Here is a 57,671-nt window from a genome sequence, read left to right as displayed (position 1 = left end):
CTGGCCACCCTCCGCGTCCCTGTGTCCGGCACCCCGTAGGGCGCCGCGCGGAGATCACACCACCGCGCCGCGCCCCGGGTCCTCCTCGTCCTCGTCGTCGGGCTTCATCCGGGCCACCAGCGTCGCGAAGCCGCCGAGGAAACCGCCGATGGTGGCCAGCGACAGCCACCAGGTCATCTCCCAGCCCAGCAGCACCGCCAGCAACAGCAGCAGCGGGCCGCCGATCAGCCCGAGCCACGCGAACTTCGCCGTCGCGTCGGCGTCGGGCAGCGGCGGCGGCTCCGGGGGGACGAAGTGCCCCTCGTCGCCCGCCTCGAAGTCGTCGTCCGAGGGCTCCGCCAGACTGTGGTCCCGGGGCCCGCCGACCCCCGGGGCGAACGTCACGGAGCCCCCGAGCGGGGTGCCGGGACCGCCCGCCGCAGAGTCGTCGCCCTTCCCGGACGCCTCGTCGCCGCCGGTCTGCGTACCGCCGCTCTCCGTGCTGTTGGTCTCCGCCTCCAGGAGCGCCAGGTCCTCCACCGACTTGAAGGGCTTCGCCCCGGGCGGGTCCGGCGGCTCCTCCCCGTACCCCGCCACGATCGCCTCCCAGGCGGCCGACTGCGCCGCCTCGTCCAGCGGGGCGGCCTCATCCGGCCCCTGCTCCCCGGCCGCCGCGCGGTCCTCGGGCTCGCGGCCGTCCTCGCGGTCCGCGTCGTGCTCAGCCACCGGTGGCCGTCCCTTCCTTGCCGACACTGGGTGCGAGCCGGCCGATGAACGCGAGGCTCTCCTCGAAGATCCGGTCCGCGTCGTGGTCCAACGTCGCGACGTGGTAGCTCTGTTCCAGCAGGATCTCGGTGACATCCGTGGACGACACCCGGCCCAGCACCCGCGCCGAGTCCGACGGCGGCACCACATGGTCCTCCGGGCTGTGCAGCAGCACCAGCGGCTGGGTCACCTGCGGCAGGTCCGCGTCCACGACCTTGAACAGATGCCCCAGCGAGTACGCCGCGCGCAGCGGCACCCGCTCGTACCCGACCTCGAACGCGCCCTCCTTCGCGATGTCCCCCACCAGCCCCTTCGTCGTCCGGACCAGATGCCGGGCCACCGGCAGCGCCTTCGAAGCCGCTCCGTGCAGGGCGATCGCCGGGTTGACGACGACGATCCCGCTCACCGCGTCACCGTGCTGCGCCGCGAGCCGCAGGGCCAGCGCGCCGCCCATCGACAGCCCGAGGACGAACACCCGCGCACACCGGTCCCGCAGCGCGTGCAGCTCCCGGTCGACTTCCGCGTACCAGTCCTGCCAGCCGGTGGACTCCATGTCCTGCCACCGGGTGCCGTGGCCGGGGAGCAGGGGCAGGGACACCGTCAGTCCCCGCGCGGCGAGGAAGTCCGCCCAGGGGCGCAGTGACTGGGGGGAACCGGTGAATCCGTGACAGAGAAGGACACCGGTCCCCCCGCCGTCATGACGGAAGGGCTCGGCACCGGGGAGGACCGTCACGTTCGGTCTCCTGTTCGTGTGAAGGGTCGGAAAACGGACCGGGTGCGTCCGGCCGGGGTCCAGGGGTCCGGCCGGGGGGCTGAGGGGCTCGGGAAGGCTCTGCGCACTGGGCCGGGGCTTCGCAAGGGGTACTTCACCGTACGCGACGGTGCTGACACCGGCCAGGGCCGTCGGGCCTGTCCGCCGCGCCGCGGGTTATGGTCTGACCGACAGAAACAGGAGGCAGTCGGTTGATCTACGGCGCGATGAAGTTTTCCATCGGGGGGCCGCTGAAGCTTGCCTTCAGGCCCTGGGTGGAGGGCATCGAGCACATTCCCGCCGAGGGTCCCGCCATCCTCGCGAGCAATCACCTGTCCTTCTCGGACTCCTTCTTCCTCCCCGCGGTCCTCGACCGCAAGGTCACCTTCATCGCGAAGGCCGAATACTTCACCACCCCCGGCGTCAAGGGACGGATGACCGCCGCCTTCTTCAAGGGCGTCGGACAGCTCCCGGTCGACCGCTCCGGGGCGCGGGGCGCGGGCGAGGCGGCGATCCGCAGCGGGATCGAGGTACTGGAACGCGGCGAGCTGTTCGGGATCTACCCCGAGGGCACCCGCTCACCCGACGGCCGTCTCTACCGCGGCAAGCCCGGCGGACTCGCCCGGGTGGCGCTCGCCACCGGCGCCCCGGTGATCCCCGTCGCGATGATCGACACCGAGAAGATCCAGCCGCCGGGCAAGGTCGTCCCCAAGCTGATGCGGCCCGGCATCCGGATCGGCGAGCCCCTCGACTTCCGCCGCTACCAGGGCATGGAGCACGACCGCTTCGTGCTGCGCGCGGTGACCGACGAGGTCATGTACGAGATCATGAAGCTGTCCGGCCAGGAGTACGTGGACATCTACGCGACCGCCGCCAAGCGGCAGATCGCGGAGGCCGCGAAGGCCGAGCGGGAGGCCCTCAAGGCCGAGAAGGCCGCGGACCGGCAGGCCGCGAAGAGCGTCGCCGCCGCGCCGGAGCCGACGGAGCGGGACGCCTCCGGTTCCTGACCGGGGCGGACGGCCCACCGGAACCGGAACCGGTACGGGGACCGTCAGCGGTAGCGACGACGTACGGGTACCGGCCGCGGTACCGATGGGGCGGGTGGGGGAGCGGTGGGCGGAACGACCAAGCGGGAACGCGTCATGCGGATGTCCGTCGAGCAGCCTCTGTGGAGCGCCCTCACCGGCTACCGCGTGCTCACCATGCTGTACGCGATCGGCGTGTTCCTGTCGATGTACGGCACGGTCGTCCGCCCCTGGGTCGCCATCGCGTACTACGTCGTCCTGGCCGGCTGGACCCTCGCCACCCTGGGGAAGGTCTCCGGCGCGGCCCGCTGCACCAAGCGCTTCCTGGTCGCCGATCTGACCATCGCCCTGACCGGCATCCTGCTCACCCCGGTCGTCGTCCCCTATGAACGCATCGTCGACGGCGCGCCCACCCTGCCGTCGATATGGACCGCGGGCGCCGTGCTCGCCTTCGCCCTCAAGGGCGGCTGGCGCTGGGCGGCCGTGGCGTCCGCGCTCGTCGGCGCCGCCAACATCGTCCAGCGCGGCGGCGTGAGCCGGGACACCGTCCACAACGTGATGCTGGTGTGGGTCGCCTCCATCGCCATCGGGTACGTGGTCGAGGTCGCCCGCGCCTCGGAGCTGACGCTCGCGCGGGCCCTGGAGATCGAGGCGGCCACCCGGGAACGCGAACGGCTCGCCCGGGACATCCACGACGGCGTCCTCCAGGTCCTCGCCATGGTGCAGCGGCGGGGCAACGCCCTGGGCGGCGAGGCGGCGGAGCTGGGCCGGATGGCCGGTGAGCAGGAGGTCGCCCTGCGGACCCTGGTCACCGGCGGGCTCGCACCGCCCTCCCGCGCATCGGAGGACGCCTCCCGCGGCGCGCTGGTACGGGCCGTCGAGGTCCCCGACGACGATCCGCCGGACAATGGCGGCCCGCACGACCTGCGCCCGCTGCTCACCCCCCACGCGGGGTCCCGGGTCACTCTCTCGGAGCCGGGCGCCCCGGTACTGCTGGCGCCGGGCACGGCCCGTGAGCTGGCGGCGGCCGTCAGTGCCGCGATGGACAATGTGCGGCGGCACGCGGGTGAGGACGCCCGGGCCTGGATCCTCGTCGAGGACGAGCCCGACGCGGTGATCGTGACGGTCCGCGACGACGGCCCCGGGATCCCCGAGGGACGGCTGGAGCGGGCGGAGGGCGAGGGCCGGATGGGAGTGGCCCTGTCGATCCGCGGCAGGCTGCGCGACATCGGCGGCACGGCCGAACTGTTCTCCGTACCCGGGCAGGGCACAGAGGTGGAATTGAGGGTTCCGCGCGACGGGACCCGGAAGACGGCGACACGGTGACACGGGGGGAGACCCAGCACATGGACACGGCGGCGGAGCACAGGGACACGGCGGCACAGGGCGACGGGGGCGGCACGGAGGCGTCCCGTCCGGTCAGGGTCATGGTGGTGGACGACCACCCGATGTGGCGGGACGCCGTCGCCCGGGACCTCGCCGAGGCGGGGTTCGACGTGGTCGCCACGGCCGGGGACGGCGAGCAGGCGGTGCGCAGGGCGCGGGCCGCCGGGCCCGATGTGGTCGTCCTCGACCTCAACCTCCCCGCGAAGCCCGGTGTCCAGGTGTGCAAGGAGATCGTCGGCGCGAACCCCGCGCTGCGGGTCCTCGTCCTGTCCGCGAGCGGTGAGCACGCGGATGTGCTGGAGGCCGTGAAGTCGGGGGCCACCGGCTATCTCCTGAAGTCGGCGTCCACCGAGGAGCTGATCGGGGCGGTCCGCCGGACCGCCGTCGGGGACGCGGTGTTCACCCCGGGCCTCGCGGGCCTCGTCCTCGGTGAGTACCGGCGGCTGGCCTCCGAGCCCGCGCCGGCCACCGCCGACGAGCCGGGGGCGCCCCGGCTCACCGACCGCGAGACCGAGGTCCTGCGGCTGGTCGCCAAGGGCCTCAGCTACAAGCAGATCGCGGAACGCCTGGTCATATCGCACCGGACCGTGCAGAACCATGTGCAGAACACCCTCGGCAAACTCCAGCTGCACAACCGGGTGGAGCTCGTCCGGTACGCGATAGAACGCGGTCTCGACGACGCCTGACCCGACCAGGCCGACAACTCCCATGATTCATTGAGGAATTGGCCATTCGCTCCATATCGGAGTGACCTGGATCACTACTACCGTGAACAGGTCGGCTTCATCCCGAGCGAAGGGACACTTCCATGCGGGTCGGAGTACTGACCGGGGGCGGCGACTGCCCCGGACTCAACGCGGTCATCCGTGCCATCGTCCGCAAGGGCACACAGAGCTACGGCCATGAGTTCATCGGCTACCGGGACGGCTGGCGGGGCCCGCTGGAGGGCGACCACGTCCCCCTCGGCATCCCGGCCGTCCGCGGCATCCTGCCGCGCGGCGGCACCATCCTCGGCTCCTCCCGCACCAATCCCCTCAAGACCGCGGACGGCGTCGGCCGCATCAGGGCCTCCCTCGCCGAACAGGAGGTCGGGGCGCTCGTCGTCATCGGCGGCGAGGACACCCTGGGCGTCGCCGCCCGCCTCAGCGACGAGTACGGGGTGCCCTGCGTCGGCGTCCCGAAGACCATCGACAACGACCTCTCCGCCACCGACTACACCTTCGGCTTCGACACCGCCGTGGGCATCGCCACCGAGGCGATCGACCGGCTGCACACCACCGCCGAGTCCCATATGCGGGTGCTCGTCGTGGAGGTCATGGGACGCCACGCCGGCTGGATCGCCCTGCACTCCGGCCTCGCCGGCGGAGCCAACGCGATCCTGATCCCCGAACGCCGCTTCGACGTGGACCAGGTCTGCGCATGGGTCGCCTCGCGGTTCAGGGCTTCGTACGCGCCGATCGTCGTCATCGCGGAGGGCGCCATGCCCAAGGACGGCGACCTGGTCCTCAAGGACGGCTCCCTCGACTCCTTCGGCCATGTCCGGCTCTCCGGGGTCGGTGAATGGCTCGCCAAGGAGATCGAGTCCCGCACGGGCAAGGAGGCGCGGACCACGGTTCTCGGACATGTCCAGCGGGGTGGTACGCCCAGCGCGTTCGACCGGTGGCTCGCCACGAGGTTCGGGTTGCACGCGATCGACGCGGTCCACGAGGGGGACTTCGGGAAGATGGTCGCGCTGCGGGGCACCGCGATCGTCCGCGTCCCCATCGCCGAGGCCACGTCCCGCCTCAAAACAGTCGACCCCACCCTCTACGAGGAAGCCGCTAACTTCTTCGGCTGACCCCGGATCTCCCGTACGGGCCGCCTTCGCTCGCGCTTCCGGGTTCGTCCCGGTGGGCCCACTTGTCCCGGTGCGGGTCGCCCGTGGGTGCGCAGTTCCCTGCGGGCCGCCTTCGCTTGCGCTTCCGAGGTCTGTCCGGCGGGGCGTACTTCGTTCCTGTGCCGTCGCTCGGTGGTTTCGCGCAGTTCCCCGCGCCCCTGGACGCTGCCCCGGTCCGTCGTCCGTCGGGTGCGGGTCGCCCTCGCGCAGTTCCCCGCGCCCCTTTGGGGCCCCCGGCTGCTGTGTCCGCTGGAGGGTCCCGACAGGGGGCGCGGGGAACTGCGCAGAACCACGGGCGCACCGGTACCCGCCGGACAACCGCACCAGGCAGAGGCCCCGATCAGGGGCGCGGGGAACTGCGCGAAAAACGGGCGACCCGCACCCGCAAAGCAGCGGTACCAAGCAGGGGTGCCCCGACAGGGGCGCGGGGAACTGCGCGAGACCACCGAGCGACGGCACAGCGAGAAGTGCGCCCGGCACCGAGTACCCGCAAGCGCCAGCGAAGGCGACCCGCGGGGAACTGCGCACCCCACGAGCGACCCGCACGGGACAGGTGCGCACACCCGGCACGCCCCCGGGGCCCACCCTGGAGGAACCCGTATATTCCGGGTTACGGCACCAGAAACCGCCCACCACCCCGGAGGGACTCCGTGGAGATCCTCGCCCTCGGCGTACAGGCCGACGAGAAACCCCTGATCGAAGCCGCCTTCGGCGCTCCGCACGGAGTCCGCTGCCTCGACGTGTTCCTCACCGAGGACACCGCCCCGATCGCCGCCGGCTACGAGATCATCTCCACCAGTGTCAACGCCGACCTCGGCAACCGCGTCCTCCAGACGCTCGCCGCCGGCGGCACCCAGATGATCGCCCAGCGCTCCACCGGCTTCAACAACATCGACCTCCAGGTGGCCGAACGGCTCGGGATGACGGTCGCCCGGGTCTCGTACTACTCCCCGTACTCGGTCGCGGAGTTCGCCTGGACGCTCGGGATGGCGGTCAACCGCCGGATCGTCCGCGCCAGCAACCGCACCCGGGACTTCGACTTCCGCCTCGACGGTCTGATGGGCCGTGACATGCGGGGCCGCACCGCCGGTGTCCTCGGTACCGGCAAGATCGGCGAGGCGTTCGCACGGATCGCCCACGGCTTCGGGATGCGGCTGCTCGGCTGGGACGTCGCACCGAACCCCGAGTGCGTGGCCCTCGGTATGGAGTACACCGACAAGGAACGGCTCCTCGCCGAGTCCGACCTGGTCAGCCTGCACGTACCCCTGCTGCCGGCGACCCAGCACCTGATCGACGCCACCGCGCTGCGGACGATGAAGGACGACGCGATCCTCGTCAACTCCAGCCGCGGCGGCCTCGTCGACACCCAGGCCCTGGTCACCGAGCTGCGCGCGGGCCGCTTCACCGGGGTCGGGCTGGACGTCTACGAGGCCGAGGCGGGCCTGTTCTTCCTGGACAAGTCCCTGGAGGCCGTCCCGGACGACGTACTGGCCCGCCTCGTCACCTTCCCCAATGTCGTGGTCACCTCGCACCAGGCGTACTACACCGTGGACGCGGTCACCCAGATCGTGGACACCACCGCGCAGAACGTCCTCGACTACCTCGCCGGCCGCCGCACCGGCAACGTGCTCGTCCCCGCGCCCCCGAGCAGCTGACCGAGCAGGTCCCGCACGATCGACGCCCCCCGCAGGGTCAGCACCGACTCGGGATGGAACTGGACCCCCGCGAACCCGGGACCGCGCAGCGCGTGCACCTCGTCGCTCGCCGGGTCCCGGCTCACCTCCACCCCGTGCGCCGCGAGCTCCAGCGCGGTGTCCGGGGCGCAGCGGGCCACGAAGCTGTTGTAGAAACCGACGGTCTCCGTCCGCCCGAACAGCTCGACGCGGCTCTGCGCCCCCTGGTACGGGACCTCCTTGCGGACGATGTCGAGCCCCAGTTCGGCGGCGATCAGCTCATGGCCGAGGCACACCCCGAGCACCCCGTGCGGCCGGGCCGCCCGGATCAGCTCCGCGGCCAGCGCCCGCAGCAGCCGCATCTTCGGGTCCGCCGCGTCGCAGGGGTCGCCCGGTCCGGGGCCCAGCACCACCGGCCCGGGATGGGCGAGCACCGCCGCGCGCAGCCCCGGCTCGTCGTAGCGGCGGACGGTCACCTCCAGACCCGAGGACCGCAGCACATGGCCGAGCATCGCGGTGAAGGTGTCCTCGCCGTCCACGACCAGGGCGTGCCCGCGCAGCTCGTCCCCGCGTTCCTGCATCCGCAGCCAGAACGGGGCGAGCCCGGCCCGCCGCCGGTCGAGCGCGGCCACCACCCGGGGGTCGTCGGCCAGCACGGGCCGCGGCTCACCGGCCCGCTCCCGGCCGGGGCGCACCCCGAGCGCGGCGAGCACCCCGGCGGCCTTGGCGTGGGTCTCCGCCACCTCGCTCCACGGGTCGGACCCGCGCACCAGGGTCGCGCCGACGGCCACCTTCAGCCCGCCCGACGCGTCGATGTCGGCGGTACGGATCAGGATCGGTGAGTCCAGGGTCTGCGCGCCCCCCGCGTCCCGTCCGACCAGGGCCAGCGCACCCGCGTAGTACCCCCGGCCGCCGCCGCCCGGCCCGGCCGGTTCGTACCGCTTGATGACCCGGCACGCGTTCTGCACGGGCGAGCCGGTCACCGTCGCGGCGAACATCGTCTCCCGCAGCACCTCCCGCACCCCGAGGGACGACCGGCCGCGCAGCTCGTACTCGGTGTGCGCGAGGTGCGCCATCTCGCGCAGCCGGGGACCGATGACGACCCCTCCCCGGTCGCCGACGGTGCACATCATCTTCAGTTCCTCGTCGACCACCATCGACAGTTCCTCGATCTCCTTGCCGTCCGCGAGGAAGTCGAGCAGCCCCTCGGCGCTCGGACCGCTCGCCGGGTAGCGGTAGGTCCCGCTGATCGGGTTCATCACGACGGTGCCGCCGCTCATCCGGACATGCACCTCGGGGCTCGCCCCGACCAGGGTCCGCTCCCCGGTGTGCACCACGAACGTCCAGTAAGCGCCGCTCTCCCCGACCAGCAGCCGCCGGAACAGCGCCAGCGCGTCCGCCCGGCCGAAGCCGGGGAGCCGGCCGGTGTAGGTCCGCCGGATCACGAAGTTCGCGCCCTCGCCGCGCCCGATCTCCTCGCGGAGCACCTGCTCCACGATCCCCGCGTACGCCTCGTCGGTCACGTCGAAGCCGCCGTCCACCACCCGCACCGGCTCCTCGGGCAGCTGGGCCAGGGCCTCGGCGAGCGACAGCTCGCAGGTCTCCTCCGGGGTGAGCACCATCAGCGGGGTGCCGTCGTCGCGGACGTCGAAACCGCGCTCGCGGATCTGCCGGAAGGGCACGAGCGCGAGCCCGTCGGGGATGTCGGCCAGCCGTTCGTACGTACCGACCGGGCCGGTCAGCACCTCGACGGTGTCGTGGTCACGGCCGGGTGTGCGGCGGCGCAGCAGGGCGAAGGGCGGGCAGTCGTCGTCGAGCAGTCGGCTGAGGTCCATGGGGCGGTCGGTCCTTCCTGCGGCCGCCGGGCGCACAGGGCCCGGCGGGGGTCTGGAGGAGGAACGGCCCCGTGAACGCGGGAAGGCCGCCCCTCGGGCGGCCTTCGCGTGATTCGGGTACGCGCAGTCAGTGGGCCGCCGGATGAGCGGTCCACCACCAGTTACGGGTCGAGTGCGCGAACATGCGGCGCACCCTACCCGATGCGGGTCCCGCAGGGCATCCGACACCCCCCGCCGGTACCGCCACGGGGCCGGGCACACCGCGCTCACCTGCGAGGTGCGTCTCAAAAGATGAGCGTTCGAATGGACAGCGGGCCGGACCCCGTAAGGTTGTCGAGGTGACCGTGAACGCTGAATCCCAGTCCGTCGCCGCCGGTCAGACCTGGCGCGACCTTCCCGCGGCGCAGCAGCCCGAGTACCCGGATGCCGAGGCTCTGCGCGATGTGATCGCCGACCTCGAAAGCTATCCCCCGCTCGTCTTCGCCGGTGAGTGCGACGCGCTGCGCACCAGGTTGGGTGCCGTCGCCAAGGGCGAGGCGTTCCTGCTTCAGGGCGGCGACTGTGCCGAGTCGTTCGAGGCCGTGGGCGCCGACCAGATCCGGGGCAAGCTGAAGACCCTGCTCCAGATGGGCGCCGTCCTCACGTACGCCGCCTCGGTGCCGGTGGTGAAGGTCGGCCGGATCGCGGGCCAGTACTCCAAGCCGCGCTCGAAGCCGACCGAGACCCGTGACGGTGTCACCCTGGCGACCTACCGGGGCGACTCCGTGAACGGCTTCGCCTTCACCGAGAAGTCCCGGGTGCCGGACCCCGAGCGGCTGAAGCGGATGTACCACGCGTCCGCGTCCACGCTGAATCTGGTGCGCGCCTTCACCACGGGCGGCTACGCCGATCTGCGCCAGGTGCACGCCTGGAACCAGGACTTCGTGAAGTCGTCCCCGTCGGGCCAGCGCTACGAGCAGCTCGCCCGGGAGATCGACAACGCGCTGCACTTCATGCGGGCGTGCGGCACGGACCCGGAGGAGTTCAAGACCGTCGAGTTCTTCGCCTCCCACGAGGCGCTGCTGCTCGACTACGAGGGCGCCCTGACCCGGACCGACTCGCGGACCGGCAAGCTGTACGACACCTCCGGCCACATGGTGTGGATCGGTGAGCGCACCCGCCAGCTCGACGGCGCGCACATCGAGTTCGCGTCCCGGATCAGCAACCCGATCGGCATCAAGCTGGGCCCGACGACCAGCGTCGACGAGGCACTGACCTACATCGACCGGCTCGACCCCGACCGGGAGCCGGGCCGGCTGACGTTCATCGTCCGGATGGGCGCCGACAAGGTCCGCGACAAGCTGCCGAACCTGGTCGAGAAGGTCACCGCCTCCGGTGCCACCGTCGCCTGGGTCACCGACCCGATGCACGGCAACACCTTCGAGGCGGCCTCGGGCCACAAGACCCGCCGGTTCGACGACGTGCTGGACGAGGTCAAGGGCTTCTTCGAGGTCCACAAGGGCCTGGGCACCCACCCGGGCGGTATCCATGTGGAGCTGACCGGTGACGATGTCACCGAGTGCGTCGGCGGCGGCGACGAGATCTTCGTCGACGATCTGCACCAGCGCTACGAGACGGCCTGCGACCCCCGGCTCAACCGCAGCCAGTCGCTGGACCTGGCCTTCCTGGTCGCCGAGATGTACCGCGACCAGTAGCACCACCGCGCCGGGACCGGCGCACCGATGGGGCACGGATCTGTGATCCGTGCCCCATCGTCGTATCCGGGGCTTTTGCGCCGGTGGAGTGGCGGGTAAGGTTAGGTTAGCCTCACCGAAGATCGGGACGGCGTCCATGACCGGCGACCGCCGGTCCCGAGCGAATCCACCGGGGAGGTGACCGCGTGTACGTCTGCAACTGCTTCGGCGTCACCGAGGCGCAGGTGAGGAAGCACGCGGCGGACGGGGCGTGCACACCCCGGCAGATCGCCTCCGCCTCCAAGGCGGGTACGGACTGCGGTTCCTGTGTCCGGCACATCCAGGCCCTGCTCGGCCGGGGCGCCTGCCCCCGCCGTGACCTGGTGGACCAGGGCAGGCCGGCGCTCGCGGAGAGCGCTTCGCTGATGTCGCGTCCGGGCGCCCCGCTGGAGGAAGCCGCCTGACCGGTCGGGTCCGCGGCCACCGGGGCACGGCGGTACGTCAGCCCTCGGGCTGCTCGATCTGCTGGGCCAGGTACAGCGCCTCGCCGAGCTGCTCGATGAGGTCGAGCTGGGTGTCCAGATAGTCGATGTGGTGCTCCTCGTCCTCCAGGATGTCCTCGAAGATCCTGGCCGAGGTCACATCGCCCTTGGCCCGCATCACGTCGATCCCGCGCTTCAGCCGGTCGATGGCCTCCACCTCGACCTGCCGGTCCGCCTGGAACATCTCGGTGACGGTCTGCCCGACCCGGACGTGGAAGAGCCGCTGGTAGTTCGGCAGCGCGTCGAGGAAGAGGATGCGCTCCGTGAGCCGGTCCGCGTGCTTCATCTCGTCGATGGACTCGGCCCGGGTGTACTTCGCGAGCTTGGTCCAGCCGTTGTTGTCCTGAATGCGATAGTGCAGCCAGTACTGATTGATGGCGGTGAGTTCGCCCGTGAGCTGTTCATTGAGGAACTCGATGACCTCGGGGTCGCCCTGCATCGCAGAGGCTCCTTCCGTAAGGGGTGCGGCTGGTGGCCGCATCCTCGCACCGGTCTTCGGAGGCCGTCCAGTAAGTGCATGCTTAGTAGGAGTTGCACCGATCGGCGCCCGCCTGGTCATGGACACCGCGCCGGGTCTGTCAGGATGGAGGCATGGGTCATCCGGTCGGTCGCGAGTCTTCGCCAGCAGCGCAGCCGGACCTTCCACCTGGTCAGCGGCTTCAGCGGGGCTGGCCGGTCACCCATTACGGTCCGGTGCCGCGGTTCCGTCCGGAGCGCTGGGAATTCCGTGTCTTCGGTGCCACGGCGGACGGCGACAAGCGGTGCTGGAATCACGAGGAATTCTCGGAACTCCCCTATTCCACGGTTGTCGCGGATCTCCACTGCGTCACCAAATTCAGCATGCTCGGCGCCGAATGGGGCGGTGTCCCGGCCCGTACGCTGCTCGATCTCGCACCTCCGGCACCGAACGTCACCCATGTGATGGTATGGGCGGAATACGGCTTCAGTTCGAATCTGCGGCTCGCCGACTTCACCTCCGAGCGAACGATTTTCGCCACCCACAAGGACGGTGAGCCGCTCACCGCGGAACACGGCTTCCCGCTGCGGCTGATCGTGCCGGGCCTGTACGCCTGGAAAGGCCCCAAATGGGTCCGGGGCGTCGAGTACATGACGGCCGACCGCCGGGGTTTCTGGGAGGAGCGCGGCTACCACAACATCGGGAACCCCTGGCGTGAGCAGCGGTACTCCTACCAGGAGGAACCGGGCGACGGCCCCGAGCTCTGAGCCGTCCGCCTGCCTTGTGCGGCCGGGGACCCTTGCCCGCGGCCGGGGGACCTCCGGTCAGCGGGACCTTCGGTCAGCGGGACCTTCGGTCAGCCCCGCAGCTTCTTCAGCAGCGCCACATCGTCCATATGCCCCTGCTTGCCCCCCGGGGTCTCGATGACCAGGGGCACGTCCGCGGTCGCGGGGTGCGCCAGCAGGGCCCGGAACGGCTCCTCGCCGATATGCCCGGCGCCGATGTTCGCGTGCCGGTCCTTGAAGGCCCCGACACCCTCCTTCGAATCGTTTGCATGGATCAGTTTCAGCCGCCCCTCGCCGACCGTCGCGACCAGCTCGTCGAGCGTCCGACGGGCTCCGCCGGGCCCGGCCAGATCGTGTCCCGCCGCGAAGATGTGACAGGTGTCCAGACAGACACCCAGCTTCGGATGGGAGTCCAGGGCCGCGAAATACGGCCCGAAATCCTCCGCCCGCGAGCACAGCGAGGACCCCTGCCCGGCCGTCGACTCCAGCAGCAGGAACGGGTCGTCGTCGTGCGTCAGCTCGTCCAGCAGCGGCAGCATCCGCTCCCGTACCTGCGCCAGCGCCACCGATCGGTTCCGGCCACCGGTCGCGGACCCCGTGTGCACCACGACCCCCAGCGCGCCGATCGCCCGCGCCCGGCGCAGCGAGTGCCGCATCGAGTCCACGGAACGGTCCACGGTCGCCTCGGTGTGGGAACCGAAGTTGATCAGATACGGGGCGTGCACATACGCCGGGACGCCCCGCTCCGCGCAGTACGTACGGAACTCCTCGTCCTGGCGGGGGTCACCGGCCGGGGTGGCCCAGCCGCGCGGGTTGGCCACGAAGACCTGCACGGTCTCGGCGTCCAGCTCACGCGCGTACGCGAGACCGACGGAGGCGAGACCTCCGGCCACCGGGACGTGGCTGCCGACAGGGTTGCGGGGGAGGGTGCGTGTCACCCGGCCAGGGTTTCACGGCTCTCGGCGGCCCCGGTCGGCGGATGCCCGGCGTGAGCCCGCTCGGCGTGACGGAGCCCCCGGAGCCCTTGGGTCAGCGGATGCTCAGCTTGATCCTGGAGCCCTCCGGGGCCTTCTCCCCGGCCTCGACCGACTGACCGCGGACCGTGTCACCGAAGATCCCGAGGATGCCCCGGTCCTCCTCGACCTCGAACCCGGCCGCCTCCAGCGTCTGGCGCGCGTCGTCCACCCGGTCACCGACCACGTCCGGGACCTCGATCATCTCCGGCCCCTTGGACAGCGTCAGGGTGATCGTGTCGCCTTCGGCCGCCTCGGTACGGGCCCGCGGGAACTGCCGGGCGACCTCTCCGGCCGGGACCTTCGCGGTGACGCGTTCCGCCGCGACCTCGGTGCGCAGCCCCAGTTCCTCCAGCGCGGCCGTCGCCTCGTCCAGCGGCTGATCGCGGACGTCCGGTACGTCCACCGGGGCGCCCCTGCTGACCGTGATCGCGACCGCGCTGCCCGCCCGGCGGCCGGTGCCCGCGGCCGGTTCGGTGCTGATCACCTCGCCCTTGGGGACGGTCGCGTCGAACTCGTCCGTGACCATCCCGGGCTCCAGACCCGCCGACGTGATCTCCTCACGCGCCACGGCGAGCGTGCGGTCGGTGACGTCCGGTACCCGTACCGTCTGCGGTCCCAGCGAGATCGTCAGCCCCACGCTGCCGTTGTCCCGGATACGTTCCCCGGCCGCCGGATCGGTGGCGACGACGGTGCCGCGCCGGTCCGTGTCGCTGTACTGGCGGCGGATGTCGCCCACGTCCAGACCGGCGTCCGTCAGACGCTGCCTGGCGTCCGTCTCGGACCGGGTCAGCAGCGCGGGCACCTTGGTGAACTGCCCGGAGTTGATGTACCAGACGCCCAGCCCGGCCAGCAGGGTCAGCAGCAGGGCCCCGGCGGCCACGAGCACCGACCGCGGCGGTCCGCCGAACCGCCCGAACCGCCCGGTCCGCGCCCGAGCGGGGGCCGGGGCGCGGGCCAGCACACTGGTCCGCTGGACGTCGTCCGGCTCGTTCACCGGCAGCGGCGCCGGTATGCCGAGCGCCCGGGGGATCACGCTGGTGCGGTCGTCCGCGTTGTCGTGCGCGGCGGTGCGGGCCTGCGGGGGTACGGCGTCGAGCTGCTCGTCCGTGAGCGCGGAGCGCGCCGCGCGGACCGCCGCGAGCAGGGCCACCGCGTCGTGCGGCCGTACCGCGGGGGTACGGGCCGCCGCCGACACCACGAGGTCGTCCAGCTCCACCGACAGGCCCGGTACGGCGGCCGACGGCGGGGGGACGTCCTCGTTGACATGGCTGAAGATCACCTGGGCCGCGGTGTCGCCGGTGTGCGGCTTGCGGCCGGTCAGCATCTCGTACAGGACCACACCGCAGGCGTACACATCGGCGCGGGGGTCGGCCGCGCCCTCCTCGATCTGCTCCGGCGCGAGATACGCCACCGTGCCGAGGACGGTGCCCGTGGTGCCGGTGCCCGAGTCCACGGCCCGCACCAGGCCGAAGTCCGCGACCTTGACCCGGCCGTCGTCGCCGATCAGGACGTTCTCGGGCTTCATGTCCCGGTGCACGAAACCGGCGCGGTGGGCCGCGCCCAGGGCGGCGAGGACGGGTTCCAGGATGTCGAGCGCGGCGCGGGGCTGGAGCGCGCCGCGTTCACGCAGGACGTCCCGGAGGGTGCAGCCGGAGACGTACTCCATCGCCAGGTACACATAGGCGCCCTGGGCGCCCTGGTCGAAGACGCCCACGACGTTCGGGTGTGAGAGCCTGGCCACGGATTTCGCCTCGCGGATGAAGCGCTCCACGAAGGTCGCGTCGACCGCGAGGGCGGGGTGCATCACCTTCAGGGCGACGACGCGGTCGAGGCGGGTGTCCAGGGCCCGGTAGACCGTGGCCATGCCGCCCGTCGCGATGTGGGCGTCCACGCGGTAGCGGGCGTCGAGAACCTGGCCGACCAGGGGGTCCTGAAGCGTATGCACCCACCGAGTCTACGTTTCCCCGCATGCCCCCACGGGTCGCCTTCGCTTGCGCTTCCGAGGTCTCCCTGTGCTGAGCGCACTTCGTTCCTGTGCCGTCGCTCGGTGGTTGCGCAGTTCCCCGCAGGTCGCCTTCGCTTGCGCTTCCCAGGTTTGTCCGGCTGGGCGCACTTCTTCCTATGCCGTCGCTCGGTGGTTGCGCAGTTCCCCGCGCCCCTGGGTTTCCTGTGCCAGCCGGACTCCGTTCCTGTGCGGGTATCCCGTGGTTTTGCGCAGTTCCCCGCGCCCCTTTGGGGCGACCCCTGCGTGGTGCCGATGTCCGGCGGGTGCGGGTCGTCCGTCTTTCGCGCAGTTCCCCGCGCCCCTGGGTTTCCTGTGCCAGCCGGACTCCGTTCCTGTGCGGGTATCCCGTGGTTTTGCGCAGTTCCCCGCGCCCCTTTGGGGCGACCCCTGCGTGGTGCCGATGTCCGGCGGGTGCGGGTCGTCCGTCTTTCGCGCAGTTCCCCGCGCCCCTGAAGGGGCACCATCCTCCTCGTGCAGTCGCGCTGCTGCGGGAGGGGGTGGGCGGGAATCTCTGCCCGCAGACTCCGATGCTCTTCAGTCGGACCACATGAACGTCGTACCGAGCGTGTCGGATCGAGGACGGAGAATCCCGACCGGCACCGACCCGAAGAACAAGCAGATGGCGCCCCAAAGGGGCGCGGGGAACTGCGCAAAAACGAGAACCGGCCCGCACCCGACGAACAATCCCGAAGGGGCAGCATCCAGGGGCGCGGGGAACTGCGCACCCACCGAGCGACGGCACAGGAACAAGTGCGGCCACCCGGACAGACCTCACAAGCGCAAGCGGAGGCGACCCGTGCGGGAACGAGTGCGTCCAGCCGGGAGGACCACGACCCCCGCCGGGTCAGAACGCCGGGCGTTCGGGATCCAGCTCCGCACGCCCCGCGTGCGGACTGCTCGCCCGGGCGAACCACCGCCGCGGGATCCGCCCCGCGCGATACGCCAACCGCCCGCCCTCGGCAGCATGCCGCACCGCCTCGGCCATCAGCACCGGCACCCGCGCCCGCGTCACCGCGGAGGCCAGCATCACCCCCGCGCATCCCAGCTCCATCGCCAGCGCCACATCGGACGCCGTCCCGGCCCCCGCGTCCAGCACGACCGGCACCCGCGCCTGCTCCACGATCAGCTCGAAGTTGTGCGGGTTGCGGATACCGAGCCCGGACCCGATCGGCGACCCGAGCGGCATGACCGCCGCGCACCCCACGTCCTCCAGCTTCCGGGCGAGCACCGGGTCGTCGTTGGTGTAGGGCAGGACCGTGAACCCGTCGTCCACCAGGGTCTCGGCCGCGTCCAGCAGCTCCACGGGGTCGGGCAGCAGCGTGCGCTCGTCGGCGATGACCTCCAGCTTCACGAGATCGGTGCCCAGCGCCTCCCGCGCCAGCCGCGCGGTCAGCACCGCCTCCCCGGCGGTGAAACACCCCGCGGTGTTGGGCAGCACCTGGATGCCGAGCCGCTCCAGGACGGACAGCACGGAACCCCGGGTGGTGGGGTCGACCCGCCGCATCGCCACGGTCGTCAGCTCCGTACCGGACGCGACCAGCGCGCGTTCCAGCACATCGAGGCTGGGCGCGCCGCCCGTCCCCATGATCAGCCGTGAGCCGTAGGTCGTACCACCGAGGACGAAGGGGTCGTCGGCCATGGGTCAGCCTCCCTGGACGGCGGTGAGGACCTCGACCCGGTCGCCCGTGGTCAGGACGGTGGACGTCCACCCCGCGCGCGGGACGACGGTCTCGTTGAGCGCGGCGGCGACCCCGCCCGGCGCGGTGGTGAGCGTGGCGACGAGCGCGCCGAGGGTGGTTCCCGGCGGCACCTCGCGGGCCTCGCCGTTGAGGGTGACGGTCATACGGACTGCTCCTGGGGGAGGGCGTGGACCGGGGTCCGGAAGCGCAGCGGGCTGAAGGGCCGGGCGGTCCCGGGCAGTTCGCCGTTCACCAGCGCGTGCGCGAGCACGTCCCCGGTGACGGGCGTGAGCAGCACACCGTTGCGGTAGTGGCCGGTGGCGAGCAGCAGACCGTCCAGGGCGGTCGGCCCGAGCAGCGGCGCGTTGTCGGGGGAGCCGGGCCGCAGCCCCGCGCGGGTCTCGGTGAGCGGCAGCTCGGTGATGCCGGGCACCAGCTCATGGGCGTCGCGCAGCAGCTCGTACACGCCGCCCGCGGTGACGGTGGTGTCCCAGCCCAGCTCCTCGCTGGTCGCGCCGACGACGAGTTCGCCGTTCTCCCGGGGGACGAGATACACCTGGCTGCCCCGGACGACGGCCCGGACCGTCCGGTTCAGGAACGGGGCGTACCGCGGCGGCACGGTCAGCCGCAGCACCTGGCCCTTGACCGGCCGGACCGGCGGCAGCACGTCGTCCGGTACCCCGGCGAGCCGGCCGCTGAGGCTGCCCGCGGCGAGGACGACCTGCCCGGCGGCGAGCCGGGTGCCGTCCTCCAGCGCGACGCCCACGGCCCGCTCACGGGCCACCAGAAGGCTCTCGGCCCGGTGGAGGTGGAAGTCCACCCCGGCCGAGCGGCAGGCCGCCACAAGGGCCGCGGCGAGCCTTCTGGGGTCGATCTGGTGGTCGTCGTCGACCCGCAGTCCGCCGCGTACCCCGGGCGCCAGCATCGGCTCCAGCCGCCGGCACTCCCGTCCGTTCAGCCACCGGGAGCTGAGCCCCGCACCGGTCTGGAGTGTGTGCAGATCCCGCAGATGGGCCCGGTCGTCGGCGTCGAGCGCCACCGCGAGCGTGCCGCAGCGCCGGTAGCCGAGGTCGAGCCCGGTGACCCCGGTGAGCTCCGCGACGAACGCGGGATACCGCTGTGCCGAGGCCAGGTTGAGGGCGAGCAGGGTCTCCTCGCCGTGGTGCAGTTCGGTGACGGCCGCGAGCATGCCCGCCGCGACCTGTGCCGCCCCGCCGCCGGGCCCGGGGTCCACGACCACCGTGGCCAGTCCGCGCTGCGCCGCCCGCCAGGCGGTCACCAGGCCGATGATCCCGCCCCCCACGACCAGCACGTCCGCTGTACGCGACATGGGTGTCCAGCCCCTCCCTTCGCCGGCATGACCCGGATCAGGTTCGTACGGTCGGAGGCCGGTCAGCCTCCCTCTCAGCCCGGTGCGTCCGGGCTCCCGCGAGTGCTCTACGTTGGCCACCCTAACCCGTCCTCGTACGCCTCAGTAAGGGAGCCGTCACCCGTGACAGCCCAGGACACGGCGCCCCGCGCCCCCTCGCTCGACGGCCGGACCCTCGCCCCGGTGGCCGACCAGGCGCCCGGTCAGGTCGGCACCGGGACCCGGTTCGCCTACCACGAGCGGGACGGGGTGGTCTGGGCCGACTACGCGGGCGGTGACGTGGCGCGCGGACATCTCGTCGGCACGCGCGCGGGGGACCGTCTCGACTTCCGCTACGTCCAGTTGCGCACCGACGGCACCACCGCGTCCGGCCACTGCGTCTCCGAGGTGACGGCCCTCCCGGACGGCAGGCTGCGGCTGACGGAGACCTGGGAGTGGGAATCGGGTCCGGGGCGGGGCACGAGCGTGGTGGAGGAGCTCACGACCGGGGGACGACGCTGACCCGAGGTCGTCTGTCTATGGTGGCGGGGTGAGTGAGCGGACCGGGCCCCCCGCAGCGGTGGCCGCACAGGCAGCGTCAGAAGCACCGGCCGACCTGGCACCGGCGACCGGCGGCACGCCGGACCTCCCGCGCGCGGGTGAGCGGGTCGTCGTCGCGGGCGCGGGCATGGCCGGGGTGCAGACCGCCGTGGCCCTGCGCGAACAGGGCTTCACCGGGTCCGTGGTGCTGATCGGCGCCGAACCCCACCAGCCCTACGACCGGCCGCCGCTGTCCAAGGCCGTCCTGCTCGGCAACGCCGAGGGCTCCGCCTTCGACATCGACTTCGAAGCCCTCGGCGTCGAACTGCGGCTCGGCCTGGAGGTCACCGGCGTCCGCCCCGGCGACCACGCGCTCGACACCGAGGACGGCCCCGTCCCGTACGACACGCTCGTGATCGCGACCGGCGCGGAACCGGTCCGGCTGCCCGGCTCGGAGGGTGTGCCCGGGGTGCATCTGCTGCGCACCCTGGACGACGCGCAGCGGCTGCGCCCGGTGCTCGCCGACCGGCACGACATCGTGGTGGTCGGCGCCGGATGGATCGGCGCCGAGTTCGCCACCGCGGCCCGCGAGGCGGGCTGCGCGGTGACCGTGGTCGAGGCCGCCGACCGGCCGCTGGCGGGCGCGCTGCCCGCGGACGTGGCCGCGCCGATGGCCGGCTGGTACGCCGAGGCGGGCGTGAACTTGCGCACCCACGCGCGCGTGGCGCGTGTCGAACCGGGCCTGGTGGTCCTCGACGACGGCACCGCGCTGCCCGCCGGGGCCGTCGTCGTCGGCATCGGCGCCCGCCCCGCCACCCGCTGGCTCACGGGCTCGGGGATCACCCTGGGGGACCACCGGGAGATCGTCGCCGACGACCGGCTGCGGACCTCGGCTCCCGATGTGTACGCCGTCGGCGACTGCGCCTCCTTCCCCTCCGCGCGCTACGGCGAACGCCTCCTGGTGCACCACTGGGACAACGCCCTCCAAGGCCCCCGTACGGTCGCCTCGGGCATCGTCGGCGGACCGGCCGCCCCCTACGACCCGGTGCCGTACTTCTGGTCGGAGCAGTTCGGCCGCTTCGTCCAGTACGCGGGCCACCATCCGCACGCCGACACGACGGTCCGGCGCGGGGACCCCGCCGGGGCGGCCTGGTCGGTGTGCTGGCTGCGCGGGGACCGGCTGGTGGCCCTGCTGGCCGTGGGCCGGCCGCGTGACCTCGCCCAGGGCCGGAAGCTGATCGAGGCCGGTGCGCCGCTGGACGCGGAGGCGCTGACGGACCCGGCCCGGCCGCTGAAGTCCGCCGTCCGCTGAGCCGCCGGGACCGGCCGGGAGGGGTTCTCCGGGGGCTTGTACCACCCGGCGCGGCGGGACGCGCGCAGCGGGCCGCTTTTCCGTTGCCGGAGTGAAGTGGCACGCTTGGGTACGTGACCGAGATTGACGTAAAGATCGATGCGCTCGTCCCCGCCTGGCTCACCCTCCCCGACATCGCCGAGCAGTTCGGCGAGGTGGTGACCCGTGTCCGGCAGCTCGTCAGGGACGGGCAGCTCATCGCGGTACGCCGGGGCGAGAACAGGGCGCTGCACGTACCCGCCGCCTTCATCGACGGCGACAAGGTCGTCAAGGGCCTCAGCGGCACCCTGACGCTCCTGCGGGACGACGGCTTCAACGACGAAGAGATCCTGGAATGGCTCTTCACGCCCGACCCCACCCTGCCGGGCACGCCCGCGCAGGCCCTGAGCGAGAATCGCGGTACGGAGGTGAAGCGCCGAGCGCAGGCGCTCGCCGTCTGAGCGATCCAGCATCCGCCGCCCGAGCGGCGGCACCGCCGGTGTGCGGGCACGGGCCGCCCGTGCCCGCACACCACCGTCCGCACCACCACCAAGGGCCGTCCGCACCACCACGGCCCACGCTTTGCCACGGCCCACTCACCACCACGAAGCACGCATCACCACGGGGGGACACCGCGTCATGCCCAGCTCCACGCGCCGCGCCCGGCTCGCCGACGCCCGCCTCTACCTCTGCACGGACGCCCGTACCCGGCAGGGCGACCTGCCGGAGTTCCTGGACAGCGTCCTCGCGGGCGGTGTCGACATCGTGCAGCTGCGCGACAAGGGCATGGAGGCGGCCGAGGAGCTGGAGCATCTGCGGGTCATCGCCGACGCGTGCCGCCGGCACGGCGCGCTGCTCGCGGTGAACGACCGCGCCGACATCGCCCACGCCGCGGGCGCCGACGTGCTGCATCTGGGCCAGGGCGACCTGCCCGTCCCGGCGGCCCGCGCGATCGTCGGTGACGACGTCCTGATCGGCCGTTCCACCCACGCCCTCCCGGAGGCGCGGGACGCGGCCGTCCAGCAGGGCGCCGACTACTTCTGCACGGGCCCCTGCTGGCCCACCCCCACCAAGCCGGGCCGTCATGCCCCCGGGCTCGACCTGGTCCGGCACACGGCCGCGCTGGGCACCGACCGGCCGTGGTTCGCGATCGGGGGGATCGACCTCGGCAACCTCGACCAGGTCGTCGAGGCGGGCGCCCGGCGCATCGTCGTCGTCCGCGCCCTGACCGAGGCCCCGGACCCGGGAGCGGCGGCCCGTGAGTTCGCGGAGCGGCTCCGGGAGCGGTAGCGGGTGCGGTGGCCGGGCCGGGGGCAGCGACCCGCTCGCGGTCCGTGTTCCGTGATCCGGGTCCGGCCCGAGAGCCACGCGCCGGGGCCCGCGGTCCGCGGTGATGTCCGTATCGTGGACGGAACCGGTCGGCCCGGTGCGTGCCGGCGCACGGAACAGGCCATGCGTTGTCCGAAGCGTGGACAGCGGCACGCTATTCGTCCGTAATGTCCGTCGCCCGGTTGGGGGACGGCCACGGGCTGGCTAACCTGCCCGTATGGCCCTAGGCACTGCTTCCACCAGGACGGACCGCGCACGCACGGTGCGTGACATGCTCGCGTCGGGCAAAGCGACGTACTCGTTCGAGTTCTGGGCGCCGAAAACGCCCAAGGGCGAGCGGAACCTGTGGAACGCGCTGCGCCGGGTCGAGGCGGTCGCCCCGAGCTTCGTCTCGGTGACCTACGGCGCGGGGGGCTCCACCCGCGCGGGCACCGTCAAGGCCACCGAGAGCATCGTCGCGGACTCGACCCTGACCCCCGTCGCGCACCTCACGGCCGTCAACCACTCCATCGCGGAACTGCGCAACATCATCGGCCAGTACGCCGACGCGGGCATCCGCAACATGCTCGCCGTCCGCGGCGACCCGCCCGGTGACCCCATGGGCGCGTGGGTCCCGCACCCCGAGGGCCTCGCCTACGCGGCCGAACTGGTGCGGCTCATCAAGGAGTCCGGGGACTTCTGCGTCGGCGTCGCCGCCTTCCCGGAGATGCACCCCCGTTCCGAGGGCTGGGACCAGGACGTCCGGCACTTCGTCGACAAGTGCCGCGCGGGCGCCGACTACGCCATCACCCAGATGTTCTTCGACCCGGAGTCCTATCTGCGGCTGCGCGAACGGGTGTCCGCGGCCGGATGCGACACGCCGATCATCCCCGAGGTCATGCCCGTCACCAGCGTGAAACAGCTCGAACGGCTGGGTCAGCTGAGCAACGCGGCGTTCCCGGACGAGCTGAAAGAACGCATCCTCGCGGCGAAGGACGATCCGGCGGCTGTACGCTCCTTGGGAATCGAGTTCGCGACGGAGTTCTGCGCGAGACTGCTGGACGAGGGCGTCCCGGGGCTGCACTTCATCACGCTCAACAACTCGACGGCGACGCTGGAGATCTACGAGAATCTGGGCCTGCACCACACGCCGGCCTAGACCGGCCGTGCGCGGAGGGGCGCAGGCCGCACGAGAGGGGCGTACATGGGCTGGGCGGTCCTCTACATCGCGTTCGGCATCGTCGCGCTGTGGCTGCTGGGTGAAGTGCTGTTGCAGTACAAGGCGAGGCTGCGCTGGCGGCTGCTGGCCTTCAGCGGCTTCCTCGCCGTGGTCATCGGTGTGCTGCTGCCGTCGGTGATCGTGATCGGAATCGGCGCGATGGCGTTCGCCGTCGGGCAGACGTACGTGACGATGTCGTTCCGCCGGGGCTTCTCCACCGGCTGGGCCATCGGCGGCCGGCCGGGCGCCAGCAAGCGCCGCCGGGGCGGCGGACATCAGGAACCCGCGCTCCAGGTCTCCGGACTGGAAGCGGACGACAACCCGTACGCGGCGGGCGACTTCGGCGCCGCACCGCACCCGGGGAACGACGGCTTCCCCTACGAGGCCGCCGGACCGGAGCCGGTCACCATGGTCCACGCACCGGTCCACGCGCCGGAGCCGATGCCCGACGACACCGGCGGCTACGGCGTCTACAGCGAGTCCCCGCAACCCCCCGCGTCCCCCGGCCAGGACTTCGGCTACGACACCTACTCCGGCTACGACCAGGGCCACGGCTACGACCAGGGCGGGCAGCGCTACGCCGCCTACTCCGACCCGTACATCGGCACCCAGACCTATGACGGCGTCGGCGCCTCCTACGACCCCTACGGCCGCCAGGGCCATGAGCAGGCCCCGCAGCACGACCCCTACGCCCCGGGCGGCGGCTACCAGGAGACCCCGCCGGGCGGCGTGTGGGTCCCGCAGCAGCGCGGCACCCCCGAGGGCGCCCCGTACTCCGGCGAGCCCGCGCCCGACCAGCAGCACTACCCGTATCCCCCGCAGGGCGACGACTACCGCTCCGACCAGGACACCGGCTACGACGAGCGGCAGCCCTACCACTACTGAGCCCGCGCCCGCCGCCGGTGCGCGGCGGGCGTGCCTCACTGGGAGCCGCGGAACTCCGGCCCCTCCACGATCAGTCCGGCCACCAGCGCCCCTGACATACCCGCGTGCGGCAGCCCGCCGCCGGGGTGCGACCAGCCGCCGACGGTGTACAGCCCGGGGACCCGGGTGGTGTTCGACGGGCTCAGCAGCCGCCCCCCGGCCGCCGCGAGCGCCGGAGCGGGCACCGCCCCGCCCGGCACGCCCGTCGCCTCCTCGATGTCCGCCGGGGTGCGCACCTCGTGCCACAGCAGCCGCTCCCGCAGCCTCGGCACCGCGCGCCCGGCCGTGTCGATCATCCGCTCGGCCAGCCCCAGCAGGTCCTCCCGCCGGTCGCCCGCTCCCGCGCCCGCCGCGACCGTCGCCGTGAGCGTCACCGCCTCGTGCTCCGCGCCGGGCACGCCCGCGGGGTCACCGGTGCTCAGCACGGCCACCGTGGGTCGCTCCGGCAGCCCCGGTACGGCACCGGACAGGGCGTCCAACTCGCCGTCACGGTCGGTCGTGTGGACCACCGTGCGGTACGCGGTGCCCTCGGGGCGGGCGCCCCGCAGCGCCAGCATCACCGTGAGCCGACTGGCGGTCCCCGGGCGGGCCGGGACGGCCTCCGGCGCGCGCGGCTCCGTGCCCGGGAGCATCCCCGCCAGCACGGCGGGCGCCACCCCGGCGACCACATGGTCCGCCTCGGTCACGGAGCCGTCGGCCAGCTCGACGCCGGCCGCGCGGCCGTCCTTCTCCACGATCCGGGTCACCGCCGTGCCGAAGCGGAACTCCACCCGGCGCGCCAGACACCGCTCATGGACGGCCCGCGCCAGCTCGCGCATACCGCCGCCCACGGACCACACCCCGAACGTCTGCTCCAGGTACGCCAGCACCGACGCGCCCGCCGGGGCCGTCCGCGGGTCGAGCCCCCACTCCAGCGGATAGCTCTCCAGCAGGGCGCGCAGCCGTGGTTCGCCCGCCAGTTCCAGCTCGGCGATCCCGCTCACGGTCGTCGCCACCAGGTCGCGGCGCAGCAGCCGCTTGCGGGGCAGCGCCGGGTACGGCTCACGCTCCGCCAGCACCTCCCAGTTCGGCCACAAGGGCTCCTCCAGGAGCGGGCGGCGGGCCCGGTCCCAGGCGTCCCGGGCGCGGTTGACGAACGCCGCCCACAGCGCGCCCGCGTCCCCGCCGAGCGCGGTGTCCAGCGCCTCGGCGACGCCCGCGCGCGACGCGTGGGGCAGGAACACCTCCGTGCCGTCCGCGAAGACATGGCGGGACGCGGGCTCCACCTGCGACAGCTCGACGCACCGCTCCAGCGGCTCCTTGCCGGTCTTGACGAACAGGTCGCGCTGCACGGCGGGCAGCAGCAGCAGACCGGGGCCCGTGTCGAACGTGAATCCGTCCCGCGCGAAGGAGCCCACGGCGCCGCCGTAGGTGTCCCCGCGCTCAAGGACCACCACGCTGTGGCCCGCGATGGCCAGCCGCGCGGCGGCCGCCATGGCGCCCATGCCCGCGCCGATCACCGCAATCCGTCCCATGCGGCGACTTTATCGGCCACCACCGACAGCGCCGCCGGGAGGCCGCCGACAGGCCCCGCACGGGGTCCGTGGCGGCTCCGGCGACGGCCCCGACGAGGACGGCGGGCCCGGACAAGAGGACGCGGGCCCAGACCTGAGTACCGGTACCTAGCGGCGGAGATGAGTACCCGCGCGGATGGGCCGCCACCCGGGGAAACGGGAGAGTGGAGGCACGGAGGAGGACGCCGGGACGGTACCGCCGACACGGGGCGGCGGAACGGAATGGCGCTCCTTGACCGTGGCTCCCCCTGACCAGGGGAGCGGTGACCGAGGAGCCGGGGGGTGTCCAGGGCTCCACGGGCACAGGATCGCCGTGGCGACACGGAGGACCGCGAAAAATGGGGGACACGGGGGGAACGCGCCGCTGCGGCGAGGGCTCAGGGGGATGAGCTTCGCTGGAGCGGCGCGTTCGTCCGCCGTGGGTCAGCGGTCGGTCCACCGCCCGCCCGCCGTACCGCCGTCTGCCGTCCCCGCGTCCGCCGCGCGTGTCAGGCGCCGCCGCCGACGCGTCCCTGGAGCAGCCGGGACAGTGCCGCGTGGACGTCGTCCAGTGAGCGTTCGGGCTGGAAGGAACGCCAGTCCAGCGCGGCCACCAGGACCATGCCGACCAGCGCCGCCGAGGTCAGCGGGACGTCGATGTCCCCGCTCAGCTCCCCGCGCTCGACACCCGTCCGCAGCACACCCTCGACCACCGCGACGGTCTCCTGGCGGACCGCCATCAGGGTCGAGTTCCACGACCGGTTGGTACGCCACAGCTCCGCGACGTAGAGCTGGGTGAAGGACGGGTACCGCTCGATGAAGACGAGCCCCGCGCGGACCATCGCGTCCAGCGCGTCCGCACTCCCGCCACCCGCGCGCGTGGTGCTCTCCGCCGCGTCGCGCAGGGACGCGGTCAGCAACTCCACGCCGTGCCGCAGCAACTCCTCGAACAGGACGGACTTGCTGGCGAAGTTGTAGTACACCGTCCCCTTGGCCACTCCGGCCCGTTCGGCGATCTCGTCCACGGTCGTCGCCGAGAAGCCCTGCTCGGCGATGAGGGTCACAGCGGCCTCGTACAGCTTCTGCCGGGTCGCCTGACGTCGGGTGCTGCTGCTGTCCATGGCTCCGATTCTCACAGGGCCGGCCATGCCCCCGGTGCGCCGGTCACGGTCGGACCTCCCGTGGCCGGGGATCGTCACGCCGCCCTCGTGCGGTCCGCTCGTGAGATCCCCGGAGCCCTCGTACAGCGGGTGCGCCCCGCCGTCCGGATCGCCCGCTCCGGCCCCGGGAGGCCCACCCCCGCTCCCACCCCCGGTCCAGGGCCGGCGGGCCCGTCCGGGCGCCCCTGAGGCCTTGTGGAGCCCCTCGGCGCCGTCCGCGGCCTTCGTGGCGCCCTTGTCGGGCGCGTGGACCTCCGCGACGCGCTCGCGCGACCGGCCGCCGCGGTGCACCGCCGGGGACGGACACCACGACCACCGCCAGCCCCCGGCGGCCGGTGCCGGCCGACCCGGACCGCCCGGCACCGCGGGCGGGACGAAAGCGCGGGCGGGACGAAAGACGGTGTTCACAAGGCGATAGGGGAGGCAATGTCCACGAGGCAATAGGGTGGGGCGGACCTGAAGCCTCACCGGTCGGCACGGCCCCGAGCCCATCCGCCCGGGAGGCCCACCCGATCGCTACCGCCGCAGGACGGGCGGTGCCGTGCCGAGGAGTCAGTTGCAGTGTCGGACCCGATGCGCCCCCGCGCTTCCCTCCGAACCGCCGTGGTCTGGGACGTGCTGAAGGACGCCCTCGACCAGCGGGTCAAGACCACGGGACGCGACGTGCTCGACGTCCTCGACACGGGCGGCGGCAGCGGCAATTTCGCCGTGCCCGCCGCCCACCTCGGCCACCGGGTCACCGTGGTCGACCCCAGCCCCGACGCCCTGTTCGCCCTGGAGCGCCGCGCCGCCGAAGCGGGCGTCGAGGACCGGGTCAAGGGCGTCCAGGGCGACGCCCACGGCCTCTTCGACGTCGCCGAGCGCGACAGCTTCGACGTGGTCCTGTGCCACGGCGTCCTGGAGTACGTCGACGACCCCGCCGTGGGCGTCCGCAACGCCATCGGCGCGCTGCGCCCCTCCGGGGTCCTCAGCCTGCTCGCCGCGGGTCTCGGCGGCGCCGTCCTCGCCCGTGCCCTCGCCGGTCACTTCACCGAGGCCCGGCGCGCCCTCGGTGACCCGGCCGGCCGCTGGGGCGACTCCGACCCGGTGCCCCGGCGCTTCACCGCCGACCAGCTCACCGGGCTGGTCACCGCCGCCGGTCTGCGGGTGGACGCCGTGCACGGGGTGCGGATCTTCGCGGACCTGGTGCCCGGGGTCCTCGTGGACACCGAGCCCGGCGCCCTGGAGGCCCTTCTGAAGCTGGAGGCCGCCGCCGCCGAGCAGCCGGCGTTCCACTCGGTGGCGACCCAGTTGCACGTGCTGGGCACCCGGCAGGATGCCGCGTAACCCTGACGGACCATGGTCAAACGCCGCTGATCAGGTCCGCAGTGGCACATGGAGTACGCCACACGCCACCCGATCGGGCGCCACTCGCCGTATGATCGGGGGAGACGGTCCGGCATGACGGACGGGTCGCCGGGGAATGGACGCCTCAGCGGGCCGGAGCGCCATGACGGGTTCTGACTGGCGAATTGGCGTAGAGGGGCGGGTTTCACGGGGGCGATTCCCTGCCTATCCTGAAGGGAACCCCCCGGTCGCCCCGGCGACTGCACGATGAGGAGGACTCCGTGCCGCTCTCGGAGCACGAGCAGCGAATGCTCGAGCAAATGGAGCGAGCGCTGTACGCCGAAGATCCCAAGTTCGCGACAGCGCTTGAGGGAAGCGGGCTGCGTACGTACACCCGGCGACGGGTGTATCAGGCGGTCGCAGGCTTTCTGGTGGGTATCGCGCTCCTCATGGCCGGTATGGTCGCCCAGCAGATCTGGATCAGCGTGGTGGGCTTCCTCGTCATGCTGGGGTGCGCGGTGCTCGCCGTGACCGGATGGCGTAAAGCGCCGAAACCAGGTGAGCAGCAGGCGGCGGGTCAGCCTGCGGCGCGACAGCAAGGGCGCCAGCGGCGGTCCGTGATGGACCGCATCGAGCAGCGGTGGCAGCGCCGCCGCGACGAGCAGGACGGCTCCCGCTAGGGCGCCCGCCTCTCGGCGGTCCGGCCACCGGAGGATGTCCCTGGCGGGACGGCCTCCGCGCACTTTCCGCTTCCCGCCCCCAGGTCCTCGACCTGGGGGTCTCTCACGTGCCCTGTTGCCCGTACGCCCGGCGATGCCCTGGGTGGTCCCGGCCATCCGCGTCCTGTCCCTGTACAGGTCGTCCGTGGGTGCGCGGTTCCCCGCGCCCCTGGGTTTCCTGTGCTGGGCCCATTTGTTCCTGTGCGGGTACCCGGTGGTTTCGCGCAGTTCCCCGCGCCCCTTCGGGCGCACTTCCGGCCCGGGCCTTCCGGGTGCGGGCGGTCTCGCCGGGGGCGTTCGGCTGGGCCTGCGTGTCCCCGTGCGGGTACTCGGTGGGTGCGCAGTTCCCCGCGCCCCTTCGGGCCGCGTCTCCTCCGTAGCCCGCCGGCTGCGGACAGCGACCCGCCCACGCCCAGGGCGACAACCCAGGGCCGCGAGGAACCGCGTACCCCAGTCCGTCCCGCGCAGGGACGCGTACGTCCAGGTGGACGTACCCAGGGGCGCGGGGAACTGCGCACCCCCGTCCGGCCCGCGCAGGGACACGTACGTCCAGGTGGACGTACCCAGGGGCGCGAGGAACCGCGCACCCCGTCCGGCCCGCACGGGGACATGTACGCCCAGGTGGACGTACCCAGGGGCGCGGGGAACTGCGCACCCCCGTCCGGCCCGCACGGGGACACGTACGCCCTGGTGGATGTACTCAGGGGCGCGGGGAACTGCGCACCCCCGTCCGGCCCGCACGGGGACGCGTACGCCCTGGTGGATGTACTCAGGGGCGCGAGGAACTGCGCACCCCCGTCCGGCCCGCACGGGGACGCGTACGCCCTGGTGGATGTACTCAGGGGCGCGAGGAACTGCGCACCCCCGAACGGCCCGCACGGGGACGCGTACGTCCAGGTGGACGGACCCAGGGGCGCGGGGAACTGCGCACCCCCGAACGGCCCGCGCAGGGACACGTACGTCCAGGTGGGCGGACCCAGGGGCGTCGGGCGAAGGCCACCCGCACGCAACCCGGCACCCCCGGACCCTCGGGACCCCGGAATCCACGAACCCCCGGAATCCACGAACCCCCGGAATCCACGAACCCCCGGTCCGCGGGCCGTCGGGTCCGCGAACCGGGGGAGCGAATCATGGCGCGGGGGTCCGGGGGAACCGGGCCGGACCGGTCAGGGTGCTTCCGCGCCGCCCCGGACGGGGAACCGTGCGCGGAGCCGGGCCAAGCCGCCGCCCGCGCGGCCCCGCAGGGCCTGCCAGCGGTCCGACAGGGCCCACACCACCCGTACCGCCGACCGGGGCGCCAGCAGGGCCCGCAGCCCGGCGCAGCGCCCCATGGACGCCCGCAGGGCACCCCGTACCGCGCGTACCTCGTCGGCGAGGCCCGCGGCCGCCCGGGGGGCGGGCGCGTACAGCACCTGCTCCACCGCCTCCGCGACCTTCCGCAGGGACTCCGCGGCCCCCGTGTCCAGCCGGGCGACCCGGGCGATCCGGGCCGCCGTCGTACGGGGTGTCTCGGAGGCGTCCGGGGCGATCCCGTGGTCCCACGCGGTGTCCAGGAGTTCCCGCCACACCAGGAGGACCCGTGTCGCCGCGTCCGAGTCGGTCCGGCCGCCCGAGGCGCCGAGCCGCACGGCCCGCTTCCGCAGCCGCCACAGCATCGGCAGGAACGGCACCGTGAGCGCGGCCACCACCCCCAGCGTGATCAGCAGGATCGTGCCGACCGGGGGGCCACCGCCCGACGAACCGGCGGCCACCGCCGGCGCCGCCGTCCCGCAGCCGCCGTCCAGCCGCTTCTGCTCGACCGAGCAGCTCTCGGAGGCCGACGGCGCGGCCGACGGCGCGCTCGACGCGGTCTCCGAGGGCGTCCCCGCCGGGGTGCTGGGCGAGCCCGCGGGGGTGTCCGGCTGGGTGTAGTCCGGAGTCGAACCGCGCGCGGGCGTCGGCTCGAACCGGGTCCAGCCCGCGCCCTCGAAGTAGAGCTCGGGCCACGCGTGCGCGTCCCTGAGCCCCACCGACATCTTCCCGTCGGACTGCGGGGTCCCCGGGGTGAAACCGACCGCGACCCGCGCCGGGATGCCCAGCGTGCGGGCCATCGCCGCCATCGAGAACGAGAAGTGCACACAGAAGCCCTGCTTCTGCTGGAGGAAACGCGCGATCGCGGCACTCCCGCTGCCCGCGGCCACCTCCGTGTCGTACGTGAAGCCGCCGTCCACCGCGAACCAGTCCTGGAGCTTCACGGCCCGCTCGTAGTCGTTCGAGGCGCCCGCGGTCACCCGCCGGGCCGTCTCCTCGACCACGTCCGGCAGCGAACCCGGTATCCGGGTGAACTCCTGCTTGAACTCGGGCGGCGGCGCCGGAGCCTCGGCGAGCTGGGCCGCCGTCGGCTGCACTATCAGGCTTCTGACCTGGTAGTCCGCGCCCTTGGTGGTCTGCCCGTGGTCACCGACCAGGGTCCGGCCCACCGGCTCGTACCGCCAGCGGCCGTCGATCTCGACCCCGCTCGCCGGGAACGGCATCGGCAGCCAGTCCTGCGCGTACCAGCCGGCCGCCTCGATCCGGGTGGTGACCTCGGATCGCTTGACCTCGGGGCTGAGCCCCGCGGGATCGGGGAACGTCGACGGGACATCGCCGATGTCCCGGACCGAGGGCTTCCACGCGCTGCCGTCGAAGGAGTCCAGGGCGACGATCCGCAGATACATCTCCTGGGTGTCGGGGGTGTTCGTGGTGTACCGCATCACCTCCCGGTCCTCGGGCTGGTTGAGGCTGTTCTGGAGCGACACCAGCGGATTGACGGCGGAGATCGTGCCGCCCTCCGCGTCGCCCGTGCCCCTGCCGCGTCCCGTCTCGCCCAGCAGGCCCCCGTCCAGCGCGGGCAGCGCCAGCGGGACGACCAGGGCGATCCCGAGCGTGAGCGCGCCGATCCGGCGGCCGGTGCGCACCGGGCGGGCGGACCCGCCGCCGCTCTCCAGCCCGCCGAGCACCCGGCCCCGGGTGGACGGCGGTCCGCCGAAGACCCGGCCCCACTGCGAGAGCCGGTCGCGGCCCTCGGCGAGCAGGAGCAGCAGATAGCCGGCCGCCGCCAGCAGGAACCACGCCCAGCCGGCCTCGCCGCCGCCGATTCCCGCGGCCACCGAGTACAGCGCGAGCAGCGGCAGCCCCGCCGGGGCCGCGCTGCGGCAGGTCACCGCGAGGACGTCCACCGCCAGCCCGATCAGCAGGACCCCGCTGATCAGCACCAGCCGGACGCCGTCCGTCAGCGGCGCCGGTATCGCGTACCGGCCGATGTCGTCGCCGCCGGTGCGGACCAGCTCCGCGAACGCGGTGACGGTGTCGGGGCCGGGCAGGAACCCCGCGACGGCCCGGTCACCGACGAACAGCGCGGTCAGCAGCAGCACCGACGTCGCGAGCTGCGCGAGGACGGTCACCGGCCGGGGCGTCGGGACCCGCCGGGCGACGATGCCGACGGCCGTCTGGCAGCCGATCAGCACGGCCGCCTGGACCAGCCAGGTGGGCGTCTCCATCAGCGGGACCAGCGAGGTCGCCGCCAGCAGTGTGGCGAGCGCGGCGCACAGCGCCAGTCGAGTACGGCCGCTCATGACCAACCCCCCGTTCCCCCCGTGAGCCCGGTGCCGACGCGCTCGCGGTCCGCCTGGCGCCACATGTCCGTGACACTCGATCCGGGTGCCACGGCGACAGCCGTCCAACCGGCCTCGCCCAGCATCCTCAGCCGTTCCCGGCAGTGCCTGCCGGGTTCGGCGCCCGCGCCCCGGCCCCATTGGTCGCTGTCCAGCACGAAGGCCACGGCCACCCCGCTGCGCTGCCGCATCCGGGCGACGGCCGCGGCCTGTTCCTCGTCCATGTCGCCGAGGAACGCCACCAGCAGCCCCTCGCCGCCGCCTTGCAGCGCGTCGTACGCGCGGGACAGGCCCTCGCTGTCGGAGTGCTCGACGACGGCCAGGGTGTCCAGCATCAGTCCTGAGGTGTCCGCCGAGTCATGACCGGCGCCGGTGAACCCGTCGGACCCCTCACCGGGCACCGAGGTCCCGGTGTCCGTCAGCAGCCGTACCGAGAATCCCCGTTCGATCATGTGCACCAGCGCGGACGCGGTGCCGGAGACGGCCCACTCGAACGCCGAGTCGGGCCCGGAACCGTCGTAGGCGATGTAACGGGTGTCCAGGAGCACCGTGCAGCGGGCGCGCTGCGGCTGCTCCTCGCGGCGCACCATCAGCTCGCCGTAGCGGGCGGTGGAACGCCAGTGCACCCGGCGCAGATCGTCGCCGTAGCGGTACCCGCGCGGGATCAGGTCGTCCTCACCGGCGAGGGCGAGCGAGCGCTGCCGCCCGTCGCCGTGCCCCGTCGACGAACCGCTGAGCCGCACCGCGGGCAGCGGCTCGACCCGCGGGACGACGGTGAGGGTGTCGTACGTGGCGAAGGACCGGGTGAGTTCGCACATCCCGAACGGGTCGTTCAGCCGCAGCTGGAGCGGCCCCAGCGGGTACCGTCCGCGCAGATCGGAACGGACCCGGTACGACACCTCGCGGCGCCCGCCCGCCTCGACCCGGTCGAGGACGAAACGGGGCCGCGGACCGAGGACGTAGGGCACCCGGTCCTGGAGCATCAGCAGGCCGGTGGGCATCCGCGACACGTTCTCCACCCGCAGATGGACCCGCGCCTCCGACCCCGCCGGGACCCGCCCGGGGGAGAGCCTGCGGCTGCCCGCCACCCGGTATCGCGTGCGGTACAGCACCAGCGCGCACACCAGCGGCAGCACCGCCAGCAGCAGCCCCACCCGCAGCAGATCGCTCTGCCCGAGCACATAGGCGCACACCGCGGCGGCCACCCCCGCGGCGAGGAAGGACCGGCCGCGGGTGGTGAGCCCGGCGAGGGCGGTGCGCACGCCGCCCCGGCCGTCCTCCGGATACGGACCGGACGGATCACCGGGGACCGTCATCACAGCCTCCGTACGCCGGGCGGACGCTCCCCGAAGGTCGCGGCATGCCCGGGATGCCCGTTGGCGTGCGGCTGCGCGACCGGGACCGGGGTGCGCTGGATGATGTCCTGGACGACCTGCTCGGCCGTCCGGCGGTTCAGCTGGGCCTGGGCCGTCGGCAGCAGCCGGTGCGCGAGCACCGGGGCGGCGAGCGCCTGCACGTCGTCCGGCAGGGCGTACTCGCGGCCCGCGAGCGCGGCGGCGGCCTTCGAGGCGCGCAGCAGATGCAGCGACGCGCGCGGCGACGCCCCGAGCCGCAGATCGGGATGGCTGCGGGTCGCGGAGACCAGGTCCACCACATAGCGGCGGACGGTGTCCGCGACATGGACCGAGCGGACCGCGTCGATCAGCTTGACGATGTCGGCGGCGTGCGTCACCGGCTGGAGGTCGTCGAGCGGTGAGGCACCGCCGTGCACCCCGAGCATCTCCAGCTCGGCGTCCGCGCTCGGGTAGCCGATCGACACCCGGGCCATGAAGCGGTCGCGCTGCGCCTCGGGCAGCGGATAGGTGCCCTCCATCTCGACCGGGTTCTGCGTCGCCACCACCATGAACGGGCTGGGCAGTTCGTAGCTGTTGCCGTCGATGGTGACCTGCCGCTCCTCCATGGACTCCAGGAGGGCGGACTGGGTCTTCGGCGAGGCCCGGTTGATCTCGTCGCCGATCACGATCTGCGCGAAGATCGCGCCCGGTTTGAACTCGAAGTCCCGCTGCTGCTGATCCCAGATGGACACCCCGGTGATGTCCGAGGGCAGCAGATCGGGCGTGAACTGGATACGGCGCACCGAGCAGTCGATGGACCGCGCCAGTGCCTTGGCGAGCATGGTCTTCCCCACGCCCGGTACATCTTCGATCAGCAGGTGCCCCTCGGCGAGGAGCACGGTCAGCGAAAGCCGTACGACCTCCGGCTTGCCCTCGATCACACCCTCCACCGACCTGCGGACCTGCTCCGCTGTGGTGGTCAGATCTGTGAGGCTCGCTCGATCGTCATAGGTCGTCACCCGGCCCTCCTCGGCCCTTCCCCTGGCCCCTCGCGGAGCCGGGCATTCCCCAACTTCCGGACCGGCGCGCGTTGCTGCGGCCCGGCCCACCCCGGAACACGGGCACCACTCGGCGGGCGTTCAGCGCGGTGCCATGTACGCGCATTGTTGTCGCCGTGACCGGTTCGTGTCACTCGGCTGTGGACAACTGGCCGCCGGGTGACCGGCTTCGTGGTGCACCGGAGCGCCCCAGCCTAGGCCGTCCGGGGCGGTGTCGTGGCACGTGGTCGGGTCGGCGGGGCACCGGGACCGCCGGTCAGGCACCCGGAAGGGGGGTGGGGGGAGGGGGCCATGAGGGGGGTGCCCGCGGGGTGGGAGGCGGCGGACGGCCCCGGCTCCGTACCGGAAGGGGCCGCCCGCCGGGCGGCTCACGCCGGGTCGATCTCCCGCAGCAGACCGGTACGGACGTCGAAGACGAAGCCGCGCACATCCCCGGTCTCCACCAGGAACGGCGAGGTCCGCACCCGCTGCATCGACTGCCGGACGTCCTGCTCGACATCCCGGAAGGCCTCCACCGCCCACGCGGGACGCTGGCCGACCTCCATCTCCAGCTCGTGGCGGAAGTCCTCGGTGAGGCTCTCCAGACCGCAGCCGGTGTGATGGATCAGGACCACGCTGCGGGTGCCCAGCGCGCGCTGGCTGATGGTGAGGGAACGGATCACGTCGTCGGTGACCACACCCCCCGCGTTGCGGATGGTGTGGCAGTCGCCCAGTTCCAGACCGAGCGCGGCGTGCAGGTCGAGCCGGGCGTCCATGCACGCCACGACGGCGACCTTGAGAACGGGACGGGCGTCCATCCCCGGATCGGAGAAGGCGGCCGCGTACCTGCTGTTCGCGCCGACGAGCCGGTCGGTGACGGTGGAACCGGCACTCATGGCGGCTTCGGTGCCTGACGGGAGGGGAGCGGAAGTCGTCATGACACCGACGGTAGTGCGCGCGGGGCCGCCCAGCAGGGCAGGAGAGGGGACAAAGAACGTCAATGAGGCTTGTTGTGAGGTAACCCACAAGCGTGAACCCGGCACTGCCGAACGGGTGGCTCCGGCGGTTTCGCGGCTTTGTGCGAACCATGCCCCCGACGCGCAGGCGCGTTGATTGACCGGGCGACACCGTGGACTAAAGTGACGCGAAGCGGGAGGCCGCGAGCCCTCCCCGCTGGACTGGCAGTCACCGGAGATCCGCACGATCTCCCCGCGCGCGCGAAGCGCCACGTACGGCTCGGCCTCCTCCCGCTCCGGTCGGCCGGCGCCCCCGGTGACCGGGACGGCGCCGGTGGTCCACCCTTCACGAGCGGGCGGGGCCCTGGCGGTATGTGCGCCGCGCCCGGATCCTTGAGAGGGCACATGCACGGGCGCGAAGGGGACATCCCCGATCCCGACCAGGCCACCCGGGAGCGGCCCCCGCACCCGGACGGCGACCCGCCCCCCGCCGCCGAGGACGGGCCACCGCCCCCCGGCACCCGGCACGTCCCCGTGATGCTGCGGCGCTGTCTGGACCTGCTGGCCCCGGCCCTGGACCCGGCCGGCGCCACGCCCCCGGTCGTCGTCGACTGCACCCTCGGTCTCGGCGGCCACAGCGAGGCGCTGCTCACCCGCTTCCCCGGCGTCCGGCTCATCGGCCTCGACCGCGACAAGGAGGCCCTGCGGCTGTCCGGGGAGCGCCTGGCCCGCTTCGGTGACCGGGCCACCCTGGTGCACGCCGTGTACGACGAGCTGCCCGACGTCCTCGACCGGCTCGGGATCCCCGCGGCCACGGGCGTGCTGTTCGACCTCGGTGTCTCGTCCATGCAGCTCGACGAGGCGGACCGCGGCTTCGCGTACGCCCAGGACGCGCCGCTCGACATGCGGATGGACCAGACGACCGGGATCAGCGCGGCGGAGGTCCTCAACACCTATCCGCCGGGCGAACTCGTCCGGGTGCTGCGCGCCTACGGCGAGGAGAAGCAGGCCAAGCGGATCGTCTCCGCCGTGGTCCGCGAACGCGCGAGGGAACCCTTCACCAACAGCGCCCGGCTCGTCGAGCTGATCCGCGCCGCGCTGCCGCAGGCCGTCAAGCGCACCGGCGGCAACCCCGCCAAGCGCACCTTCCAGGCACTGCGGATCGAGGTCAACGGCGAGCTGTCGGTGCTGGAGCGGGCCGTTCCGGCCGCGGTCGCGTCCCTCGCCGTCGGCGGCCGGATCGCCGTGCTGTCGTACCACTCGCTGGAGGACCGCCTGGTCAAGCAGGTGTTCGCGGCGGGCGCCGCGAACACCGCGCCCCCCGGGCTGCCCGTCGTCCCGGAGCGCTACCAGCCGCGGCTGCGACTGCTCACCCGGGGCGCCGAGCTGCCCACCGAGGAGGAGATCGCCGAGAACCGCCGGGCCGCGCCCGCGCGGCTGCGCGGCGTCGAACGCGTCCGCGCGGACGAGGCGGGATGACGCGCCGACCCCGGACGACGGACCGGGCGGGCGGACCGCCGGCGCGCACCGGGAGGGACACATGAGCCAGGGACCGAAGCTGCGCGGCCGGGCCGCGCGGCTGGCGCGGCTGCTGCCCGCCGGACCGAGCCGGGCGGCCCGCACCCCCTTCGTCCTGCTGATGGTGCTGCTGCTCGGCGGCGGACTGATCACCCTGCTGATGCTGAACTCGTCCCTGAACGAGGGCTCCTTCCGGCTGCGTGAGCTGAAGCTGGAGACCACCGAGCTGACCGACGAGGAACAGGCCCTCCAGCGGGACGTGGACGCCCACGCCGCGCCGGACGCCCTCCAGCGCCGGGCCCGGGAGCTCGGCATGGTCCCCGGCGGCGACCCCGCCTTCCTCGACCCGGACGGCACCGTACGGGGTGTCCCCGGCGCCGCCTCGCCCACCGCGCTGAGCGCCCCCGCGACCCCGCGCCCGGGGCTCGCCGCGCCCCCGGCGCCCACCACCGCACCGCCGTCCCCGTCCGCCGCCGCGCCGTCCCCCGGCGCCTCACCCACCGCGTCGCCCACCCCGTCCGCCGGCCCCGGCGGGAGCCCGTCCGCCGGTACCCCGGGGCCGTCCCCGTCCGGCAGCCCGTCGGGCACCCCGTCCGGCGCGGGGGCCACCGGGACGGTGTCCGGCGCCGACCCCCGGGCCGCCGCCCCGCAGAACCCGCCCGCAGCCCCCGCACCGACCTACCTCCGGCAGGTGACGCCGTGACCGACAGGGAACCCCCCAAGCGCCGGGTGCCACGCCCCGCCCGCCCGGACCGCCGTCCGCGCGCGGACCGCGGTGAACGCCTCTCGCACGACCCGGACCGCGCCCCGCGCGCCGACCGCCAGGACCGCGCCGACCGCCTCTCCCACAGCGACCCCCGGGACCGCGGCCCGCGCCCCGACCGCGCCGAACGACCCGACCGCACGGACCGCACGGACCGGAGCGGCGGCCGTACCGGCCGCGGCGAGCGCACCGACCGGGACCGGGACGAGCGGCAGGACCGCGCCGACCGCGCCGAACGACCCGACCGCACGGACCGCACGGACCGGAGCGGCGGCCGTACGGGCCGCGGCGAGCGCACCGACCGGGCCCGGGACGAGCGGCAGGACCGCGCCGACCGCGCCGACCAGGGCCGCGCCGACCGGTCCGGGCGGTCCGACCGCGGTGACCGCGCCGTCCGGGTCGGCCGTCCCGCCCGCCGCTCCGGGACCGGCGGCTCCGCCGTCCGGCCGCCCCGCCGCCCCGGGTCCGCGCGGCCCGGGGTGGGCCGGCGCTCCGCCCGGCCACCCCACGGCCCCAAGCCGCTGCGGCTCGGCAGCCCGAGGCCCCGGCTGCGGATGATCAGCGTGGCGATGACCCTGGTCATGCTCGCGTTCGTGGTCCGGCTGCTCCAGGTGCAGGCCGTCGACGCCGGCGAGTACTCCGCCAAGGCCGAGGCCAACCGCTATCTGACCCGGGTGGTGGCCGCCGACCGCGGCGGTATCACCGACCGCTCCGGGATCGCCCTCGCCACCAGCGTCGACGCGTACGACATCACCGCCGACCCGATGATGTTCACCCCGGACGAGACCAAGCTCCCCGACGCGCCCGCGCAGGCCGCTGCCCTCCTCGCCCCGATCCTCGACCAGGACACCGCCGAGCTGACCCGCAAGCTCAGCACCCCCGAGACGCGGTACGTGGTGCTGGCACGCCGTCAGACCCCGCAGGTGTGGAACCAGATCAAGGACCTGCGGACCACCCTCGGCGACAAGGCCGGGGCCGACCGGCTGGCGGGTGACAAGGACGCCGTCAACATCCTCGGGGGCGTCTTCCAGGAACCCACCAGTAAACGCGTCTACCCCAACGGCGACCTCGCCGCCGGACTCCTCGGCTGGGTCAACGCCGACGGCAAGGGCGGCGGCGGCATCGAGCAGCAGCTGGACAAGCGGCTCGCGGGCCGCGACGGCGAGGTCACCTACGCCCAGGCGGGCGGCCGTCAGGTGCCGACCGCCGGCGGCACCGAGACACCCGCCCTGCCCGGCTCCGACATCGAGCTGACCATCGACCGGGACATCCAGTGGGCGGCGCAGAACGCCATCGCGGAGCAGGTCAAGAAGTCCAAGGCCGACCGCGGTTACGTCATAGTGCAGGACACCCGCACCGGCGAGATCCTCGCGATGGCCAACGCCCCCGGCTTCGACCCCGGCGACCTCTCCCGCGCGGGCTCCGCCTCGCTCGGCAACGCCGCGCTCCAGGACGCCTTCGAGCCCGGGTCCACCGCCAAGGTCATGTCGATGGCCGCCGTCCTGGAGGAGAACGCGGCGACCCCGTCGACCAAGGTCACCGTCCCCAACCGGCTGCACCGCGGGGACCGGCTGTTCCAGGACGACATCGACCACCCCACCTGGTACCTCACGCTGAACGGCGTCCTCGCCAAGTCCAGCAACATCGGCACCATCCTCGCCACCGGCCAGCTGGGGAGGACCCAGCCCGAGGCCAACCGCGTCCTGCACTCGTACCTGCGCAAGTTCGGCATCGGCAGCCCCACCGGGCTCGGGTTCCCCGGGGAGACCCCCGGCATCCTCGCGCGGCCCGGCAAATGGTCCACCTCGCAGCAGTACACGATCCCCTTCGGGCAGGGCGTCTCCATCAACGCGATGCAGGCGGCCTCCGTCTACTCGACCATCGCCAACGGCGGGGTACGGGTCGAGCCCACCCTGGTCCGCGGCTCCCGCGGCCCCGACGACCGGTTCACCCCCGCGCCGAAGCCGAAGGAGACCCGGGTCGTCAGCGACCGGACCGCGCGGACCCTGTCCCGGATGCTGGAGTCGGTGGTGGACGACGAGGCGGGCACCGGCAGCAAGGCCCGTATCCCCGGCTACCGGGTCGCGGGCAAGACCGGCACGGCCAACCGCGTCGACCCGGTCTCCGGCAAGTACCGCGGCTACACCTCGTCGTTCGCCGGGTTCGCCCCCGTCGACAAGCCCCGGATCACCGTCTACTGCGCGATCCAGAACGCCACCAAGGGCAGCTACTTCGGCGGCCAGATCTGCGGCCCCGTCCACAAGGAGGTCATGCAGTTCGCCCTGAAGAGCCTTCAGGTCCCGCCGACCGGCACCGCGCCCGCCCGGCTGCCCGTCACCTTCACCCCCTGACCGCGGCGGTGGCCCGGCCCGCGGGCCGGGCCGCGCCACCCCCGCGCACCACCCGAGCCACCAGGAACCGCCCGTGACAACGATCACCCCCCGGCCGGGGAACCGATCGGGGAACCGACCGGACCGCGAAGGCCCCGCGCCCCTCCCCGAGGACCCCTCGCCGCAGGGTGACCGGCACCCGCGGACCGGACCCGCCGAGGAGCCGTCCGCGACCGCGGGCGAACCGCCCGCGTCCGGTGCCGCCGCGCGGAACGGGTCATTTGGTCCCGGGGCCGGTACGCCCGGTACGCTCACCGCCGTGTCACACGCTGATCAGTCGCAAACCACCCAGAAGGGCGTTTCCGTGACCTACCCGGGACCGCCTCGACCGGTTCATGTCTCCCCGACCCCGCTCGCGGAACTGGCCGATCAGCTCGGCCTCCCCACCGGGGGCGCCGCCGGCCAGGTCACCGGCATCACCCATGACTCCCGGGCGGTCCGCCCCGGTGATCTGTACGCCGCGCTGCCGGGCGCCCGTTTCCACGGCGCCGACTTCGCCCCGCAGGCCGCCGACCTCGGCGCCGCGGCGGTGCTGACCGATCCCACGGGACTCGACCGCGCCGCCGCCACCGGACTGCCCGTCCTGGTCGTCGACGACCCGCGCGCCCGGATGGGCGCCCTCGCGGCCACCGTCTACGGCCACCCCGGCCAGGGCCTGCTCCAGATCGGCATCACCGGCACCTCCGGCAAGACCACCACCGCGTACCTCGTCCAGGGCGGACTCGACGCGGCGACCGACGGGGTCACCGGACTCATCGGCACCGTCGAGACACGCATCGGCGACGAACGCCTCAAGTCCGAACGCACCACCCCCGAGGCCACCGACCTCCAGGCCCTGTTCGCCGTGATGCGCGAACGGGGCGTGGACGCCGTCGCGATGGAGGTCTCCAGCCACGCGCTGGTCCTCGGCCGGGTCGACGGCTGCGTGTTCGACGTCGCGGTGTTCAACAACCTCAGCCCGGAGCACATGGAGTTCCACTCCGGCATGGAGGACTACTTCCAGGCCAAGGCCCAGCTCTTCACCCCCGGGCGCAGCAGGCTCGGCGTCGTCAACCTCGACGACGAGTACGGCCGCAGGCTGGTCAAGGAGGCGTCCGTACCGGTCGTCACCTTCTCCGCCGAGGGCCACCCGGACGCCGACTGGCGCGCCGACGACGTCGTGGTCGGCCCGATGGACTCCACCTTCACCGTGCGCGGCCCCGACGGCGAGCGGCTCAGCGCCCGCGCCCCGCTGCCCGGCCCCTTCAACGTCGCCAACACCCTCGCCGCGATCGTCACCCTGACCGCCGCCGGACTCGACCCGCACCCCGTCGCCGAGGGCGTCGGCGCCGTCCCCGGGGTCCCGGGACGGCTGGAGCGGGTCGACGCCGGACAGCCGTACCTCGCCGTCGTGGACTACGCCCACAAGACGGACGCCGTCGAATCGGTGCTGCGCGCGCTGCGCAAGGTCACCGAGGGCAGGCTGCACATCGTCCTCGGCTGCGGCGGCGACCGCGACACCACCAAACGCGGCCCGATGGGCGCCGCCGCGGCCCGGCTCGCCGACACGGCCGTCCTCACCTCCGACAACCCCCGCTCCGAGGACCCGCTGGCGATCCTCGCGGCCATGCTCGCGGGCGCCGCCGAGGTGCCCGCCCATGAACGCGGCGAGGTGCAGGTCTTCGAGGACCGCGCCGCCGCCGTCGCCGCGGCCGTCGCGCGCGCCGAACCGGGGGACGCCGTGCTCGTCGCGGGCAAGGGGCACGAGCAGGGCCAGGACATCCACGGGGTGATCCGCCCCTTCGACGACCGGCAGGTACTGCGCGAGGCCATCGAGGCATCCCGCGCGGCCCGGCCCGCCGGTGACGGCGCGCCACCCGGCGCCACCGGCCCCGGCGCCCCGCGCACCGGCACCGCACAGACCAGCGAAGCGACCCAGCAGACCCAGGGATGAACTTGTGATCGCCCTCTCCCTCGCCGAGATCGCCTCCCTCGTCGGCGGGCGGCCCCACGACATACCGGACCCGTCCGTGCGGGTCACCGGCCCCGTCGTCCGGGACTCCCGCGAAGCGGGACCCGGCAGCCTCTTCGTCGCCTTCGCGGGCGAACGCGCCGACGGCCACGACTTCGCCGCCCAGGTGGTCGGCGCGGGCGCCGTGGCCGTACTGGCCGCCCGCCCCGTCGGGGTCCCGGCGATCGTCGTCGACGACGTCCAGCGGGCGCTCGGCGCCCTCGCACGGGCCGTCGTGGAACGCCTCGGCGCCACCGTGGTCGCCCTCACCGGCTCCGCGGGCAAGACCAGCACCAAGGACCTCATCGCCCAGGTCCTCGGCGCGCACGGGCCGACCGTCTGGACACCCGGCTCCCTCAACAACGAGATCGGACTGCCGCTCACCGCGCTCAGCGCCACCGACGAGACGCGGTACCTCGTCCTGGAGATGGGCGCCCGCGGTGTCGGTCACATCCGCTACCTCGCCGGACTCACCCCGCCGCGCGTCGGACTCGTCCTGAACGTCGGCACCGCCCACATCGGCGAGTTCGGCGGCCGGGAGCAGATCGCCGAGGCCAAGGGCGAACTCGTGGAGGCCCTTCCGGCCGCCGCCGAGGGCGGGATCGCGATCCTCAACGCCGACGATCCGCTCGTGCGCGCGATGTCCGCGCGCACGAAGGCGCGCGTGGTGCTGTTCGGGGAATCCGGCGAAGCGGACGTACGGGCCGAGAACGTCCGGCTCACCGCCTCCGGACAGCCTTCCTTCAGGCTTCACACACCCTCCGGGTACGAAGACGTGACCTTGCGCCTGTACGGTGAGCACCACGTGTCGAACGCGCTCGCCGCGGCGGCCGTCGCCCATGAGCTGGGCATGTCCGTGGACGAGATCGCGCACGCGCTCTCCGGAGCGGGCACACTCTCCCGCTGGCGGATGGAGGTCACCGAACGCCCTGACGGCGTAACGGTGGTCAACGACGCCTACAACGCGAACCCCGAGTCCATGAGGGCCGCCCTGCGCGCGCTTGCCGCGATGGGTAGCGGCGCTCGGGCCGTGGGGGGCCGTACCTGGGCGGTGCTCGGCGCGATGGCCGAGCTCGGTGACGAGGCACTCGCCGAGCACGACGCGATCGGACGGCTAGCCGTCCGGCTCAACGTGAGCAAGCTCGTCGCAGTCGGGGGCAGGGAAGCGGCCTGGCTGCGCATGGGCGCCTATAACGAGGGTTCGTGGGGTGAGGAGTCGGTGCACGTGTCCGACGCACAGGCGGCGATCGACCTATTGCGCGGTGAACTGCGTCCGGGGGACGTCGTACTCGTGAAGGCATCCAGGTCCATCGGCCTGGAGAGGGTGGCCATGGCGCTGCTGGAGCAGAACGCGAGCGGCGAGGGCGAGGCCTGCGCCCGATGATGAATCAGATCCTGTTCGCGGGTGTCATCGGCCTCTTCCTGACCCTCGTGGGAACGCCGCTGCTGATCAAGCTGCTGGCCCGCAAGGGCTACGGCCAGTACATCCGGGACGACGGCCCGCGCGAGCACCACGCCAAGCGCGGTACGCCCACGATGGGCGGTATCGCCTTCATCCTGGCGACCCTCATCGCGTACTTCCTGAGCAAGGTCATCACCGGCGCGCCGATCACGGTCTCCGGGCTGCTGGTGCTCGGACTGATGGCGGGGATGGGCCTCGTCGGCTTCCTCGACGACTACATCAAGATCGTCAAGCGCCGTTCGCTCGGTCTGCGGGCCAAGGCGAAGATGGCCGGACAGCTCACCGTCGGCATCGCCTTCGCGGTCCTGTCGCTCCAGTTCGAGGACCAGCGGGAACTGACCCCCGCGTCCACGAAGCTCTCCTTCATCATGGACTTCGGCTGGACCATCGGCCCCGTCCTGTTCGTGGTGTGGGCGCTGTTCATGATCCTCGCCATGTCCAACGGCGTGAACCTCACCGACGGCCTCGACGGCCTCGCCACCGGCGCGTCCGTGATGGTCTTCGGCGCGTACACCTTCATCGGTGTCTGGCAGTACCAGGAGTCCTGCGCCGACGCGAACACCCTCATCAACCCGGAGGCGTGTTTCGAGGTACGGGACCCCCTGGACCTCGCGGTCGTCGCCGCCGCCCTGATGGGCGCCTGCTTCGGGTTCCTGTGGTGGAACACCTCACCCGCGAAGATCTTCATGGGTGACACCGGCTCGCTGGCCCTCGGCGGCGCCCTCGCCGGACTCGCGATCTGCTCGCGCACCGAGCTGCTGCTCGCGCTGCTCGGCGGACTGTTCGTCCTCATCACCATGTCGGTCGTCATCCAGGTCGGCTCCTTCCGGCTCACCGGCAAGCGCGTCTTCCGCATGGCACCGCTCCAGCACCACTTCGAACTCAAAGGCTGGTCCGAGGTCCTTGTCGTGGTCCGCTTCTGGATCATCCAGGGCATGTGCGTGATCGTCGGACTCGGTCTCTTCTACGCCGGATGGGCAGCGGAAAAGTGACCCCCCAGCAGGACACCGACCCCGCGGAGCGGTTCGCGGGCCGGCACATCACCGTCGCCGGCCTCGGCGTGAGCGGCCTCAGCGCCGCCCGCGCCCTGGCCGGCCTCGGCGCGCGCGTCACCGTCGTCGACGGCGGCGACAGCGACACCCACCGGCACAAGGCCGCCGCGCTCGACGCGGAGGGCCTCACCGGGGTCACCGTGCGCCTCGGCGACGCCGTCACCCTCCCCGAGGGCACCGACCTCGTCGTCACCTCGCCGGGCTGGCCGCCCACCGCGCCGCTGTTCGCGGCGGCGGCGGACGCCGGGGTCGACGTGGTCGGCGACGTCGAGATCGCCTGGCTGCTGCGCGGACCCGGCGCCGCCCCCTGGCTCGCGGTCACCGGCACCAACGGCAAGACCACCACCACCCGGATGCTCGCGGCCATCCTGCGCGCCGCCGGACTGCGCACCGCCGAGGTCGGCAACATCGGCACCCCCATCGTGGACGTCGTCCTCGGCCAGGGACACGACGACGCCACCACCTACGACGTGCTCGCCGTCGAACTCTCCAGCTACCAGCTGCACTGGGCCCCCTCGGTCCGCGCGCACTCCGCCACCGTCCTCAACCTCGCCCCCGACCACCTCGACTGGCACGGCTCCATGGCCGCCTACGCCGAGGACAAGGGCCGCGTCTACCACGGCAACCAGGTGGCGTGCGTCTACAACACCGCCGACCCGGCCACCGAGGACCTGGTACGGGCCGCCGACGTCGAGGAGGGCTGCCGCGCGATCGGCTTCACCCTCGGCGCGCCCGGCCCCTCGCAACTCGGGGTGGTCGACGGACTGCTGGTCGACCGCGCGTTCGTCGCCGACCGGCAGCAGCGGGCGCAGGAACTCGCCCAGGTCTCCGACGTCGAGCCCCCGGCCCCGCACAACATCGCCAACGCGCTGGCCGCCGCGGCCCTCGCCCGGGCCTTCGGGGTCCCCGCGAGCGCCGTCCGGGACGGGCTGCGGGCCTTCCGCCCGGACCCGCACCGCATCGAGCACGTGGCCGACGTGGACGGCGTCGTGTACATCGACGACTCCAAGGCCACCAACACCCACGCCGCCGAGGCGTCCCTGGCCGCGTACGCACCCGTCGTATGGATCGCCGGCGGCCTCGCCAAGGGCGCCGACTTCGGCGAACTCGTGGCCACGGCCGCGAAGCGGCTGCGGGGCGTGGTCCTGCTGGGCGCCGACCGCGCCCTGATCCGGGAAGCCCTGCGGCGACACGCGCCCGAGGTACCCGTGGTCGACGTGGAGCGGACCGACACTGGGGCGATGTCCGAGGTGGTCAGGGCCGCCCAGGGGCTCGCCCGGCCGGGGGACACCGTACTGCTGGCCCCCGCCTGTGCCTCCATGGACATGTACACCAACTACAACATGCGCGGGGACGCGTTCGCGGAGGCGGTCCGTGAGCTCGGCCCCGGTGGCGCCTGAGCCGGTCGCGATGACCGCCCGGGGCGCCCGGCAGGTCTGGGAGGGTCGCATGAGTGCGCCGTGGCTGAGGCTGTCCGGCGGCCGGGACCGCGCGTGCTGAGCGGCGGCGGGCGGGCCACCGCGGCCACCCCGCGCACCCCCGCGCCCCCGCCGCCGCGCCCCGCGCGCGGACCGGGGGCTCCGCTGCGACGGCTGCGGACGCAGGCGAGACGCGCCTGGGACCGGCCGTTGACGGCCTACTATCTGATCTTCGGCAGCGCCTTCCTCATCACCCTGCTCGGGCTGGTGATGGTCTACTCGGCCTCCATCATCCGGGCGTTGCAGCTCTCGCTGCCCGGTTCGTACTTCTTCCGCAAGCAGTTGCTCGCCGCCGCGCTCGGCACCGCGCTGCTGCTGCTCGCCTCCCGGATGCCGGTCAAGCTCCACCGGGCGCTGGCCTACCCGATGCTGGCGGGCTCCGTGGTCCTGATGGCCCTGGTCCAGGTGCCGGGGATAGGGAAGGCGGTCAACGGCAACCAGAACTGGATCGAGCTGGGCGCCTTCCAGCTCCAGCCGAGCGAGATCGGGAAACTGGCGCTGGTGCTGTGGGGCGCCGACCTGCTCGCCCGCAAACAGGACAAACGGCTGCTGAACCAGTGGAAGCACATGCTGGTGCCGCTGGTCCCGGTCGCGTTCATGGTGCTCGGCCTGATCATGCTCGGCGGCGACATGGGGACGGCGATCATCCTGACCGCCATCCTCTTCGGGCTGCTGTGGCTCGCCGGGGCACCCACCCGGCTGTTCGCCGGGGTCCTCGGCGCCGCCGTCGTCGTGGGCGCCGTCCTCATCAGGACCAGCCCCAACCGGATGTCCCGGCTCCAGTGCATCGGCGCCTCCGAGCTGGGCGGCCCGACCGATCCGTGCTGGCAGGCCGTACACGGGATCTACGCACTGGCCTCCGGCGGACTCTTCGGTTCCGGACTGGGCGCCAGTGTGGAAAAATGGGGCCAACTTCCGGAAGCGCACACGGACTTCATCTTCGCGATCACCGGGGAGGAACTGGGTCTGGCGGGGACACTGTCCGTCCTCGGGCTGTTCGCGGCTCTAGGCTATGCGGGTATCCGCGTGGCCGGACGCACGGAGGACCCCTTCGTGAGGTACGCCGCGGGTGGCGTGACCACCTGGATCATGGCGCAGGCCATGATCAACATCGGTGCGGTGCTCGGCCTGCTGCCGATCGCCGGTGTCCCGCTCCCGCTGTTCTCATACGGGGGGTCGGCCCTGCTTCCGACCATGTTCGCCATCGGACTGCTGATCGCCTTCGCACGCGACGACCCCGCCGCACGCGCGGCGCTCGCCGTGCGACAGTCGGTCCTGACCGGACGGCGGACCGCGGCAAGAGGGCCCGGAACCGGCCGGGCGTCTCGGAGTTGGAACACGATGCGACGGCGCGTCAGGACGCGCCCGTCCGGAGAGCGGTGAATTTCGGTGCATGTCGTACTCGCCGGCGGAGGTACCGCCGGACACATCGAGCCCGCGCTCGCCCTGGCGGACGCCCTGCGCAGGCGGGACCCGTCCGTCGGTATCACGGCACTGGGCACCGAGCGCGGCCTGGAGACCCGGCTGGTCCCCGAGCGGGGGTACGAGCTCGCCCTGATCCCGGCCGTGCCGCTGCCCCGTAAGCCCACCCCGGAGCTGATCACCGTCCCCGGACGGCTGCGCGGCACCATCAAGGCGGCCGAGCAGATCCTCGAACGCACCCGTGCCGACGCCGTGGTCGGTTTCGGCGGCTACGTGGCGCTGCCCGGGTATCTCGCGGCCAAACGCCGCGGCGTCCCGATCGTGATCCACGAGGCCAACGTCCGGCCCGGTCTCGCCAACAAGATCGGTTCCCGGTACGCGGCCCAGGTCGCGGTCTCCACCCCGGACAGCAAGCTGCGGGGCGCCCGCTACATCGGCATCCCGCTGCGCCGCTCCATCGCCACCCTGGACCGCGCGGCCGTGCGCCCCGAGGCGCGCGCCGCCTTCGGGCTCGACCCGCATCTGCCGACGCTCCTGGTGTCCGGCGGCTCGCAGGGCGCCCGGCGGCTCAACGAGGTCGTCCAGCAGGCCGCGCCGTACCTCCAGCAGGCCGGTATCCAGATCCTGCACGCGGTCGGCCCGAAGAACGAACTGCCGTACATCGAGAACATGCCCGGGATGCCGCCGTATGTCCCGGTACCGTATGTGGACCGGATGGACCTCGCGTACGCCGCGGCCGACATGATGCTGTGCCGCGCGGGCGCGATGACCGTCGCCGAGCTCTCCGCCGTCGGGCTGCCCGCCGCGTACGTCCCGCTGCCCATCGGCAACGGCGAGCAGCGGCTCAACGCCCAGCCGCTGGTCAAGGCGGGCGGGGGACTGCTCGTCGACGACGCCGAGCTGACCCCGCAGTGGGTGCAGGGCAACGTCGTCCCGGTGCTGGCCGACCCGCACCGGCTCTACGAGATGTCCCGCGCCGCGTCGGAGTTCGGCCGCCGGGACGCCGACGACCTCCTCGTCGGCATGGTGTACGAAGCGATCGCGTCACGCGCCAGGGCGTGACGGACGGCGTGTCGCGCCCCCGGGTGTGACAGAAGGCAGGGAGCGTGTCCGGACCCACGACCGCCGAGGGCGGCGAACCGCAGGAACCGGGTTCCGGCCGGTCCCGGCTGCCGCGCCTGCCCCGGCTGCCCGCCGCGCTGTCCGCCCCCCGGACCCGCACCCTGATCCTGGCCGCCGCGGCCCTGCTCGCCGTCACCGGCGGCGGGCTGTGGGCGCTGTACGGGTCGTCCTGGCTGCGGGTCGAGAAGGTCACCGCCGCCGGTACGGACGTGCTGAGCCCCGAAGAGGTCCGCGCGGCGGCGGGCATCGCCTCCGGCACCCCGCTCGTCTCCGTCGACACGGACGCCGTCGAGAACCGGCTGCGCGGTGAACTGCCCAGGATCGACGAGGTCGACGTGGTTCGTTCCTGGCCGGACGGAATCAGGTTGAAAGTCACCGAACGTGAACCGGTCCTGATTGTCGAAAAGGGCGGAAAGTTCATCGAAGTGGACGACGACGCGATCCGCTACGCCACCGTCGCCCGGGCACCCCAAGGGGTACCCGTACTCGAATTGACGCCGCGTCGGACCCCCGGCCCCCAGCGGTTCGGCACCGGGGAGCTGACCCGGGCGGCCGTGGAGGTCATGACCGCCGTCCCGGCCCGGGTGGCCCGGGAAACCCGTAGGCTCAAGGTCCGCTCGTACGACTCCATCACGCTGGAGTTGAGCGGGGGCCGTACGGTCGACTGGGGCAGTGCGGAGGACGGCGGTGCGAAGAACGTCACGCTCGCCGCACTGATGAAAGCCGCTCCGAAGGCCGGGCACTTCGATGTGAGTGTTCCCACCGCCCCCGCGTCAGCGGCGAGTTGACGCGTATTCGTGCAGGCCAGCACCCTGAGTGGGCAGCGCTATGGCTGATCACATAGGGTGAAAAGAAAAACGGGAGGTTCGGCGTGTTCGTTGAACGGGCGCCGCTTGTCGACTTAGTGTCCTGTTCGGAAGAGTCCGAGGAACAGACACACTGGTAACCCTAAACTTCAGCGTTAGGGTTCGGGTCGGCGTTCGGACCGTCCCATTTCGGCATCAGCCGTCGCGGCGCGATACAGCGAGCGGCGGCACGTAATCGAGGCGAGAGGCTCTCGACGTGGCAGCACCGCAGAACTACCTCGCAGTCATCAAGGTCATCGGTGTCGGCGGCGGTGGTGTCAATGCCATCAACCGGATGATCGAGGTCGGCCTCAAGGGTGTCGAGTTCATCGCGATCAACACCGACGCGCAAGCGCTGTTGATGAGCGACGCCGACGTCAAGCTCGACGTCGGCCGCGAACTCACCCGGGGCCTCGGCGCCGGGGCCAACCCGGCCGTCGGCCGCAAGGCCGCCGAGGACCACCGTGAGGAGATCGAGGAGGTCCTCAAGGGGGCCGACATGGTCTTCGTCACCGCCGGCGAAGGCGGCGGCACCGGCACCGGCGGCGCACCCGTCGTCGCCAACATCGCCCGCTCGCTCGGCGCCCTCACCATCGGTGTGGTCACCCGGCCCTTCACCTTCGAAGGCCGCCGCCGCGCCAACCAGGCCGAGGACGGCATCGCGGAACTCCGCGAAGAGGTCGACACCCTCATCGTCATCCCCAACGACCGGCTGCTGTCCATCTCGGACCGGCAGGTGAGCGTTCTCGACGCCTTCAAGTCCGCCGACCAGGTCCTCCTGTCCGGTGTTCAGGGCATCACCGATCTGATCACCACCCCGGGTCTGATCAACCTGGACTTCGCCGACGTCAAGTCCGTGATGTCCGAAGCCGGTTCCGCGCTCATGGGCATCGGCTCGGCCCGCGGCGACGACCGCGCGGTGGCCGCCGCCGAGATGGCGATCTCCTCGCCGCTGCTCGAAGCGTCCATCGACGGCGCCCGCGGGGTGCTGCTCTCCATCTCCGGCGGGTCCGACCTCGGTCTCTTCGAGATCAACGAGGCCGCCCAGCTGGTCAGCGAGGCCGCCCACCCCGAGGCCAACATCATCTTCGGCGCCGTCATCGACGACGCCCTCGGTGACGAGGTACGGGTGACCGTGATCGCCGCCGGGTTCGACGGCGGACAGCCGCCGCCCAAGCAGAGCGGTGCCCTCACCGCGGGCAAGCGTGAGGAGCCGGCCCAGCGCTCGGACTCCCGGCTCGCCTTCGGCGGCCTCGGCGCGGTGACCCCGCGTGAAGAGTCCTCGAAGCCCGCCCCCGTGGAGAAGGACCCGGCCCCGGTCTCCAAGGCGTCCGACTCCTACCCGTCCAGCACCCCGCAGGTCCCGCCCGCCCGTTACGACAGCGGTGTCGAGGAGCTGGACGTGCCGGACTTCCTCAAGTGATAGGCCGAACCGGAGCGGTGGTCCCCGACCGGACCACCACCAGCGGCGCCCACTTCGCCTTCACCGACCGGTGGGGCGGGGTGAGCGCCGTTCCGTACGAGGAGCTCAATCTCGGCGGGGCCGTCGGGGACGACCCCGGCTCGGTCCTCGCCAACCGGGGCACCGTCGCCCGGCGGCTCGGGTTCGACCCGGCAGCCGTCGTCTGGATGAACCAGGTCCACGGCAAGGACGTCGCCGTGGTCGACGGCCCCTGGGACCCGTCCGCCGGGATCCCGCGGGCCGACGCCGTCGTCACCGCCCGGCCCGGGGTCCCGCTCGCGGTGCTCACCGCCGACTGCGTCCCCGTGCTGCTGGCCGACCCGGTCGCCAGGGTCGTCGCCGCGGCCCACGCCGGACGGCCCGGGATGGTCGCCGGTGTGGTCCCCGCCGCCGTCGCCGCCATGGCCGAACTCGGCGCGGAGCCCGCCCGGATCATCGCCCGTACCGGCCCCGCCGTGTGCGGCGGCTGCTACGAGGTCCCCGCGGCGATGCGCGCCGAGGTCGCCGCCGTCGAACCCGCCGCGTACGCCGAGACCACCTGGGGCACCCCCTCCGTCGATGTGACCGCCGGGGTGCACGCCCAGCTCGAACGGCTCGGGGTGCGCGACCGGGAGCGTTCCGCGGTGTGCACGCGGGAGTCGCACGACCACTTCTCGTACCGCCGCGACCGCGTCACCGGGCGGCTCGCCGGCTATGTCTGGCTGGACTGATAAGGCATGACGGACCGCAGGGAAGAACTCGCGCGCAATCTGGCGCGCGTCGAGGAGCGCATCACGGCGGCCTGTACCGCCGCCGGCCGCGAGCGCGCGGAGGTGACCCTGGTCGTGGTCACCAAGACCTACCCCGCCGACGATGTCCTCATCCTCGGCGAACTCGGCGTCCGGCAGGTCGCGGAGAACCGCGACCAGGAGGCCGCCCCCAAGGCGGCGGCCACCACCGCCGCCCCGCTGACCTGGCACTTCGTCGGTCAGCTCCAGACCAACAAGGTACGTTCGGTACTGGGTTACGCCTCCGTGGTCCAGTCCGTGGACCGCGGACGGCTCGTCACCGCGCTGTCCAGGGAGGCGGTCCGGACCGGACAGGAGGTCACCTGTCTGATCCAGGTGGCGCTGGACGCCGACGAGTCCGGACGCGGAGCGCGCGGAGGCGTCGGACCGCAGGGCGTGCCCGAGTTGGCCGACCTGCTCGCGGACGCCGAAGGGCTGCGGCTCGGTGGCCTGATGACGGTGGCTCCGCTGACCGGACCGTACGCCGGACGGCAACGCGAGGCGTTCGGGCGGTTGATGGATTTGTCGACTGCCCTGCGCGCGGACCATCCTGCTGCGAACATGGTGTCAGCAGGGATGAGTGGGGACCTCGAAGAGGCCGTCGCGGCCGGGGCGACACATGTGCGCGTCGGCAGTGCGGTACTCGGAGTCCGTCCCCGGCTCGGGTAACGTCACCAAGAAGTCGGACCACAGCAGAAAATATGGTCATTCCCGCTGATCCGCGGGGTGGACCACGTGGATCGCGGAAACTTGGTTGGCGTCAGCCGATCCACCACGCCGATCCACCACAGAGCGGAGGACTCAGAGAATGGCCGGCGCGATGCGCAAGATGGCGGTCTACCTCGGCCTCGTGGAGGACGATGGGTACGACGGCCGGGGCTTCGACCCCGACGACGACTTCGAACCCGAACTGGACCCGGAGCCGGAACGGGATCACCGGCGGCACGAGCCGCCCCACCAAGCTCACCAGTCCCACTCCTCCCAACGGGACGAATCGGTACGAGTGGTGCAACCTCCGGCGCAACGCGACCCGGTGCCCCAGTCCGCCGCACTCGCGGCGGAATCGGTCCGCCCCGCCCGCATCGCACCCGTGGCATCCATCACACCTGAACGTCAGAGCCTGGAGAAGAACGCACCGGTGATCATGCCCAAGGTCGTGTCCGAGCGGGAGCCGTACAGGATCACCACGCTTCACCCGCGGACCTACAACGAAGCCCGTACCATCGGGGAACACTTCCGTGAGGGCACTCCGGTGATCATGAATCTGACCGAGATGGACGACACCGACGCGAAGCGACTTGTCGACTTTGCCGCTGGCCTCGTCTTCGGTCTGCACGGCAGTATTGAGCGGGTGACCCAGAAGGTGTTCCTGTTGTCTCCTGCTAACGTCGATGTCACGGCGGAGGACAAGGCTCGCATCGCAGAGGGCGGGTTCTTCAACCAGAGCTGAGACGCAGGACCGGCAACTGGCCGATAATCCGGTACGAAGCAGGCACGGAACAGGGGAGAGGGACAGCACGAGATGCGCGTGTTCATCGAAGTGATTCATTACGCGCTGTTGTGCTACCTCATCGTGCTCATCTTCCGGTTGGTCATGGACTACGTCTTCCAGTTCGCCCGCTCGTGGCAACCCGGCAAGGCGATGGTGGTCGTTCTGGAGGCCACCTACACTGTCACTGATCCACCGCTCAAGCTGCTGCGGCGGTTCATCCCACCGCTGCGTCTCGGGGGCGTGGCGCTCGACCTGTCCTTCTTCGTTCTGATGATCATCGTCTACATCTTGATCTCCGTCGTGAGCCGACTGTGAACGATGACGGTCCCCGCTGACGCGGGGGTTGATCCCGCCGACGACTACGTTGAGGTAAAGAGATGCCATTGACCCCCGAGGACGTGCGGAACAAGCAGTTCACGACCGTCCGCCTTCGAGAAGGCTATGACGAGGACGAGGTCGATGCCTTCCTCGACGAGGTCGAAGCCGAACTGACGCGACTGCTCCGCGAGAACGAGGACCTGCGCGCGAAGCTCGCCGCAGCGACCCGTGCCGCCGCGCAGAACCAGCAGCAGGCAGGCATGCGCAAGCCGCCCGAGCCGCAGGACCGTCCGGGTCCGGTGCCCGCCGCCATATCAGGACCGCAGCCCGTGCCGCCCCAGCAGCAGATGGGCGGTCCCATGGGTGGTCCCCCCCAGCTCCCGAGCGGCGCGCCGCAGTTGCCCGCCGGTCCCGGCGGCCACGGCCCCGGCCAGATGCAGCAGCAGGGTCCCGGCCAGATGCAGCAGGGCCCGGGGCAGATGCAGCAGGGTCCCGGTCCGATGGGCCAGGGTCAGATGGGCCAGGGCCCCATGGGCCAGGGTCAGATGCAGCAGCAGGGCCAGATGCAGCAGCAGGGTCAGATGGGCCCCGGTCCGATGCAGCAGATGGGCGGCCCGATGGGCGGTCCCATGGGCGGCCACGGTCCGCAGATGCCGCAGCCCGGTCAGGGTCCCGGCGGTGACAGCGCCGCGCGTGTGCTGTCCCTCGCCCAGCAGACCGCCGACCAGGCCATCGCGGAGGCCCGTTCCGAGGCCAACAAGATCGTCGGCGAGGCCCGCAGCCGCGCCGAGGGTCTGGAGCGGGACGCCCGTGCCAAGGCCGACGCCCTGGAGCGGGACGCGCAGGAGAAGCACCGCGTCGCGATGGGCTCCCTGGAGTCCGCCCGCGCCACGCTGGAGCGCAAGGTCGAGGACCTGCGCGGCTTCGAACGCGAGTACCGTACGCGCCTGAAGTCGTACCTGGAGTCCCAGCTCCGTCAGCTGGAGACCCAGGCCGACGACTCGCTGGCGCCGCCGCGTACCCCGGCCGCCGCGTCCCTTCCGCCGGCCCCGACGCCTTCCATGGCTCCGGCCGGTGCGGGCGCGCCTTCCTACGGTGGTCAGTCCATGGGCGGTGCCCCCTCCCAGGGCGGTCCCTCCTACGGTGGTCAGCAGCAGATGTCCCCCGCGATGACGCAGCCGATGGCTCCGGTCCGCCCGCAGGCGCCGCAGCCGATGCAGCAGGCTCCGTCGCCGATGCGCGGTTTCCTCATCGACGAGGACGACAACTGACGGGTACACCACCCGAAACAGGGCGGGGCCCCCGGAATCTTCCGGGGGCCCCGCCCTTTTCCCGGTACCGGGGGAACTGCGCAAGAACGGGAACCGACCCGCAGCCAAGGGCAGGCAGCAACGAACAGCGAGCCCCTCAAAGGGCGCGGGCAACTGCGCGAGAACGAGGACCGACCGGAACCCGACAGACCGACAGCAGCGAGCAGCGCCCCTTCAGGGGCGCGGGGAACCGCGCGAAGGACGAGAACCGTCCCGCACCGGAGAACCGGCCGGAGCCACGCAGCACCTCACCCCCACTCCGGCGCACACGCAAAAGCACCCCGCGGGGAAATCCCCACGGGGTGCCCGTGCGCTCGCGCCCGTACGACCCGTACGAGCGGCCGGAGGTCAGACCTTACGAAGGCTGAACTCCAACGACAGCCCGGCATCGGAGAAGGAGGGATCACCGGGCTCCGCCCGGACGAACTCCGTGGCGAGCACCTCGTCCGAGATCAGCCCGGAGTGCTCGGTCAGCGCCCGCACCACGCCCTCGTCCGCCGCGTCCCACCGCAACGCGATCCGGTCCGCCACATCGAGCCCACTGTTCTTGCGGGCCTCCTGGATCAGCCGGATGGCGTCCCGCGCCAGCCCGGCCCGCCGCAGTTCGTCGGTGATCTCCAGGTCCAGCGCGACCGTCGCACCGGAGTCGGAGGCCACGGACCATCCCTCGCGCGGGGTCTCCGTGATGATCACCTCGTCGGGCGCCAGGGAGACCTTCTCACCGTCGACCTCGACGAACGCCGTACCCTCGCGCAGCGCCAGCGACAGCGCCGCCGCGTCGGCCTCGGCGACGGCCTTGGCGACCGCCTGCACGCCCTTGCCGAACCGCTTGCCGAGCGCACGGAAGTTCGCCTTGGCCGTGGTGTCGACCAGCGACCCCCCGACCTCCGACAGCGAGGCCAGCGAGGAGACGTTCAGCTCCTCCGTGATCTGCGCGTGCAGCTCCAGGGGCAGCGACTCGAACCCGGAGACCGCGACCAGCGCCCGGGACAGCGGCTGACGGGTCTTCACCCCGGACTCCGCCCGGGTCGCCCGGCCCAGCTCGACCAGCCGCCGTACCACCAGCATCTGCCGGGACAGTTCGGGGTCGATCGCGCCCAGGTCCGCCTCGGGCCACGACGACAGATGCACCGACTCGGGGGCGTCCGCCACCACCGGCACCACCAGGTCCTGCCAGACCCGCTCGGTGATGAACGGGGTGAGCGGCGCCATCAGCCGGGTGACCGTCTCGACGACCTCGTGCAGGGTGCGCAGCGCGGCCTTGTCGCCCTGCCAGAACCGGCGCCGGGAGCGGCGTACGTACCAGTTCGACAGATCGTCGACGAACGCCGACAGCAGCTTCCCGGCGCGCTGGGTGTCGTAGGAGTCGAGCGCCTGGGTCACCTGGTCGGTGAGCGCGTGCAGTTCGGACAGCAGCCAGCGGTCCAGCAGCGGGCGGTCGGCCGGGGCCGGGTCGGCCGCGGACGGGGCCCACCCGGAGGTACGGGCGTACAGGGCCTGGAAGGCGACCGTGTTCCAGTACGTCAGCAGGGTCTTGCGGACGACTTCCTGGATGGTGCCGTGACCGACCCGGCGGGCCGCCCACGGGGAGCCGCCGGCAGCCATGAACCAGCGCACCGCGTCCGCCCCGTGCTGGTCCATCAGCGGGATCGGCTGGAGGATGTTGCCGAGGTGCTTGGACATCTTGCGCCCGTCCTCGGCGAGGATGTGCCCGAGGCACACCACGTTCTCGTACGAGGACTTGTCGAAGACCAGCGTCCCGACCGCCATCAGTGTGTAGAACCAGCCGCGCGTCTGGTCGATGGCCTCGGAGATGAACTGCGCCGGGTAACGGCTCTCGAACAGCTCCTTGTTCTTGTACGGGTAGCCCCACTGCGCGAACGGCATCGAACCCGAGTCGTACCAGGCGTCGATGACCTCCGGGACCCGGGTCGCGGTGGCCGCGCACTCGGGGCACGGGAAGGTGACGGCGTCGATGAACGGGCGGTGCGGGTCCAGCGACGACTGGTCGGTGCCCGTCAGCTCGGTGAGCTCCGCCCGGGAGCCGACGCACGTCAGATGGCCTTCCTCGCAGCGCCAGACGGGCAGCGGGGTGCCCCAGTAGCGGTTGCGGGACAGCGCCCAGTCGATGTTGTTGTTGAGCCAGTCGCCGTAGCGGCCGTTCTTGATGGAGTCCGGGTACCAGTTCGTCTTCTCGTTCTCTTCGAGCAGACGGTCCTTGATCGCGGTCGTCCGGACGTACCAGGACGGCTGCGCGTAGTACAGCAGCGCGGTGTGACAGCGCCAGCAGTGCGGATAGCTGTGCTCGTACGGGGTGTGCCGGAACAGCAGCCCGCGGTCCTGGAGGTCCTGGGTGAGGGCCTCGTCGGCCTTCTTGAAGAAGACCCCGCCGACCAGGCCGACGCCCTCCTCGAAGGTGCCGTCGGGGCGCACCGGGTTGACCACCGGCAGCCCGTACGCGCGGCAGA

Annotated in this window: 50 protein-coding genes and 1 riboswitch (2 of these 51 running past the window's edge); of the genes, 33 read left to right on the top strand and 17 right to left on the bottom strand. The window is 72.6% G+C overall.

The genetic code is table 11. The features are described from left to right. A protein-coding gene (locus AB852_RS21780; RefSeq protein WP_073791193.1) for an endonuclease/exonuclease/phosphatase family protein crosses the window boundary here: on the top strand, positions 1-39 show its end. It extends 711 nt beyond the left edge of the window; the window shows 39 of its 750 coding nt (coding positions 712-750); its start codon lies off the left edge, out of view; the stop codon is at positions 37-39. Between the two features lie 15 nt (positions 40-54). Here the strand turns inward: AB852_RS21780 and AB852_RS21775 are convergent, their stop codons facing one another. Then, positions 55-705 (bottom strand): hypothetical protein, encoded by a 651-nt coding sequence (locus AB852_RS21775; protein ID WP_073791191.1) that lies wholly within the window; start codon positions 703-705, stop codon positions 55-57. Then, positions 698-1,477, bottom strand: a complete 780-nt coding sequence (locus tag AB852_RS21770) for an alpha/beta hydrolase (protein ID WP_073791188.1) — start codon at positions 1,475-1,477, stop codon at positions 698-700. Before AB852_RS21770 ends, AB852_RS21775 begins: the two co-directional genes overlap by 8 nt. A 245-nt stretch (positions 1,478-1,722) precedes the next feature. On the opposite strand from AB852_RS21770, the gene AB852_RS21765 reads away from it, so the two are divergent. The 5 genes from AB852_RS21765 to AB852_RS21745 all read left to right on the top strand — a co-directional run bounded on the left by AB852_RS21765 (position 1,723) and on the right by AB852_RS21745 (position 7,437). Beyond that, on the top strand, positions 1,723-2,502 hold the full coding sequence (locus AB852_RS21765) for a lysophospholipid acyltransferase family protein (protein WP_178391085.1): 780 nt from the start codon (positions 1,723-1,725) through the stop codon (positions 2,500-2,502). A 135-nt stretch (positions 2,503-2,637) separates the two neighbouring features. Continuing rightward, complete coding sequence (macS, locus tag AB852_RS21760) at positions 2,638-3,846, top strand: MacS family sensor histidine kinase (RefSeq protein ID WP_107499307.1); 1,209 nt, start codon at positions 2,638-2,640, stop codon at positions 3,844-3,846. Positions 3,847-3,947: 101 nt separating this feature from the next. Continuing rightward, positions 3,948-4,592: a response regulator gene (locus tag AB852_RS21755; protein ID WP_073791702.1), complete on the top strand. Its 645-nt coding sequence runs from the start codon at positions 3,948-3,950 to the stop codon at positions 4,590-4,592. A 122-nt stretch (positions 4,593-4,714) separates the two neighbouring features. Next, on the top strand, positions 4,715-5,743 hold the full coding sequence (locus AB852_RS21750) for a 6-phosphofructokinase (RefSeq protein ID WP_073791185.1): 1,029 nt from the start codon (positions 4,715-4,717) through the stop codon (positions 5,741-5,743). A 689-nt stretch (positions 5,744-6,432) separates the two neighbouring features. Beyond that, a complete protein-coding gene (locus tag AB852_RS21745; protein WP_073791183.1) occupies positions 6,433-7,437 on the top strand; it encodes a 2-hydroxyacid dehydrogenase in 1,005 nt (334 codons plus the stop codon). Here AB852_RS21745 and AB852_RS21740 read toward each other — a convergent pair. After that, entirely contained in the window at positions 7,380-9,290 is a 1,911-nt protein-coding gene (locus tag AB852_RS21740; protein ID WP_073791180.1) for an anthranilate synthase family protein, read from the bottom strand. The two genes, AB852_RS21745 and AB852_RS21740, sit on opposite strands and share 58 nt — an antisense overlap. A 127-nt stretch (positions 9,291-9,417) precedes the next feature. After that, positions 9,418-9,474 (bottom strand): trp operon leader peptide, encoded by a 57-nt coding sequence (locus AB852_RS41660; RefSeq protein ID WP_073735655.1) that lies wholly within the window; start codon positions 9,472-9,474, stop codon positions 9,418-9,420. A gap of 154 nt (positions 9,475-9,628) precedes the next feature. Between AB852_RS41660 and AB852_RS21730 the strand changes: the two genes are divergently transcribed. Together AB852_RS21730 and AB852_RS21725 are read left to right on the top strand one after the other, a co-directional pair. Continuing rightward, positions 9,629-10,984, top strand: a complete 1,356-nt coding sequence (locus AB852_RS21730; RefSeq protein ID WP_107499306.1) for a class II 3-deoxy-7-phosphoheptulonate synthase — start codon at positions 9,629-9,631, stop codon at positions 10,982-10,984. Between the two features lie 185 nt (positions 10,985-11,169). Then, positions 11,170-11,427, top strand: a complete 258-nt coding sequence (locus AB852_RS21725; RefSeq protein WP_178391084.1) for a (2Fe-2S)-binding protein — start codon at positions 11,170-11,172, stop codon at positions 11,425-11,427. A gap of 37 nt (positions 11,428-11,464) precedes the next feature. Here AB852_RS21725 and bfr read toward each other — a convergent pair whose 3' ends face one another. Next, positions 11,465-11,944: a bacterioferritin gene (bfr, locus tag AB852_RS21720; protein ID WP_073791174.1), complete on the bottom strand. Its 480-nt coding sequence runs from the start codon at positions 11,942-11,944 to the stop codon at positions 11,465-11,467. Between the two features lie 152 nt (positions 11,945-12,096). Here bfr and AB852_RS21715 point away from each other — a divergent pair, with 152 nt between their 5' ends. Further along, complete coding sequence (locus tag AB852_RS21715) at positions 12,097-12,729, top strand: sulfite oxidase-like oxidoreductase (RefSeq protein WP_073791171.1); 633 nt, start codon at positions 12,097-12,099, stop codon at positions 12,727-12,729. Between the two features lie 89 nt (positions 12,730-12,818). Here the strand turns inward: AB852_RS21715 and AB852_RS21710 are convergent, their stop codons facing one another. From AB852_RS21710 to thiO, 5 genes are all read right to left on the bottom strand, one after another. Beyond that, a complete protein-coding gene (locus AB852_RS21710) occupies positions 12,819-13,685 on the bottom strand; it encodes a deoxyribonuclease IV (RefSeq protein WP_073791169.1) in 867 nt (288 codons plus the stop codon). A 91-nt stretch (positions 13,686-13,776) separates the two neighbouring features. Next, a complete protein-coding gene (pknB, locus tag AB852_RS21705) occupies positions 13,777-15,708 on the bottom strand; it encodes a Stk1 family PASTA domain-containing Ser/Thr kinase (protein ID WP_073791166.1) in 1,932 nt (643 codons plus the stop codon). Between the two features lie 904 nt (positions 15,709-16,612). After that, positions 16,613-17,407 (bottom strand): thiazole synthase, encoded by a 795-nt coding sequence (locus AB852_RS21700; protein WP_073791163.1) that lies wholly within the window; start codon positions 17,405-17,407, stop codon positions 16,613-16,615. 3 nt (positions 17,408-17,410) lie between these two features. Then, complete coding sequence (gene thiS / locus AB852_RS21695; RefSeq protein WP_073791160.1) at positions 17,411-17,611, bottom strand: sulfur carrier protein ThiS; 201 nt, start codon at positions 17,609-17,611, stop codon at positions 17,411-17,413. After that, positions 17,608-18,777 carry a glycine oxidase ThiO gene (thiO, locus tag AB852_RS21690; protein ID WP_073791157.1) on the bottom strand — a complete coding sequence of 390 codons (1,170 nt, stop codon included), beginning with the start codon at positions 18,775-18,777 and terminating at the stop codon, positions 17,608-17,610. The genes thiS and thiO overlap by 4 nt, the downstream gene beginning before the upstream one ends. Further along, a riboswitch (TPP riboswitch) is annotated at positions 18,775-18,887 on the bottom strand. It overlaps the preceding gene by 3 nt. 52 nt (positions 18,888-18,939) lie before the next feature. Between thiO and AB852_RS21685 the strand changes: the two genes are divergently transcribed. From AB852_RS21685 to AB852_RS21660, 6 genes are all read left to right on the top strand, one after another. After that, a complete protein-coding gene (locus AB852_RS21685) occupies positions 18,940-19,317 on the top strand; it encodes an avidin-fold protein (RefSeq protein WP_073791155.1) in 378 nt (125 codons plus the stop codon). A 166-nt stretch (positions 19,318-19,483) separates the two neighbouring features. Beyond that, positions 19,484-20,647, top strand: coding sequence for an NAD(P)/FAD-dependent oxidoreductase (locus AB852_RS21680; protein WP_079184850.1), 1,164 nt, complete (start codon positions 19,484-19,486; stop codon positions 20,645-20,647). 113 nt (positions 20,648-20,760) lie between these two features. Further along, positions 20,761-21,126, top strand: coding sequence for an Rv2175c family DNA-binding protein (locus tag AB852_RS21675; protein WP_073791152.1), 366 nt, complete (start codon positions 20,761-20,763; stop codon positions 21,124-21,126). 178 nt (positions 21,127-21,304) lie between these two features. Next, complete coding sequence (thiE, locus tag AB852_RS21670) at positions 21,305-21,955, top strand: thiamine phosphate synthase (RefSeq protein WP_073791149.1); 651 nt, start codon at positions 21,305-21,307, stop codon at positions 21,953-21,955. A 256-nt stretch (positions 21,956-22,211) separates the two neighbouring features. Next, positions 22,212-23,132, top strand: coding sequence for a methylenetetrahydrofolate reductase [NAD(P)H] (gene metF, locus AB852_RS21665; protein ID WP_073791146.1), 921 nt, complete (start codon positions 22,212-22,214; stop codon positions 23,130-23,132). Positions 23,133-23,177: 45 nt separating this feature from the next. Next, on the top strand, positions 23,178-24,077 hold the full coding sequence (locus tag AB852_RS21660; RefSeq protein WP_073791143.1) for a hypothetical protein: 900 nt from the start codon (positions 23,178-23,180) through the stop codon (positions 24,075-24,077). Positions 24,078-24,112: 35 nt separating this feature from the next. On the opposite strand, the gene AB852_RS21655 is transcribed toward AB852_RS21660, so the two are convergent. Both AB852_RS21655 and AB852_RS21650 read right to left on the bottom strand, forming a co-directional pair. Then, a complete protein-coding gene (locus tag AB852_RS21655; protein ID WP_073791141.1) occupies positions 24,113-25,630 on the bottom strand; it encodes a phytoene desaturase family protein in 1,518 nt (505 codons plus the stop codon). Between the two features lie 527 nt (positions 25,631-26,157). Next, complete coding sequence (locus AB852_RS21650; RefSeq protein ID WP_073791698.1) at positions 26,158-26,769, bottom strand: TetR/AcrR family transcriptional regulator; 612 nt, start codon at positions 26,767-26,769, stop codon at positions 26,158-26,160. Positions 26,770-27,369: 600 nt separating this feature from the next. Here AB852_RS21650 and AB852_RS21645 point away from each other — a divergent pair. Both AB852_RS21645 and AB852_RS21640 read left to right on the top strand, forming a co-directional pair. Further along, the gene (locus tag AB852_RS21645; RefSeq protein ID WP_073791138.1) at positions 27,370-28,134 is read left to right on the top strand and encodes a class I SAM-dependent methyltransferase; all 765 of its coding nucleotides are present in this window, start codon (positions 27,370-27,372) and stop codon (positions 28,132-28,134) included. 281 nt (positions 28,135-28,415) lie between these two features. Further along, entirely contained in the window at positions 28,416-28,814 is a 399-nt protein-coding gene (locus AB852_RS21640) for a DUF3040 domain-containing protein (protein WP_073791135.1), read from the top strand. A gap of 1,205 nt (positions 28,815-30,019) precedes the next feature. On the opposite strand, the gene AB852_RS21635 is transcribed toward AB852_RS21640, so the two are convergent. From AB852_RS21635 to AB852_RS21620, 4 genes are all read right to left on the bottom strand, one after another. Then, positions 30,020-32,446: a transglutaminase TgpA family protein gene (locus AB852_RS21635; RefSeq protein ID WP_073791132.1), complete on the bottom strand. Its 2,427-nt coding sequence runs from the start codon at positions 32,444-32,446 to the stop codon at positions 30,020-30,022. Beyond that, positions 32,443-33,801, bottom strand: coding sequence for a DUF58 domain-containing protein (locus tag AB852_RS21630; protein ID WP_073791129.1), 1,359 nt, complete (start codon positions 33,799-33,801; stop codon positions 32,443-32,445). The genes AB852_RS21635 and AB852_RS21630 overlap by 4 nt, the downstream gene beginning before the upstream one ends. After that, positions 33,801-34,838, bottom strand: coding sequence for an AAA family ATPase (locus tag AB852_RS21625; RefSeq protein ID WP_073791126.1), 1,038 nt, complete (start codon positions 34,836-34,838; stop codon positions 33,801-33,803). Before AB852_RS21625 ends, AB852_RS21630 begins: the two co-directional genes overlap by 1 nt. A gap of 407 nt (positions 34,839-35,245) precedes the next feature. Further along, positions 35,246-35,794 (bottom strand): beta-class carbonic anhydrase, encoded by a 549-nt coding sequence (locus AB852_RS21620; protein WP_073791123.1) that lies wholly within the window; start codon positions 35,792-35,794, stop codon positions 35,246-35,248. Positions 35,795-36,346: 552 nt separating this feature from the next. Between AB852_RS21620 and rsmH the strand changes: the two genes are divergently transcribed. From rsmH to AB852_RS21540, 16 genes are all read left to right on the top strand, one after another. Further along, entirely contained in the window at positions 36,347-37,291 is a 945-nt protein-coding gene (gene rsmH, locus AB852_RS21615) for a 16S rRNA (cytosine(1402)-N(4))-methyltransferase RsmH (protein ID WP_073791696.1), read from the top strand. Between the two features lie 61 nt (positions 37,292-37,352). Next, the gene (ftsL, locus tag AB852_RS21610; protein WP_073791121.1) at positions 37,353-38,033 is read left to right on the top strand and encodes a cell division protein FtsL; all 681 of its coding nucleotides are present in this window, start codon (positions 37,353-37,355) and stop codon (positions 38,031-38,033) included. After that, entirely contained in the window at positions 38,030-40,444 is a 2,415-nt protein-coding gene (locus AB852_RS21605) for a peptidoglycan D,D-transpeptidase FtsI family protein (RefSeq protein WP_425444179.1), read from the top strand. Before ftsL ends, AB852_RS21605 begins: the two co-directional genes overlap by 4 nt. A 298-nt stretch (positions 40,445-40,742) precedes the next feature. Continuing rightward, positions 40,743-42,416: a UDP-N-acetylmuramoyl-L-alanyl-D-glutamate--2,6-diaminopimelate ligase gene (locus AB852_RS21600; protein ID WP_079184849.1), complete on the top strand. Its 1,674-nt coding sequence runs from the start codon at positions 40,743-40,745 to the stop codon at positions 42,414-42,416. A 4-nt stretch (positions 42,417-42,420) separates the two neighbouring features. Next, positions 42,421-43,857, top strand: coding sequence for a UDP-N-acetylmuramoyl-tripeptide--D-alanyl-D-alanine ligase (locus tag AB852_RS21595; protein WP_073791119.1), 1,437 nt, complete (start codon positions 42,421-42,423; stop codon positions 43,855-43,857). Further along, positions 43,854-44,927, top strand: a complete 1,074-nt coding sequence (mraY, locus tag AB852_RS21590; protein WP_073791117.1) for a phospho-N-acetylmuramoyl-pentapeptide-transferase — start codon at positions 43,854-43,856, stop codon at positions 44,925-44,927. Before AB852_RS21595 ends, mraY begins: the two co-directional genes overlap by 4 nt. Then, the gene (gene murD / locus AB852_RS21585) at positions 44,909-46,387 is read left to right on the top strand and encodes a UDP-N-acetylmuramoyl-L-alanine--D-glutamate ligase (protein WP_073791114.1); all 1,479 of its coding nucleotides are present in this window, start codon (positions 44,909-44,911) and stop codon (positions 46,385-46,387) included. The genes mraY and murD overlap by 19 nt, the downstream gene beginning before the upstream one ends. 93 nt (positions 46,388-46,480) lie before the next feature. Beyond that, a complete protein-coding gene (gene ftsW, locus AB852_RS21580; RefSeq protein WP_073791110.1) occupies positions 46,481-47,848 on the top strand; it encodes a putative lipid II flippase FtsW in 1,368 nt (455 codons plus the stop codon). Positions 47,849-47,854: 6 nt separating this feature from the next. Then, positions 47,855-48,949, top strand: a complete 1,095-nt coding sequence (gene murG, locus AB852_RS21575; protein WP_073791108.1) for an undecaprenyldiphospho-muramoylpentapeptide beta-N-acetylglucosaminyltransferase — start codon at positions 47,855-47,857, stop codon at positions 48,947-48,949. Positions 48,950-48,993: 44 nt separating this feature from the next. Beyond that, on the top strand, positions 48,994-49,797 hold the full coding sequence (locus tag AB852_RS21570; protein ID WP_073791105.1) for a cell division protein FtsQ/DivIB: 804 nt from the start codon (positions 48,994-48,996) through the stop codon (positions 49,795-49,797). Between the two features lie 274 nt (positions 49,798-50,071). After that, on the top strand, positions 50,072-51,277 hold the full coding sequence (ftsZ, locus tag AB852_RS21565) for a cell division protein FtsZ (RefSeq protein ID WP_073791102.1): 1,206 nt from the start codon (positions 50,072-50,074) through the stop codon (positions 51,275-51,277). Further along, positions 51,277-52,026: a peptidoglycan editing factor PgeF gene (gene pgeF, locus AB852_RS21560; protein WP_425444183.1), complete on the top strand. Its 750-nt coding sequence runs from the start codon at positions 51,277-51,279 to the stop codon at positions 52,024-52,026. Before ftsZ ends, pgeF begins: the two co-directional genes overlap by 1 nt. 6 nt (positions 52,027-52,032) lie before the next feature. Further along, positions 52,033-52,752, top strand: coding sequence for a YggS family pyridoxal phosphate-dependent enzyme (locus AB852_RS21555; protein ID WP_073791096.1), 720 nt, complete (start codon positions 52,033-52,035; stop codon positions 52,750-52,752). Positions 52,753-52,891: 139 nt separating this feature from the next. After that, complete coding sequence (locus AB852_RS21550) at positions 52,892-53,533, top strand: cell division protein SepF (RefSeq protein ID WP_073791093.1); 642 nt, start codon at positions 52,892-52,894, stop codon at positions 53,531-53,533. A 72-nt stretch (positions 53,534-53,605) separates the two neighbouring features. Then, positions 53,606-53,890 (top strand): YggT family protein, encoded by a 285-nt coding sequence (locus AB852_RS21545; RefSeq protein ID WP_073791090.1) that lies wholly within the window; start codon positions 53,606-53,608, stop codon positions 53,888-53,890. Positions 53,891-53,952: 62 nt separating this feature from the next. After that, positions 53,953-55,164: a DivIVA domain-containing protein gene (locus tag AB852_RS21540; RefSeq protein ID WP_073791088.1), complete on the top strand. Its 1,212-nt coding sequence runs from the start codon at positions 53,953-53,955 to the stop codon at positions 55,162-55,164. Between the two features lie 387 nt (positions 55,165-55,551). Here the strand turns inward: AB852_RS21540 and ileS are convergent, their stop codons facing one another. Beyond that, on the bottom strand, positions 55,552-57,671 hold the 3' portion of the coding sequence (gene ileS / locus AB852_RS21535; RefSeq protein ID WP_399546525.1) for an isoleucine--tRNA ligase. It continues 1,069 nt past the right edge of the window; only the last 2,120 of its 3,189 coding nucleotides appear in the window; the start codon falls outside the window, past its right edge — the gene reads right to left on this strand; the stop codon is at positions 55,552-55,554.

Origin of the sequence: Streptomyces uncialis (assembly GCF_001905345.1) — a bacterium.
GTDB classification, from domain to species: Bacteria; Actinomycetota; Actinomycetes; order Streptomycetales; family Streptomycetaceae; genus Streptomyces; species Streptomyces uncialis.
The sequence above is the reverse complement of the archived record's forward strand: the minus strand, read 5'-3'. Positions and strand labels throughout refer to the sequence as shown.

Coding starts and splice junctions, on each gene's coding strand:
- AB852_RS21550 (WP_073791093.1), top strand. CDS start 52,892: ATGGCCGGCGCGATGCGCAAGATGGCGGTCTACCTCGGCCTCGTGGAG.
- AB852_RS21700 (WP_073791163.1), bottom strand. CDS start 17,407: ATGGCCGACGACCCCTTCGTCCTCGGTGGTACGACCTACGGCTCACGG.
- AB852_RS21680 (WP_079184850.1), top strand. CDS start 19,484: ATGGCCGGGGTGCAGACCGCCGTGGCCCTGCGCGAACAGGGCTTCACC.
- AB852_RS21650 (WP_073791698.1), bottom strand. CDS start 26,769: ATGGACAGCAGCAGCACCCGACGTCAGGCGACCCGGCAGAAGCTGTAC.
- macS (WP_107499307.1), top strand. CDS start 2,638: ATGCGGATGTCCGTCGAGCAGCCTCTGTGGAGCGCCCTCACCGGCTAC.
- bfr (WP_073791174.1), bottom strand. CDS start 11,944: ATGCAGGGCGACCCCGAGGTCATCGAGTTCCTCAATGAACAGCTCACG.
- AB852_RS21715 (WP_073791171.1), top strand. CDS start 12,097: ATGGGTCATCCGGTCGGTCGCGAGTCTTCGCCAGCAGCGCAGCCGGAC.
- murD (WP_073791114.1), top strand. CDS start 44,909: ATGGGCAGCGGAAAAGTGACCCCCCAGCAGGACACCGACCCCGCGGAG.
- AB852_RS21750 (WP_073791185.1), top strand. CDS start 4,715: ATGCGGGTCGGAGTACTGACCGGGGGCGGCGACTGCCCCGGACTCAAC.
- ftsL (WP_073791121.1), top strand. CDS start 37,353: ATGAGCCAGGGACCGAAGCTGCGCGGCCGGGCCGCGCGGCTGGCGCGG.
- AB852_RS21655 (WP_073791141.1), bottom strand. CDS start 25,630: ATGGGACGGATTGCGGTGATCGGCGCGGGCATGGGCGCCATGGCGGCC.
- AB852_RS21630 (WP_073791129.1), bottom strand. CDS start 33,801: ATGACGGTCCCCGGTGATCCGTCCGGTCCGTATCCGGAGGACGGCCGG.
- AB852_RS21620 (WP_073791123.1), bottom strand. CDS start 35,794: ATGACGACTTCCGCTCCCCTCCCGTCAGGCACCGAAGCCGCCATGAGT.
- AB852_RS21740 (WP_073791180.1), bottom strand. CDS start 9,290: ATGGACCTCAGCCGACTGCTCGACGACGACTGCCCGCCCTTCGCCCTG.
- AB852_RS21765 (WP_178391085.1), top strand. CDS start 1,723: ATGAAGTTTTCCATCGGGGGGCCGCTGAAGCTTGCCTTCAGGCCCTGG.
- mraY (WP_073791117.1), top strand. CDS start 43,854: ATGATGAATCAGATCCTGTTCGCGGGTGTCATCGGCCTCTTCCTGACC.
- AB852_RS21540 (WP_073791088.1), top strand. CDS start 53,953: ATGCCATTGACCCCCGAGGACGTGCGGAACAAGCAGTTCACGACCGTC.
- AB852_RS21660 (WP_073791143.1), top strand. CDS start 23,178: ATGGGCTGGGCGGTCCTCTACATCGCGTTCGGCATCGTCGCGCTGTGG.
- AB852_RS21545 (WP_073791090.1), top strand. CDS start 53,606: ATGCGCGTGTTCATCGAAGTGATTCATTACGCGCTGTTGTGCTACCTC.
- thiS (WP_073791160.1), bottom strand. CDS start 17,611: ATGACCGTCACCCTCAACGGCGAGGCCCGCGAGGTGCCGCCGGGAACC.
- AB852_RS21555 (WP_073791096.1), top strand. CDS start 52,033: ATGACGGACCGCAGGGAAGAACTCGCGCGCAATCTGGCGCGCGTCGAG.
- thiO (WP_073791157.1), bottom strand. CDS start 18,777: ATGTCGCGTACAGCGGACGTGCTGGTCGTGGGGGGCGGGATCATCGGC.
- metF (WP_073791146.1), top strand. CDS start 22,212: ATGGCCCTAGGCACTGCTTCCACCAGGACGGACCGCGCACGCACGGTG.
- AB852_RS21635 (WP_073791132.1), bottom strand. CDS start 32,446: ATGAGCGGCCGTACTCGACTGGCGCTGTGCGCCGCGCTCGCCACACTG.
- AB852_RS21755 (WP_073791702.1), top strand. CDS start 3,948: ATGGTGGTGGACGACCACCCGATGTGGCGGGACGCCGTCGCCCGGGAC.
- thiE (WP_073791149.1), top strand. CDS start 21,305: ATGCCCAGCTCCACGCGCCGCGCCCGGCTCGCCGACGCCCGCCTCTAC.